We start from the raw sequence: 54,474 nt of genomic DNA on the forward strand, positions 1-54,474 counted from the left end.
ATATTTAAATCATAATTTTTATCTATTTCTTTCCAAATATCCATTTCTTGCAAAACAAGATTCTTTTCTATTTCATAAGTTCTTGAAATATGTTTTAATTCTCCTATGATAAATGTGTCCTGATCTTCTAGGTTCATTATTTTAACAACTTGGGGAATGTCTTCAGAAAATATTGTATCCCATACTGATGCATATTTTGGGAGAGGGGCTCTGTTGTTTTTTTCTTATAATATTTATTTTATCTAATGAAAAATCATATAATTTACCTGATATTAGCCTACTTAGAAAATAACCTGTAACAATACTTGAAATTACATAGTATGTAATAAAGGTAAAGTCAGAAGATAGATTGCTTAAGGTGTTAAAGTTGTAAATGTAAAGTTTTGAAATACTTTGATCTGCTAAATGGTTAGCAAACCATATTATAAGATTATATCCAGATAAAACTATTGCATTAATGGGTAACCACAAAACGGCACTAAGTGCTAAAATCTCTATTCCTTGGTATTTTACTGTAGGTGTTATCCCGGATAACTGAATCCAAAAAAATGCAATTAAGCCTGGGAAAGTAAAAACTATAAGTGATAAGAAATCTTCCAAAAGTAAACCCTCCTAAATAAATTATAAAATAATTGTATCCTATGGTCATAGAAAAACAAGGGGAAAATATGAACCAAATGTCATAATCAGGTTTTCATCTTTTAATGGTTTACGGATTGCAACTGACTATTTAGAAGATAAGGAAGAAAAAGCAATTGCAATACATTCTAACCAGTCGGGTATAGTCCATAATATCTATCAGAGATACTCCCCAATTTTAGCAACTTCTCAGATACCAATCCAATTTTAATTACTTTTAATTTTAGTGATTTTGAAGCTATGGTAATGAACGAGCTCATTATTCTTTTACATTTTTAATAGTTGATAAGGAAGGATTGAAAAAGAGTATCAATGTCGAAATAGAATATTGTAGAAGTCGTATTTCACTCCCTTTTCTTGACCGCGAATACTAGCCGCTAATTTTAGATATTGAGGTCTAATCCAAAATAGACAACACCGTTAATCCTAACCGATTACCGATGTTGTCTATTTTTTATAAACTCTTACACAAGCATCTGCCCAATCCCATCGGTAAACATATACCTACATACATCAGTCCGATCCAACTGCTTCTCCAGCGCGTATACTGCAAACCTCCAATTCAACTTCAAGGCTATTCTGAAACACAATCACCGCTTTTCCTTTAGCCCCTTGTTTTGTAGCTAGAATCCGCTCGATATGATGCACATGATTCCCAAAAACCCAGACACAATCATCATCCTTAATCGCATACGTAGAAAAAGCATAAATATCAAAATAGATACTCACCGGAATCGGAACTCTTCGCTTAAAACCAGTCCGCTCCATCACCGATCTCCTTCTGCCATCGAATTTAGCACCGTATCTGGAACATGCACTATTCAAGCGGTGTTTTTTTGACGGATATTTCCTGTCTTGCTCGATTACAATCGTCTCGTACTCGATCTGCCTTGCGGGTAATAGCATATAAGTTCCCAGATTAATCAAATAGTTTTCCAAAGCTTCCAACTTATTCATTGTGAATTAGCCTCCAATATAATCGTTTTCTTATGCGAATATAATTGTAGGCTAACTTTGGAAATTGCCTTCAAAATTGAATTATCACACCCTCTATCTTCGTCATTTTGCAATCTTTTCTAGTGAAACTTCAACTTTGAAGTGTCATCCGCGAAATAAGGAAAAAGTAATTTTTTCTGAGGTAGTTTATGATGAACGTATCACTGGAAGAAAGAAATAAAATAAACATACCAGCCGATAAATTTCAGGAAGGAGCGAGTAACAATGAATAAAGAGATACCAGAAGGAAGGCCCGTTAACGAAATAAGTTTCGAGGAGATTTTCAAACAAAACGAACGAAGAATTTATTACCACATCCACCGCCTAGGCATCCATGATCCCTACCAAGATTTTTATTCAGAAGGTCTTCACACCTTATGGACGGCCCATCGGAAGTACAATCCCAATAAAGGCCCCCTCCGCACCTACTTCAACTAACACCATACGCAATCGCCTCATCGATCTGCTCCGTAAAGAAACCAGCGAGATGGAGAAGGAAGATTCCATTGTAGAAACAGAGAAGCAGCGAATTAGCGATGCAACAACGGAACTCAAAAATATAACGACAGAAATGCCGGGAAGTAAACTGGAAGAGCGTGAGATGTAGTAAGAGTTAAGTCCGTGCTGATCGCTAAACAGTGGGACTGGGTGTATTACTATATCATCCAAGGCTTGCCGCTGAAGGAAATTGTGGAAATGAAAGGGGTTTTCGTTGAAGCGGTGAAGGGCTGTGGAGAAGGAAGCAAGGCGGAAGTTGCGCGAGTGGGCTGCCAGGCAGCATCCGAATCGCCCAAAGTGCGAATTTATCGAACGTGAAAAAATCCCAGCTGAAATCGAATGTTCAGCTGGGATCTGATGTATTTATTTACTTTAACTTAATGAGAAATTGGAAAAGGATGGATAAAGATGAATTACATAAAAGAAATTAATGCATTTTATGATCACCAAGAACGGGAGCCGCTTTTGGGAAGTGCGGTTGCGTTGTGGTATACGCTCATGCACATGAACAATAAAAATCAATTGCTCCAACCGATGAACCACTCTTCAGACCACCACCTGAATCTCCAGATGGCACCACCATCCGAACAAAGAACCGGCCCCTAAGGAAGCTTCCGGTAAGTTATTATCGATTAATGATGTTAATAAGACGATTATTCAGATGACTTCACTAAAGTAGAATCAGAGCAAGTAAGATGTTTGTGGGAGAACTTATGCCCTGTCTTTGGTGTTGAAATCGTAAGACCTCAACACCAAAGGCAGGGCAAGCGAAGCGCGATAGTATAAAGGTCGTTTTACGTGAACAAGAGGATCTTATTTTATATAGTTAGAGTCTATTAAAACAACAACTATAGAAAGAGGCTCTCCAATGAAAGATATCATATCTGATTATTGCATTTATTTTGTACCACCTTTTCATTTCTTTTTACTAGTGTTTGCGTTTCTGCCAATCGCAATCTAATTATAACTACGTCTCCAGTGTATGAAGCGAAACATCTAATTCAAATTCAAGCCCATTCCAAAAGTAAGCGTCAAATAAAGCTCACCTTAAAATAGGTGGGCTTTATTTGACGCTTACACAGCTACTAAATTTACTGCTGGAAAAAATATATTAGAAAAGGTATTGACAAGTTCGTCAATACAGAATAAACTGAATTTAATTATTTATTCATTAGTGTGAATTTAATTTCAATTTTATTGCAACGGAGTGATGGAAATTGCAGAATGGTACTTTCTTATTGACTAAAGTTTCATATATGTATTACATAGACAATATTCCTCAACAGATGATAGCGAAACAACTTAACCTATCAAAAAGTAAAGTATCTCGTCTATTACAGGAGTCGAGGGATAAGGGAATTGTAAAAATTAAAGTAAACACCGAGCCATCGAGAAATTATGAATTAGAACGATTAATTAAAGAAATATATGGAATATCTGATGCGGTTATTGTACCGAATTATTCAACGAAAAAAGAAAGCATTACTAGATCACTTGGTAAGGCTGGTGCAGATTATTTAACAAGTAATGTCAAGGAGGGGATGAGTATAGGGTTTGGTTCTGGAAAAACCCTAAGTGAAGTTGCGAGTCATCTGACTTCTCCGGAGAAAGTAAATTGTGAGGTTATTCCCCTTGTGGGAGGAATTGGTGCCGTTACCTCTGAGGTACATGCTAATGATATTTGCAGAAGAGTGGCTGAAAAGCTAGGTGGTAACTCTCATCAACTTTATTCCCCTGCTATTGTTTCTAAAAAATTATTAAAACAAGAAATAATGGCTGACCCTATGATTCAAAATATCTTTACAAAGATGAAAGATACCGACATAAAAATGGTTGGTGCGGGACATGTTACTGACTCTACTTTCGTTGATATTGAAAGCGTAAAGATAGAAGAAAGTATTGAAATGGAAAAGGCCGGAGTTGTTGGGGATATTTCCTCATGGTTTATAAATAGAAATGGAGAATTAGTCGATTTGGAAATTAATGATAGGGTTGTTGGTCATAACCTTTTTGATACACATTACAAATCACGTTCAGTAAATGTTCTAGTAGCTGGTACGTGGATTAAACGTGATGTGATAGCTGCTATACTACGTGGTAAATTAGTTGATGTTTTGATTACTGATGAGGAAGTGGCTAGATACTTAATTGACATAGCATAAGTTTAATTAATATTGGAGGCTGGATCAATGAAAAAGCAATTGCTCATGGGGATTGATGCTGGCACTGAAAGTGTAAGGGTAGGGTTATATGATTTGCAAGGAAAGGAAGTTGGGATTGGAGTTACTGAGTATCAAACATTTCAGCCTAAGCCAGGTTGGGCTGAACAAAATCCTAGGGAATGGTGGTCTGCTTTAGTTACTAGTACAAAAAAGGCATTAAGTCAGTCAGAAGCTTCAAAAGAAGAAGTTATTGGAATTAGCCTAGATACAACTTCCTGTAGTGTCGTTTTATGTAAAAACGATGGAACACCGCTTCGTTCCTCGCTTATTTGGATGGATGTAAGGGCAAGTGAGGAAGCTAAGTTTATAGCTGCGACTAATAATAAATCTCTCAAATACAATGGATTTAGTAATGTTTCTCCGGAATGGATGCCTTGTAAAGCGCTTTGGTTAAAACGGAACGATACTGAAAACTATGATAAGGCAGATAAAGTGGTGGATTTTACAGATTGGTACACATATATGTTAACCGGCAGATGGACTGGGAACCTATGTAATGCGACCTTCAAGGCGTATTATGATTTGGATGAAGGTGGTTGGCCAATAGATTTCTATAAAGAAATAGGTTTAAGCGATTTAATTGGGAAGTTCCCAGATAACATTTTGAAACTCGGGGAACGTGTAGGCGGGCTTTCTCGCAAAGCTGCAAATGAACTGGAATTATGCGAGGGAACTCCAGTTGGACAAGGAGGAATCGACTCTATTATAGGTCTGATCGGTTTAGGTGTCGTAAAACCTGGGAGATTGGCATTAATTACAGGATCATCACATCTGCTATTTGGGTTAACGGAAAAGAAATTTCACGCCAAGGGCATATTTGGAGCATATCCCCATGGATTGGTACCTAATTTAAATGTAATAGAAGGAAGTCAAATTTCTACAGGATCAATTTTAAAATGGTTTAAAACCCAATTTTGCAAGGATTTAGAAGAGGAAGCAGCGAATAAAGATGTCAGTGTTTATGATCTGCTTACTCTAGATGCTGAAAAAATCCCCCCTGGTTCAGAAGGTCTTCTAGTGATGGACTATTGGCAAGGTAATCGGACACCATTTATTGATCCAAATCTAAGAGGGATGATATATGGACTTTCGCTAATGCATAGGCGGGAGCATCTGTTTAAGGCAATCATGGAAGGTATATCATACGGAACAGATCACATTATTCAAACCTTTAAAGAAAATGGATTTTCTGTAACAGAAGTTTATGCAGCAGGGGGAGCCACAAAGAGCAAATTGTTTTTACAAATTCATGCAGATGTTAGTAATATAACTATCAATGTTCCGGAAAATTCCGAGGCCCCATTATTAGGTTCCGCTATATTGGGAGGTGTTGCGGCAGGTGCATTTCAAGATATAGAAGACGGCATAGAACAAATGGTAAGAATCAAGGATATTATCAAACCTAATAAGGAAAATCATGAGAAATATAAAGAGATTGCTCAACAGTACAGGAAAGTGTATCCGCAATTTGGGAATTGGATGAGAGAAACTACAAAAGTTTCACAATGATTACTAATTGGAAACAATCTGACCAAAGATTTCAGACTATTATTAAGTGTGGGATTATTATTGAAAAATCTTTATGAGGAGTAGTGAAATGTGTGATATGGATTGGATAGAAGAAGCCAGAAGTATTGCAAATGGAATTAGAAAACGTGTGTTAGGTATAACAATTGAAAGAGATGGATCTTACTTAAGTCAGGCGTGCTCATCTGCTGAAATTCTAGCAACTTTATATACAAAAATCCTAAAACTTAACGAAAGTACTGCACCAAAAATTCCGCCTGCATTCACAAATGTACCTGGTAAAAACAAGGGTAATGATATTTCTGGTAAAAATTATAATGGCAAGGGCTCCTCACATACGGACCGTTTTATAGTATCTCCAGCTCACTATGCTGCTGCAGTATACGCTGTGCTGGCAGAGGTTGGACGCATGGACCAGAAAGGGCTTGACCAATTCAATACAGATGGTAGCACGGTTGAAATGATAGGTGCCGAGCATTCACCAGGATTTGAATTGACAACGGGTTCATTTGGTCAAGCATTGAGTCAGGCGGGTGGAATTGCACTGGTTCGCAAACATAAAGGAGACTCGGGTCGTGTCTTTGTTTTTATGTCTGATGGAGAGTTTCAAGAAGGCCAAACTTGGGAAGGAATCCAAGCTGCTTCATTTTATAAATTGGACAATCTAGTCGTCTACGTAGATGTAAACGGACAGCAGGTGGATGGGTGGACCAAGGATGTTATGAATATAGAGCCCCTTGATAAAAAACTCGAGGCATTTGGTGCGAGTGTTCTGAGGGTGGATGGTCACAATATTGAAGCGTTAGCTAAGTCTTCAGAACCGAACAAAGACGGTAAACCACTCTTCGTTCTTTGCTATACCAATACTAGTGAGGGCTTGCCACTCTTGGATAAGCGAAAGCCAAACTTGCACTATGTCCGTTTCAAAACAGACGAGGAAAAAATGCAATTTAGCAAACTCTATGAATCTATGTAATATACAGCATAACAAGTTGGAAGTCATTACTAAGCAGGGAATTATTTCAACAATACGTGAGGAGATTCTATAATGGAATATTTATCGAATGTACACTCTAACAATCTAGTGAGATGGGCGAAAGATAAAGATGATGTCGTTGTATTCTCCGGCGATTTGACTGGCTCAACAGAAATTGCCAAGTTCAAAACAACTTTTCCAGATAGATTCTATTCTCTTGGAATGGCAGAGCAAAACATGTTGAGTTGGGCTGGGGGAATGGCTCGGGAAGGTATGGTTCCATTCCTACATACATTCGCAGTTTTTCTATATCGACGCGCATATGATCAACTTTCGATGTCAATTGCATACCCCAACCTGTCAGTTAAGCTTTTTGGATTTCTTCCAGGGGTTACAACTCCAGGAGGAGTGACGCACCAAGCTATCGAGGATATCGCTGTTGTCCGCTCAATCCCTAATATGACTGTGTTTGAAATGGGGGATGCAACAGATGTAGAATCAGTACTTGACCTTGCCTATAATGTGGATGGACCCGTTTATATCCGTATGATCCGTGGTAAAATTCCTCGTCTGTTTGATACGAATAGACCGACTGAATTCAATAAGGCACGTATTCTCAATGAAGGTGATGATGTTACAGTATTTTCAAGTGGCATATGTACAGAAGAAGCTATTCGCGCTGTTCAGGCATTAAAAGAAAAAGGTATAGCGATTGAACACCTACACATTACAACGCTAAAACCGTTCAATGACCCTCTCGTAGTTCAAGCTATTAAAAAAGCGAAACATGGCATTATTACTATGGAGAATCACTCTACGATTGGCGGTCTTGGTACATGTGTAGCGGAAATAATGGCGGGGCGAGGCATTAATAAACGATTAAGTAAAATTGGGATTAAAGACACATACGCTCATGGCGCCTCTCGAACTTACCTAGTTAAGAAATATGGTCTTGATGCAATGGCACTCATTGAAGAAGTATTCAATCTACTAGGTAAAAAGAATACAATTCAACCGGACGAACTTGAGAAAGTTGAAACCAATGTTAAGGAAAAAATTGAAACGTCTCAATTAGAAGCACTTTAAAAAGGTGTCTTAGAAAGGGAAAAACTTTGATACCCCTGGATAAACACCTAATAAATAAACGGAGGGATAATAATGACGGATAAAAAGTATATGATGAAAAAATTTATTAATGATCCTAATAAAGTTGTTGATGAAATGTTAGAAGGTTTATTATTAGCTCACCCAGATAAATTAAAAAGCGTTCGTAAGGATAATCGTGCATTAACAAGAAAGGATTCTCCCACTAAAAACAAGGTTGGGATTGTAACAGGTGGAGGTTCGGGACATTTACCTTTATTTCTAGGATATGTTGGTGAAGGATTGTTGGATGGTGTAGCTGTAGGCGATGTATTTCAATCTCCAAGTCCCCAGCAAATATTGGATACGATAAAAGCGATAGATGGTGGGGCTGGAGTATTAGCGTTATATGGGAATTATGGTGGAGACGTAATGAACTTTAGTATGGCCACAGATTTAGCTGACTTTGAAGATATTAGAGTAGAGAACGTTGTTGCAACAGATGATGTAGCATCTTTTACAAAAGGAGAAGAATCTAAGCGGCGTGGTGTAGCTGGAATGTTCTTCATGTATAAAGTTGCTGCAGCAAAGGCAGAAAAATTTGCTACATTGGATGAGGTTAAGAATATTGCAATCAGGGCCAATGATAATGTCCGTACAATGGGGGTAGCCTTAGCACCATGTACACTTCCTGAGGTTGGTAAACCAACATTCCAAATAAAGGATGGTGAAATGGAACTTGGAATGGGTATACATGGTGAGCCGGGTATTAAAACTAGCAAAATTGATATAGCAGATGTCGTGACTGAAACAATTATGACCTCTATATTGGCAGATCTGGAAATACCTCCGGGAAGTGAAGTTGCAGTTTTGATAAACGGTTTAGGTGCAACTCCATTAGAAGAACAGTATATTATTTATCGTAAAGTACACAAAATGTTAGAGAAAAAAGGGGTTAAAGTTTATCGCAACTATGTAGGTGAGTTTGCAACATCCTTTGAAATGGTTGGTTTGTCTATTTCCATTTTTAAGTTAGATGATGAATTTAAAGAGTTAATGGATGAGCCATTTGAAACACCATTTTTTATCCAAAAATAAATGAATGAGGTAAAACGATGAATGATAAATTAACGATTCAAGACATAATCGGTATCTTTAGTAAGATTAGTATGATAATCGACGAGAATAAAGATTATTTATGTGAATTAGATGGTGCGATAGGAGATGGAGATATTGGTTTAACGATGTCTCGTGGATTTCATTCTATAAGGGAATTGACGACTGAGGAAGAGTTTACAGAAGTAGGTAGCCTTTTATTCCGGTGTGGAATGAAATTTGTAGAAAGTGCACCTTCAACAATGGGAACACTTTTTGCATCAGGGTTAATAAAAGCAGGAAAGGCAACAAAAGGTAAATCAGAATTGAATTTACAGGATTTCTATCATGTTCTAAAGGAAATTGAATTAGGAATAATGGAGAGAGGAAATGCAAATATAGGTGATAAGACAATATTAGATTCTCTGTTATCAGCCACGAATTCATTAGAACAGTCTATTGATAACAATGAAAATATGAATATGGCAATTGAAAAGGCTTATCATGCAGCGGTAAAAGGAATGAACGATACGGTAAACTTGCAAGCTAAACATGGTAGAGCAGGTAGATACCTGGAAAAATCAATTGGAAAAGTAGATCCCGGCGCAACGGTAGGTGCGTTATTTTATAAAGGAATACATGAATATATCAATAAATGATTTCCAGCATCAAACAATTGAAACGTTTGTACTTACAAAAGTTCCTGTAATGTGCTTTTTGAGGCAGATTGGAGATAACCTCAGTTCTAGCAAATTAGGCTGTTGAAATATCTATCGTGAAGCTTGTATTTCCGAAAATGATGAAAGGGCTCACATGCTTGGATTATACAGAAGTTTAATAAGGGGGTAGTTCAATGGCCTATGTGTTGGGGATTGATATAGGTACATATGAATCAAAGGGGGTACTTGTAAATCGCGAAGGAAAAATTATTGTTACAAAATCCATACCACATAAATTAGAAGTCCCTCGTCCAGGTTGGGCTGAACATGATGCTGAAAATGTATGGTGGAATGATTTTAAAGAATTAACTAACTCCATTTTAAATGATGCTCAAGTAAAATATAGCATTTCATCAATAGAAATTTCGGCTGTTGGTGTAAGTGCTATCGCTCCAGCGGTAGTTCCGATAGACATTCAAGGACTTCCTTTAAGAAAAGCGATTTTGTATGGTGTAGACACTCGTGCTCATAAAGAGATTGACTTACTAAACTATGAAATCGGTGCAGAAGTTATTTATGAAAAAACAGGACAATACCTTTCATCTCAATCAGCAGGGCCGAAAATTCTTTGGATTCAAAGGAACGAACCAGATGTTTATGCAAAAACACATAAGTTTTTATGTGGTTCTGGCTATGTTGTTTATAAACTTACCGATGAGTTAATCATTGACCACTATACCGCCGCTACTTATTCACCCCTTTATAATAACAATAAATTATCTTGGGATGATGCGACGCTATCAAAAATAACAAGTGCAGATAAACTACCAAATTTGGCATGGAGTCATGAAATAATTGGAGAGGTTACGAAGAAAGCGGCACTGGAAACTGGATTATCAACAGGAACTAAAGTAATTGCTGGAACAGCCGATGCGCTCTCTGAATCAATTAGTATTGGAGCTATTCGCCCGGGGGATTTAATGTTAATGTACGGTAGTTCTACTTTCTTTATCAATATTACAGATTCCTTTCAAAAAACCAGAAGCTTCTGGCCAAATATTCATGGGGTAGAAGGGTTGTACACAATTACTGGTGGCACATCTACAGCTGGTTCTTTAACTAGGTGGTATATAGATGAACTAATGCTTCCTTTTATGAATCGTAGTGATATGAAAAATATAAATACATCTGATCTATATACTTATGTCACTAACCAAGCCTTAAAGAGCCCAGTTGGATCAAATGGGCTCATAACACTTCCGTATTTTAGTGGTGAAAGATCACCAATACATCATTCGAGTGCTAAGGGTATGATTTTTGGACTTACCTTACACCATACGACTGCGGATATATATAGATCTTTTGTTGAAGGAATTGCCTATTCTATCCGCCACAACATAGATGAGATGAAAAAGTTAAATACATCAATAAAAAGAGCAATAATTGTTGGTGGAGGCGTTAAAAGTCAGCTATGGGTACAAAGTGTGAGTGATATTTGTCAAATTGGACAGAGTGTACCAAAAGTAACAATAGGTGCAGCTTACGGAAACGCATTTTTATGCGCGATGTCATTAGGTTGGTATTCTAAGCTAAAAGATGTTGATACATGGATTGAACTAGATTATGATGTAGAACCTAAGATAGAAAATCATGAAGTTTTGGAACGTAATTATAATATATACAGAGAGCTATATGAGAATACGAAACGATTAATGGATAAAATTAACTGAATATAAATAACTGTATGATAAATTTGAGGTCAATTGAAAAAAATTACTAGCTGATTAACTCATCGTATAAGTTACGGGCTTTAATGAGAAAAAGATAATAAATTCTATTAAAAAAAGTGGTGATGGTTATGTAGGGAAAGGGCCCTGTTTCAGATGTTAAGGTCACTAAATTTAAATAAGGGGAGATACAATTGAAAAAGAATAAATTTACTTTTATCGGCTTTTTAATGTTGATGGTGACCATATTCCTTATTGGCTGTGGTGATGAATCTTCTACATCAGAAGACCCAGCAGATGAAAATGCAACTGAAGCAAGTAGTGAAGCAAATGAAAGCGGGGAAAAATACGAGATTGCAACAGTTGTAAAGTTAACTGGTGTTGGTTGGTTTGACCGCATGGAAGTAGGAGTTGAGAGATTCGCTGAAGAAACTGGGCATAATGCATTTCAGCAAGGACCACAGGAAGCGGATGCTGCATTACAGGTTCAAATTATTGAAGATTTAATTGCGCAACAAGTAGATGCAATCACAGTTGTTCCGTTTTCCGCTGAATCTTTAGAACCAGTATTAAAGAAAGCTAGAGATGCAGGTATTGTCGTTATTACACATGAAGCAGATGGAATGGAAAATGTCGATTACAATATTGAAGCATTCAACAATGAAGATTATGGAGTATTTTTAATGGATAACCTTGCAGAAGCTATGGATGAAGAAGGCGAATACATGACTGCTGTAGGAAGTTTGACATCTAATTCACATATGGCTTGGGAAGAAGCGGCATATAACAGACAACAGGAAGCATACCCAGATATGATTGCGGTTGAAAGACAAGTTGAAACAAATGATGACCTGCAAACAGCAAGCGCAAAGTTTCGAGAAGTTCTAAAGGCGCATCCTAATTTAAAAGGGTTTCAAGGTTCATCCTCAAATGATGCTCCTGGGGCATCACTGGCTATTGAAGAACTCGGCTTAGAAGGTCAGATTCATGTAGTTGGAACGAGTGTCCCTTCTGTTAGTGGTCAATATATAGAAAATGGATCGATGCATGCGATTACATTTTGGGATCCTGCTGATGCTAGCTATGCAATGAATAAATTGGCTGTTATGGTTCTTGAAGGAAAAGAGGATGAAATTAAAGAAGGATTGGACCTTGGTATTCCTGGATATGATAGCCTCATTGTTGAGGGGAAATATTTATACGGGAATGCACCAGTAAAAGCTGATAAAGAAAATCTTGATGAATTTGATTTTTAAAATAAATAAATTGCTATAAACTATAGGATTTAGTATTCATATTAACGATTAGCTTAAGAGGAAGAGTTAAACTTTTTCTCTTAAGCAAATTTAAACATGATAAAGGGATAAAGACAATGATAATTTATTTGAAAGGAAGGTGTAATTCTCTTGGAGCCTTTAATTCAGATGAAAGAAATAAGTAAGAACTTCGGGGGTGTAAAAGCCCTTAAAAAAGTAAATTTAACCGTATACCCAGGTGAGGTTCATTGTTTAGCTGGTGAAAATGGTTGTGGAAAATCAACATTAATTAAAGTATTGTCCGGAGTAAACATACCTGATCATGGCGAGATATACATTAATCAGAAACGGTATAGTAAGTTGAACACAAAGGAGTCATTATTAGAAGGAATTCAAGTTATTTACCAAGATTTTTCAATATTCCCAAATCTGACTGTAAAAGAAAACCTTGCATTAGGCTATGAGATAGCGAGTAACAAAAAAATTGTTAATTGGAAACGATTTGACGAAATAGCAAAACAAGCTTTAGAAACAATAAACGTAGAAATTGATATAAATGAACGAGTAGAAAATCTATCAATAGCAGATAAACAGATAATCGCCATCGCGAGATCCCTTCTTTTTAATGCTAAATTGATTGTAATGGATGAACCAACAACTGCATTGACGAGTAAAGAGGTTCAGTCACTTTTTAACGTAATAATGAAGCTGAAAAGCAAAGGAATCTCTGTGCTATTTGTTAGTCATAAATTAGAGGAAATATTTGAGATTGCCGAAAGGGTAACTATTTTACGAAATGGTGAAAATGTAACTGAACAATTGGTGAAAGACTTGAATAAAAACAAGATGGTATACCACATGACTGGGAGAGAGATTAAAGAAACAACTTACGAATCAGATTTCAGTGAGGACAGGGAGCCCCTGCTAAAATTGTGTGATTTAGGATTGAAATATATGTTTGCTGGAATTAATTTAGAAATTTACCCTGGAGATATTCTAGGTATTACTGGAACACTGGGATCAGGAAGAACTGAATTGGCAGAGAGTATTTTTGGGATCACTCCTTCAGATTCAGGAACTATAAAAGTACACGGTGAAACAGTTACTATAAAAAATCCCCGGCAAGCAATAAAAAGAAAAATTGTCTATGTTCCAGAGGACCGATTAACAAAAGGGCTATTTTTAGAACAGTCAATTGAACGAAATATTATTATTTCAACAGTTGAAAATTTATTGAAACGCTTAAAAATCATTGATGATAAAAAAGTTAAAAATGCTGTTAAACAGTGGATTGAAAATTTAGGAATCGTTGCAAAGTACCCAAAAAGAAATGTTGAAGTTTTATCCGGGGGAAACCAACAAAAAGTTGTCCTTTCTAAATGGCTAGCAAGCAATCCTGAAATTTTGATGTTAAATAGCCCCACTGTTGGTGTCGATATCGGATCCAAAGAAGAGATACATGAGGTTATTAAAGAACAAGCCAGAAACGGTATGGGAGTAATTATTATTTCAGATGACATTCCTGAACTAAAACAGAATTGTAATAAAATAATAACGATGGACAAAGGCAGAATAATTTCCATAGAAAACACAAAAGAATTTTCCATGAGCATTTAACGAATACATTTTTTTGAGAGTTGGTGGAGAATGAAACGAATGTTAAAGAGTAATGAATTCTATGTTTCTATCGTAGTGATATTACTGATTATTATTATCGGAAGCCAAAACAGCACCTTCTTTTCCATGAATAATTGGTTTGACTTAGTTCGTAGCGGCATTGTACCTGGTATCTTCGTAATTGGTACGTTAATTGTATTAATATCCGGGGGAATAGATATATCTTTTCCGGCAATTGCAGCGTTTAGTATGTATACAACTTCTTCGATACTAACTAGTTTGAATTATGAAGGATCTGTAATAGTAGCCTTCATAATGGGAGCGTTAATTGGCTTATCACTCGGGTTTATTAACTCTATATTTATTGCTTTTTTTAAACTTCCCACACTTCTTGTTACTTTGGGGACGGCCTCTCTCTATAGTGGGTTTTTACTTGCATTTATAGATAAAGGTCAAATTACAAGATTGCCGGAATCGATGATTGCTCTTTCAAAGTCTAGAATTATTGAAATTACTACCGACTTTGGAATTATCGGTATACCAACTGTGTTTTTAATTACAGTGGCAGTCGTTATTTTAGGATGGTACTTATTAAAGTACACTATGATAGGGAGATCTATTTATGCATTGGGTGGTGATGAGGTTTCTGCTGAACGAATGGGGATTTCACCAAGAAAAATAAAAATATTTGTATATTCATTTGTCGGTATGTTAGCTGGGATAGCTGGTATTATTCACACAATAATGAGTCGTACATCTAATGGTACGGATCTACTTGGGGGAGAATTACTTATTATTGCAGCAGTAGTATTAGGTGGAGCTAGAATTACTGGCGGGTATGGAACAGTTTACGGTTCATTAGCGGCTTTATTACTCATTCTCATCATAGAAAATAGTCTCATTTTATTAGGAATACCTTCTTATTGGCAACGATTTGTAATTGGTGCACTTATTTTGATAGGAACTGGAATGACTGCAATTCAAGTGAAAAGGTCAATAGAGAAAAGAAATCCAATAATGTCTGATTGACGAAAAGGGGTGTAAGAATTGTCTAACCCAATAAAAGCGAATGAAAATAAAAGAGTAGTGAGTTTTAATAGAGACTTTATCGATAAGTATGGAGATTTAACATTATTGTTTTTTATCATGTTAAGCGTTTTTTCTGTTATGACTATTATGAATCCTGCAGTGTTTTTATCTAAAGGAATGATGCTTTCCATATCGTATCAATTTCCAATACTAGGATTATTGACGCTAGCAATGATGTTTTGCATGGTTTCTGGAGGGATTGATTTATCTGTCGTTAGTACGGCAAATTTATCGGCTATTGTAGCTGCAATGGTAATGGTTCAGATGGTGCCAACAGACGCCAGTTTGGTTACATCTATTCCTTATATTCTATTAGGAATTGCTTGTGCAATATTGATAGGTTTTCTTGCTGGTCTTGTTAATGGTGTATTAGTCTCACTCGTTGGAATTCCAGCTATAATCGTCACGCTAGGAACGATGCAATTGTTTATGGGTATAGCTTTAGTTATCACGAAAGGTAAATCAATAGTAGGATTACCGGAAGCCTTTTCGCTTGTTGGTTCCGGAACTCTCTTTGGACTGCCTTTTCCTTTAATTATTTTTATTATATTTATCATCTTTTCATATTTTATCTTAAATTTAAGGGATTATGGTTTAAAGCTGCAAATGACCGGTTCCAATCCTACTGCTGCAAAGTTTTCTGGAATAAACGTTACATCAATAACAATAAAGGCATACATAATAAGTGGCATACTTGCCTCTATTGCGGGTCTTATGATGACTTCATCAGCAAACTCCGCAAAAGCAGATTTCGGAACGAGTTATATCCTACAAGCTATATTGGTCGCTGTAATGGGCGGGGTTAATCCTTATGGTGGAAAGGGAAAAGTAGCTGGTGTTGTGATGGCTGTCATCACGATGCAGATATTATCAAGTGGTTTAGGAGTATTAAAAGTAAGTAACTTTTTTAAAGATTTCATGTGGGGAACGGTATTAATAATCGTCTTATTAGCAAATTACTTTTATAACAAAAAAGTTGCGAATCAGTAGAATTGTAATGATATAGGTACAACTGGAAAAGGAATTAGGAGGTGAAGGGATGCTAGTGACATCCAAGAAGTTATTTAGAATAGCACAACGAAAGAAATTCGCAATACCAGCTGTCAACTTTATAGACCAGTATACATTACGTGCCTATATTGGTGTTGCCGAAAAATTACAATTGCCGATAATCGTTTCATTCGCTCAGGCACATCATGAAATAATGGATTTAGAAGAAGCGGCATTGCTTGGAAAGTATTATACCAAGCTTTCAGAAGTACCTGTTGTCCTCCATTTGGATCATGGAGAGGATGTCGCATTTGTTAAAAGAGCAATAGATTTAGGTTTCTCTTCAGTAATGATTGATGCATCCCAGGATTCATTCGAAGAAAACGTTAGAAAAACAAAGGAAGTCATTGCCTACGCACAAGTCCATGATGTGGTGGTGGAAGCGGAGATTGGTCATGTTGGATCAGGAGATAATTACGAAAATCATGATCATAGTGATTCAACATATACAACGATTGAAGATGCAAAGCGTTTTTATCAAGAAACTAAGGTTGATTCTTTAGCAGTTTCTATTGGGACTGCTCATGGTACTTATATAGGTCAGCCAAAAATAAATTTTGAAAGACTGCAAGACATTTCTAATGTTGTAGAGGTGCCGCTTGTTTTGCATGGTGGTTCTTCTACAGGCGATGACAATTTGGCGCGTTGTGCATCAAATGGGATTGTGAAAATCAATATATTTACGGATATTATCAACAGCTCCGTTAGCGAGGTGATTGTTGAAGGGAAAAATTACTTTGAGATTCAGCAACAGATGCGTACTGGTATGGAGTCTTGTTTAACCCATTATTTTGAAGTGTTTAAAACACAGTCTGTTACTTTATAAGTTGAAGGGGTTGGTTTGATTGCAAGGGAAGAAAATAACGGCACCATTTTTCGTGGTTAATCCGAAGAGCTTTTTATTTGGTGAAGCCTTAATGGAGTTAGCACGTTATGCCAATGAATTAGCAAAGTCCAATCCAGTAGATATTTTATTTACTGCACCTCATACAGAACTCGCAAATATTGCGCGGGAGTGTCCAAACTTAATAATTACGGCTCAGCATGTAGATGATATTAAACCAGGGGAGGCAATGGGAAAAGTTTTAATGGAATCTCTTGTACATATAGGGGTTCGGGCAGTGGTGTTAAACCATGCAGATCATCCATTAGCTATGTCTACACTTGCTAATAGTATTTTTCGTGCAAAAGAAGTGGGATTACAAACTATTGTTTGCGCAAATACGATTCAAGAAGCACAAGCTACAGCCATATTTCAGCCAGACATCGTATTGGCGGAGCCCACGGAGCTGATTGGGCAAGAGCAGATCAGCAGCCGTGACTATGTCACATCAACAATTGATAGTATCAAACAAATAAATTCGGTGATTTTGGTAGAGCAGGGAGCTGGAATCCGGTCAGAAAGAGATGTAGAGGAATTATTGCAACTAGGGGCTGATGGTGTAGGTGTAACGAGCGGGATTGTGAAAGCGGAAAATCCATCAGGAATGATGAAGAAGATGATTCAGGAAGTTGCAGCTTTTAAAAAGAAAGGAAGTAAAAGATGACGGTTTATTCTGCAAAACTAAATCTTATCTCACATGGAAACCGAGTGACTTATCATGAAATTACAGAACAGGTCAGAGAGCATGTCAAGGCAAGCGAAATCAAAGAGGGAATTTGCGTTGTGGCTTCCCCGCATACGACTTGTTCGGTAATTTTTGAAGAGTTTTCTTATGATAAGGATTTTTATGGTTATGAATATCTACAACTTGATTTAAATGAACTTATGGAGAAGCTGATACCAGAATGTAAGACAGAAGGGCAGTATCATCATCCAGGTGCAGAACATATTCGGGTTGGACTGGAGGAGTTCCAAGGTAAAATCAGTCCGGAAGCATACACAATGTTAAATACTGATGCACATCTAAAAAGTACTTTGTTAGGTGCTAGTGAAACTTTTGTAATTGAAAATGGCGAAATGCAAATTGGTATGGTTGGATATATTTACTTCATTGATTGGGATCAGATACGTGTTCGTAACCGTACCTGCCATATTAAAATAATTGGTGAATAAACTAGAATCTAATGTAAGACACGCAGCCTCATATTACGTAAATTTGCAAAATAAGATTCTTACAGCAGTATGCTGCTGAATAAATAGGAAAGCAGGTACAAAATGTGTTCGTATCCACTTCCATATTAAACGCGGATTATTTAAATTTAGAAAGAGATATCAAACAGCTAGAAAATGCTGGAGCGGATGCTATCCATATTGACATCATGGATGGCAGATTTGTTGAATATACAACATGGGGATCTACAACAATATCTGCTATTCGTAATGTCACAACCTTGCCATTGGAAGTGCATTTGATGGTTGAGGAACCAGAACGAAGCATAAAGGAATATGTAGAAACGGGTGCTGATATTATTATGATCCATCCAGAAAGTACCATGTCTTTAAGGAAGACTTTGCTATACATTAAACGGGCAAATCTAAAAGCGGGAATAGCTTTAAAACTTGAGACGTCAGTCGATGCGATCCTTCATTGTTTGGACTTGCTGGATGTTGTTCTCTTACTTACATGTGATGAAGGGTTTGGAGGGCGACCTTTTCAGACTATAGCTATAAATAAAATATATCACGCAGCTGGGCTGCGAAAACTTCATCAATTGGATTTCTCCATTACAGTGGATGGCGGAATTGGATTAGAAACAGGGAAACTTTGCAAGGCAGCGGGTGCAGACGGCCTTGTCGCTGGATCATTTATATTCAATCAAGATAAAACAGAAGCAATCCACGTATTAAAAAATATATAGAAAATGTATGCTAAGTAAAATTACGATTTTTGGAAATGCAGAAGTTTTTGAACGAGAATTGCAGAAAGGAATTGTAGCTGGAAGATAGTTTTTGGTGATAAAAAATATTTAGGAGGATTGGTTATGCAACAGCATCTTAATTTATCGAGGAAGGTAACTGAATTTCTTACAGGTACAAAGAGAATGTTCATTGATGGCGATTTTAAGGAATCTGTCAGTGGAAAGGTGTTTGAAACGTATAATCCAGCTGATGGTGAAGTGCTTGCCTATGTTAGTGAAGCTCATGAGGAAGATGTAAATCTTGCCGTAATGGCGGCAAGAAAGGCATTTGAAGAAGGCCCTTGGTCTAAAATAAGTGCAGCTGAGCGTGGAAAGTTAATGTATAAATTAGGAGAATTAATTGAAGAAAATAAACAAGAGTTGGCGGAAATTGATTCACTTGATAATGGCAAGCCAATTAATGAAGTATTGGGTAATGATATTCCGAATGCGGTAGGACAATTTCAATATTATGCTGGATGGGCAACAAAGATGATGGGGCAAACCATTCCAGTTTCTGGTCCATATTTTAATTATACCCGACATGAACCGGTTGGTGTTGTAGGTCAAATTATTCCATGGAATTTCCCGCTAATGATGGCTGCTTGGAAAATTGCACCTGCACTTGCGACAGGCTGTACAGTTGTATTAAAGCCCGCAGAACAGACGCCTCTGTCTGCATTATATTTGGCGAAACTTGCTGCTGAAGCGGGGTTTCCAGATGGCGTCATAAATATAGTTCCAGGTTACGGTCACATTGCTGGAGGTGCATTAGTCAAGCATCCCCATGTGAATAAAATAGCTTTTACTGGCTCGACAAATGTAGGTAAGTCAATCATGAAAGAAGCGGCTAATACAATGAAAAGAGTAACACTGGAATTAGGGGGGAAATCTCCAAATATTATCTTGCCTGATGCTGACTTAACAAAAGCAGCACCTGGTGTTTTTTCAGGTATCATGGCTAATCAAGGGGAAGTATGTAGCGCAGGATCGAGGGTATATGTTCAAAAGAAAGCGTTCGACAATGTAATATCTGACTTGGTTTCTTATGCGAAAAACGTGAAGCAAGGACACGGCTTAGATCCAGAAACAGAGATGGGCCCGCTTGTATCCAAAAAGCAACAAGATCGTGTGGTGAATTATATCGCGCAAGGTAATGAAGCAGGCGCAACCATGCTGACTGGAGGCGGACACACTGGGAAGGGCTATTTTGTAGAACCAACCATATTCTCAGATGTCGATGATCAAATGTCTATTGCTCAAGAAGAAATATTTGGACCAGTTGTGGTAGTAATGCCATATGATGATTTAAATGAAGTAATTGATCGTGCAAACAACTCTCCATATGGACTAGCCGCTGGTCTTTGGACAGAAAACCTGAAAAATGCGCATTACGTAGCAAATCGTCTGAAAGCAGGATCGGTTTGGGTGAATTGCTATAATGTTACTGATCCTGCTTCACCATTTGGTGGATATGGGGAATCTGGATTTGGCAGGGAAATGGGATCTTACGCATTAAATAATTACACGGAAGTGAAAAGTGTGTGGATTAATCTGGACTAATGGAAATAGATTGTTAGAAGGGATTAATAGAAGATAGAAAATGTTTCTTAGGATAAAATGAAAAATTTTCAAGAAGTGATATATTTACGGTAGGGCTTGTGTTATTGGACAATATAGGATTATAGAAATGAACTGGGGTTATCAAGAAAATAAGTAAATATTGATTTTCTGGATAGCGCTTTTTAATTTAGGAGAGTTTGGTTCAGGGCTTATTAAAAAGGAGATTATTTCTCGGAAAGACCCCTCATGTCCAAGGTTTAAATAGCGAAAGAACTTGTGGATAAAGGATTTTTATCCGCAGTGTAACTGGACGCGCGATTCCCACTTCAAGAAATGAAAGAAACTTGTTAATTCTAATTGGGAGATCCAACAACCAGTAGCAGCCCGATTCGTTCAACTAACCTTCAGTGGGGGATGAAAGAAAACCCTCACTGAAGGAAGTTTCACTTTATTAAATCAGTAGACCCTATATGAATTGGACATCTCAAAAAAAGTAGTGTTTTGAAAGTTTTACATCCCATAAAAAAGGAAGTTGGCAAAATAGATAATTTTAACGGGAAAAGGAGAATGTAACTTGGAAGCAATGCCTGTGGATTTTATAACTATAGCTAAATGCGAAGAGATTTTAAAATCACTAGTTCAAACCAACACTACTAATCCTCCAGGAAACGAAATGGAGCTAGTTCGTTTAATTCTCAATTTATTTAATGGTTATCCAATAGATTATGAAGTATTGGAGCATGGAAATAATCGAGGTTCTTTAGTAATTACAATTGAAGGGGAAAAGAAAAATCAATCAATTGCGTTTATTGGTCATTTAGACACTGTCCCTGTTACTGATGAACAAGATTGGAAATATCCGCCTTTCGAAGCGAAGGTTGTAGAGGATTATTTGCATGGGCGTGGATCGGTTGATATGAAGGGTGGAGTTACATCAATGATTGTAACTGCCTTATACTTAGTTCGAAATAGTATAACTCCCCCCCAGACAGTGAAGTTTTGTTTTACTGCTGACGAAGAGTCTGATGGAATAGGAGTTGTTGCAACAAGAGAAGCAGGATTATTAAACGATACTAAACGTTTAATCATTCCGGAGCCAACAAATGAAAAAATAGGTCTTGGGGAAAAGGGGGCTTTATGGTTACGAATTCGGGTTAATGGAAAAGCTACGCATGGCTCACGTCCAGAACTTGGAAGTAACGCTGTTGAGCATTTGGTGGATTTTATATCAGCTTTTAAGAATTCTGTACACTTATTAAAGGACAATCGAATCCTTGGAGATTCGACTGTTCAGGTAACACAAATTGCTGGCGGTGTAAAGACAAACATCATTCCTGATAGATGTGAAGCAACGTTGGACATTCGGACTATTCCTGGTAATGACCATAAGAAGATTATCAATACAGCCATTTCTATTGCGGAAAATATGAGTAAAAAGCTACCGGGCACAAATGTTAAGATACAAATTGAAAATAATCGCCCACCTATTATGATGGAAGAAGATGCAGCGATTGTTAAAGAAATGAAAGGGGTTTATGAAGAATTAAACATTCCAGTAGAAACGAAGGGTATGCAATTTTATACAGATGCTTCACAGGTGGTACCCCAATTAAACATACCATTTGTAATTATAGGCCCCGGTGAAGAGGAAATGGCGCATCAAAAAAATGAAAGAGTAGCGATTTCATCTGTGAAAAAAATGGGGTTGGTATACCTGAATTATATATTAAAAGAACTTTAAAATTTTCTGTATGCGATAAAGTTAATACTGTGTTACATTTAGTGCGTCGAATATCCTCTACTTTAGCAGTAGAGGTTCATTTGACGCTTAGTTGAGAGAGTAATATGACGAAGAAGGAAATTAGTAAACTAAATATCAACTTGAAACCTCAACATTTTCAATTGAAACGGTATGAAGGAGCTATTAGGTAAATTAAACAATAGCTCCTTCATTATTTAAATAAAGATAAAATTAAATGCCAATACTTACATTATTAATTTGCCATAAACATCTGAAACAAATTAATATAGCAAGGCTTGTCACTATATGGTTAAATCATCATCCCAGTTCTTTAATAGACCCATTTTGTCGGTATTCCATCGGTGTACATTCATAAGTTTTTTTAAATACTTTCATAAAATGTTTGGGATCTGAATAACCTACTAGTTCACTAATTTCATAGATTTTTAAAACCGGGTTATTTAAAAACATAACTGCATATTCCATCCGGACTTGTGTTAAATACTTTAAAAAGGATTTTCCGGTAATATTTTTAAATAATTGTCCTAAATATTGATCACTTAAATGTACCTTTTCAGCCAGCACCTTCAATGTTAGCGGTTCCATATAATTAGAATGAATGTAATTTAAAGTAGTGGTAATACGATCATGCTGGAACAACCCCAATGGATTCGAGAAAGGATGCATTTTTTGCTACAAATAACTTAGTTGCCGAACTACGGGGAAAACTTAGTGAGCTTGATAATGAATTAGTATATACGATTGGAAGAGTAGAAGTTTTTCCGAATACCTCTACAGTGATTCCTAATAAGGTTGTATTTTCTTTAGAAGCAAGACATAAGAGTCCAGCTGTTATTACACAAGTTGAAGAGATTATCCAGGGACTAACACGTTCAAATGCAAATGAAGGCTGCGAAATTAATGTTACTAAGTTATGGGATAGAGACACTGTTTTTTAAGTTTACCCAAAAATAAAGATTGATTTGGAGATGAAAATAGGCATTAAAAAAATCAGGCTGAAAACCTGACTTTTAATGCCTATTTTTGCTCGTATAAGGTGAAAAAGCCTCCATCATTGTGTTAAAATTTTTATCGACCAAAACAAAAACCAAAACACAAAAAGGAGACTTTCACTATGTCAATTATAACACACTTAGTCAGGATATATACACTGTCAAACGTTCTATTTTTAACTTTTCTTCTAAATTAGGGAAAAGGATGCAGAAACCGAATAAAAATTTCCTCATGGATATGTTTTTTGGTTTAGCTAAAGGAAAATCAGTCTTACTCTCTGATATTGCTCGTACGCTAGAAGAGCCTATTGATACGATTCAAACTGTTAAACGCCTATCTTCACGTCTAGAGGATTTTCATGAGGAAGACCAATTAGTGGAAAACTATGGAAAGGTTGTCTCTCCTTATTTTAAGGATAAAGACAATCTAATTATTGTTGATAACTCAGAGATTGTTAAACCTTATTCTAATAAGCTTGAAGCACTGTGCAAAGTCAGAGACGGTTCAACTGGAAAAATAGAAAAAGGTTATTGGACAACCAATATGATAGGTATAACTGGATTTCCTCGCTTATTAATGTGATCTTGACCTGCGTATTTTCCTGATTGATATCTACGAATATCAATCCCAATAAAAGCATTGACTTTTTTGTGATCGGAAAATCGGGAAATGTCCCCAATTTCTCCAATAAAAAGGGCTGCACTAATCTTGCCAATGCCCGGAAAGCTTGTGAGTATCTCAAATTCGAAAAGTGTCTTTGCCCTTTCAATCATTCGCTTTGAAACATTTTCTTTCTCCTCTAAAAGCTGTAAAAGTTGCCGTGCATAATATTTTACTTTTTGAGTTTGAACACTGGTTGAAGAAACAGCTGGATAAGATTCTTTGGCGTATTCGATAACTTCATTTGCCTTTTGTTTCGCACGATTTTCCGATATCTTTTTGGTAGACTTTTCATCAAAAGGTTTTTGATTTTCGTTTTACTACTTTGTAATACATATTCAGGATGTGGAAACAAATCAATTAGGGTCAGGGCATAGGCTGTGACTCTGCTTGAAAAGAATCGCTCAAGCTCTGGAAAGCTTAATTGTAATGCGTTATGCAGGTACATCCGTGTGCGCTTTATATCCTCTTCTATTTCTTGATAAAAACGAGAAAGATCACGTATCTCATGATAAATATCCGGTTGGTGTATTTTTTCTGGTCGATCATTTTGTTGATGAACTTGGGCCAATTTATGTGCGTCATGTTTGTCTGTTTTCCAGCTTCGTAATGTCCCTTGTTCTAATTGCTTTTTGGCTGCCAAGGGATTTAATAAGCAATAACGCAATTGATTTTTTTGACAGAATGTTTCTACCGTTTTAGAGTAAATTCCAGTAGATTCAAAGACAAGCATCAAATCTTCAGGAAGTGTATATATTTCATCCAAGAGTTCCTGAAAACCAGCTCGACTATGTATTACTTCACCTTCAGAAAGGCAATGTTGATCGTCGTAAACAACCTTGTAGCTTTTCCCCATTGATACATCTAAAGCCATTACTATCCCCATTTAACTACCTCTTTTCTCTTTTTGTTATGAAAGTTCTTCACTTATTCATTTCGATTCCAATTTCCTTTACACGAGCTCATATGGCCCCAACATACTTAAAACTGATTCAATAATGAAAGTGAAGAAGCCCGGTTTATTATTCGGATTCGCAATCCTCGAGGCTTCGGTCGGACTTTCTCTCACTTCTCACTATATCTTAATAAAAGAAATAGTGGGTAAAGTCACCCGTCGATGACCTTACCCACTAATCTTAGTATGTTTGTATAGTTGATATTTAAATAAAGTTGTAAGTAGTAATTATTTGAATTAGTTTCTATGATGCGCACAATTAATAAATATACGCCGTCTAAGTCGGTATTCTACATACGCAAAATCAAACCCGTAGTGATCGGATTGTAGTACCGTTCACCACCCCTCGGCCTACAGCTTATTTCTTCTCTTATACACTACCCATTCAAAATGATTACTAAGCTCTCTTATGTCTTCATTATTTAACACAGCCCACTTTTCAAACTGTAAAAAATAAGGCTCGTCTATTCCTTTATTTTTGAAAAAATTAAGGACTTTCTTCAACTGTTTTATATCTGAATCTTCCTCAGATTTCTGATGATACTCTTCCCCTCGAATTAGATAATCGAGCGAAACATTGAAAATATCCGCTAGTTTAACCATCGTTTCCATCGTAGGTCTTCTGTCTTCTCTTTCGTATGCGCCATAAACGTTTGGCGTGTAACCCAGAATATGGCTGATTTCCCTCTTCGTATATCCCGATTTTTCACGTAAATTTTCTAATCTTCTTCCAAAATCTTTAACCATTTCTACCCCTCCCTATTCGGGTAGAATTTAACACAGATTGTGTGTTAAATTATAAATACACACAAAACGTGTTGACAAGTTAGTGAATTGCTATTAGTATGTATTCAAGCGAACACAAATTGTGTGTTTTCATTTCGAAGTAATGCATGTTACTTTGGACAATTAAAGTGTCTATTTCCCAAATAAAATGTAAGCGTTTCTCAAGTAGTTGATTTACTGAGAAACAGCATGTTTGGAGGTGAGTGCAAAAATTAGATGGGGAAAATAAAAACATTACTACACACCTAAAAAGAATCAGATAAGAAGGTGATTCTCACAAAACCCTAAGCTTACTTACTGTTAAATACAAGACAATATCAAGTAGATCACAATCACTCCGACAAGCGAAAAAACAATTTAAATCAAAGGAGAAATGCAAATGTTTCCGTATTTTAAAGTATCTGACGCACCTTTAACCAGAGGACAAGAGATTGGGAAAAAGGCCAAGAAGCAAATTCACCATAATATTAAAGCATATCAAGATTTTTTAGTAGATTGGCAAATAGTAGGGGCCATAAATCTTCTGCTGTTTAATAAATAAATTTGGACATGCGTCCTTCGTCTAGCTGTTCTATAAATAGGGACTGATTATTATTTAAGGTGTATAAATAAGTAGTATCATCTGTTTTTCTAAGTTCCTTCAAAATAAGGTAGAATAATTTTTTGACGTCAATTCAGCGTTTGACGATGTTGCCGAGTTCCAGTAGGCGAAATCGAGCCGATATGGTCCCATCGCCTTATTTCACGTTATTATCAATCCTTAAGCTAAAAAATCTGTATATTCGGTAGCGTGTTGTTTTTTTATTTATTTGTTTTGCAATCTCAGTTAATCCGATTCCTTTTTAGTATTAAAAAAAGTTATGATTATCAGCGCTTTTCCAGCATCGCATCTTTACTTTTTCCTATTAAAATATACAGATTAAATATATTCTCGCGTAAAAATTTATTCTACTAATACAGCTATCAAATGCGTCAGTGTATCGGAATGATAACGATGCCACTCAGATACAATACTTAATATTATTGTAGGGAACCTCATCACAATGAAATTGAAAGCGGTTTTAAAAATGTGATGAAACATAAAAAAGTGTGGTGAATCGGGTGCTATACTTAATTTGTGAGTGGAGGCCTTTAAATGAGCAAAACTACTAACGAAAGACTTTTGGAATATTTGATTCTCAAGCGAGATGTCGATTTAAACGATATTATGTTAAAGTTCGGCCTTTCGAAAGTAGAGGCTATTAATTTAATTAACGAAACAAACGATTTATCTGAAAGGGATTTCATCAACTCTAATCAACAAGGAATATATATGACTGAAAAAGCAAAAATGATTTGCTACAAACGTTTCTTTGAAGGTAAAACTACCTTGTTTGATTACCATGATGCCGAAGACCGGTATGCATTAGTCATTATTAAATCGTTAATTAACGAGGAATACTCTTCCTTACAAGAACTCGCAGATATCTGTCTTGTTAGTAGGAATACGATTCTCAATGATATGAAGGTAATTAAAAGGATATTGGAGGAAAAAGGACTAGCTATTTCTTATATAAGAAAAAAAGGAGGGTATGTAATCACCGGATCCGAATTTAATATCCGAAATATACTTGTATCAATGGTTAAACAATTATTGAATTTAACTGCAGGGAAAATTCTTCTACTTGAGAAACAAATGATAAGTAGTGAAGATATATATTTACTACGAAAACGGTTAGAAAAAGCAGAAAAAAGGATTGGTATAACATTAACCGATGAACAATTGGAAGATTTACCATATATTCTTCAGTTCATCATTAATAGGGCGTACAGTGTTCAAAAGGAATGGACATTTTATGTCCAAAATTATGACATTCAAAATACATTAGAATACCCAGAGATAAAAGCAATGTTTTGGGACTTTGAAAAGTTAAATGATACAGATTTGCATTATCTATCTCTTCAAATCTTATCATCAAACATGGTAGAAGCCGCATTTCGGATTTTTGAAGGTGATGAAATATCACTAGCAACTGATTTATTTATGAGGAACATTGAGTCTTATTTAGCGATTCAAATTGCTCACAAATTTGATTTGAAGGATAAACTAATTCTTCATATGGGTCCCGCTATATACCGAAGCGTAATGGGATTTCAAATTAATAATCCGCTAACTGAGGATTTTATCGAGCAATATGAAGATATATATAATGTTGTTTTGAAATCAGTTGGGCCCTATGAAGAAATTATCCATGGTAAGTTATCTCGGGAAGAAGTAGTTTATCTTTCTATGATTGTACTTGGCTGGGTTTACGAAGTGGAAGAGACAGAATGTTTATTTAAAGCCGTGGTTCTTTGCCAAAGCGGGACATCAGTGTCTGAGTTATTGCTTTCCTCACTCAAACAAATGTTTCCAGAAATTGATTTTATCGGAGCCTATGCTGTAAGGCAGTTTCCAAGAATTCAAGAAGAAGTGGATTTTATTTTCACTACAATTCCAATTAAATCGGATACACCAATATTTTTAGTGCCATCTGTGCTAGATAAAGGCACAAGGAATACTTTAAGAAAACAAGTATACCGTGAAATTCAAGGGAATAATGAGATAATTTCAGAAAAATTACTTGAATTAATACAAGAGTTTATACCTGAGGAACATATGACACAAGTTGCTAGAAGGATAGAGGGATTTTTTACACGTCAACAAAGACAAACACCAAGAGAAGAAACTGAACAAGTTCCTGTACATTTTATTTTTTCTGATGAAAACATAGAATTTGTCAACGAAAAAGTGGGTTGGGAACAGTTAGTCAGCTTTTGTATGGAAGCATTCTTGGATAGAGGAACCATTACACAAAACTATGTAAATACAACTAAAGAAATATTTATGGAACAACATGAAAGAATGTTAATTGCACGGAATGTTTATTTACCACACGCCAGTCCTGCAGATGGGGTACAAGAAATGGATTTTCAAATTCTTATATTTAAACAGCCTATTGTTACCCCTGATGGAAAAGATTTGAAAATGATAGTTGCACTTGCTCCTGATGAAGATAATAAGCATGTGCCGACTTTAATTAAGCTAAATAATTTATTTAATGATATGGATGTGTTTACACAGATATATCATGCTAATAATAAAAAAGAAATTCTTGAAATATTGAATAGTGAAAGGGGGGATAACAATGAATTTTGGCGAGCTATTTGATGCAGAATTAATTCGCATTAATTTTCCATGTTCTTCTAAAGACGATCTATTTAAAAAACTAAGTACATTACTTTTTGAAAAAGGATATGTCGAAGAAACTTTTAAAGATGCGATTATAAAAAGAGAGGCTGAGTATCCAACTGGTTTAACAACAGGGTCAATGCAACTTGCCATCCCCCACACAGATGTAGTTCATGTGAAACAGCCATTTATCTTTGTTGTGAAATTAGAAACAGCTTTACCATTTATTCATATGGGAACATCAGATCAGGAAATTGAGGTAAATAATATATTTATGTTGGGTATTAAAGACCCTTCCAAACAAGTAAACCTGCTTTCATTAATCATGGATAAATTACAAGATCAGGAATTTATAAAAACCTTTATATCAATTAATGATATTAAACAGATGGAAGCGTTTTTAAAAAATAATTTTAGGAGTGAAGAATAATGAAAAGAATTATCGTAGCATGCGGAAGTGGAGTTGCAACTAGTCAAACAGTGGCTTCAAAAGTGAAAAGAATTTTAGATGAAAATAAGATAAGAGCAAATGTCGAAGCAGTTGATATTAAATCGCTTGATAGCTATATAAAAAATGCAGATGTTTATATATCTATAACAAAAAGTGAAAAGGAATACAATATTCCAATGCTAAGTGGTATTCCCTTTTTAACAGGTATGGGATTAGAGGAAGAAGTAGAAAAATTGTTAAAAGCACTTCAAGGCTAAATATACATTAAGAGGATAACAGAAATAGAATAATTTTAGAATTAACTTCAAAAGTAAAGCTTTAAGTGAAAGTGCTAATAAGTTTAGAAGTAATCAATATGAAATTACTGGATCGTTATTTAAAACTATAGAATTCTATAATAAAAAGTAAAAGGAATACAATATACGAACATTATGCTGCAATCTTTATCTATTTGACATGTATAAATCGTCGGAAGTTAAATATACAAGGAGGTTAGGCTATGAGTACTTTGCAAAGTATTATCCAATATATTTTAGATTTAGGTGCTCCAGTATTTGTCCCACTTATAATGCTAGCTATCGGATTATTTGCACGAATGAAGTTTAGGGATGCATTAAGCGCGGCTATTATTTTCGGTGTGGCATTTTCCGGTATGACGCTAGTTGTTGATTTTATGCTAAATTCTATTAGTCCTGCTGCACAATCATTTGCTGAAAACACAGGAATTAACTTAAGTGGAGTTGATGGCGGATGGACTTCAGCAGCGGCTATAACTTGGTCTTGGCCACTAGCGTTCTTAATGTTTCCAATTACAGTAGGAATAAATATTGTTATGTTAGTTTTGAAATTAACCAGAACTTTAAATGTTGATATGTGGAATGTATGGGGAAAAATATTTACTGCAATATTGGTAATGTTTATTTCAGGCAGTACTATACTGGGATTTGTTGTGGCAAGTTTACAAGTTGTTATAGAACTGAAAATCGGGGATATTTGGGGAGAAGAAATAGAGGAATTAACTGGAATTCCTGGGGTTACTGTTCCACACCATATGACTATCATTGCTGCGTTATTGTATCCTATTGATAAATTGATGGATAAGATTCCGTTTTTAAACAAAAAAATGGATGCTGAAGCCCTTCAAGATAGGTTAGGAGTATTTGCTGAAAATCATATTATGGGTGGAATTATAGGATTTTTACTCGGAATAGCTGCAAATTATGGATTACAGGATTCACTAATTTTAGCTATTCAAGCAGCAACTGCATTAACATTATTTCCTATGGTATCAAAATTATTTATGCAAGCATTATCTCCTATATCCGATGCTATTTCAGAATTTATGAAAAAGCGATTTGGAAATAGAGAATTATTAATTGGTTTAGATTGGCCTATATTAGCAGGAAGAAATGAAGTTTGGGTTACAGCAATTATTACTGTTCCAGTATTATTAATTTTTGCTGTAATATTACCAGGGAACTCTGTATTACCCTTTGGTGGAATCATTAATCTATCAATTGTAGTAGCCGCGTTGTTACTCTCTAGGGGTAATCTAATACGTATGATTATATATGGTATTATAACTGCACCTGTTTTCTTATATATAGCAACATATTTCACGCCATATATAACGAGACTAGCTAAAGATACTGGAGCCGTAAATGTCCAAGAAGGAAGCTTCTTATCATGGAGCACTATTGAAAATGGGGAGTTTAAATTAGTTTTTGCAAATGCTATGGCAGGTAATTGGTGGGGAATCCTAGGTGCAGCCCTTTGGATTACACTATTTATAATATTTTATATTGGAAGGAAAAAGGATAACAAAGAGTATTTTGAAAATAAAATGGGTGAAAACGAAGCTTAAATAGACTAAATCAAATAAAAAACAAGTAGTAAATCTGAATATTGACATAAGTAATTACTTCATTGCTAGTATAGGTAGATCAGAGTAATAACGATTATACGTCTTTTAGTGAAATTGAATTTTAATAAGGGGCGAAAATATTGAAGAAAATCTTACAATCAAAATCATTTTGGATTTTTATGACTATCTTAGCTCTTTTGTTAATGGTAATAGGTTTTTTTACCAAAGATCTTGGTATGTGGATTTCAGCATTTATAATTAGCATTTTGATTCGAATTTATGCTAAAGATATTTTGTTTATAGATCCAAAACTAGGTAAGTAAGCTCACTTTTGATAAAACCTATAACTATAAAATCTTGTACAATAATCAGGCGCATCAAAGGAGGAGTTTAAATATTGATTTATACTATTACTTTAAATCCTGCAATTGATCATATAATTCAAGTTCAAGGAGAGCTGACAAGAGGAAAAAATAATAGAGTGAATAAAAGTATTTTAGACATAGGTGGAAAGGCAACCCACGTTTCTGTTGTCCTATCGACCTTAGCAATGCCGAACATATCAACAGGTTTTATCGGGGAATTAAAAAAAGAAATTTTATACAGGTTGTTAAGAGAACAGAAAGTGAATCCACAATTTTACGTACTTCCGGATAAAACAGTAAGGGAAAACTATATTGTTATGGATGAATCAAACAAAGGAAGTTTTATGATTACACACGAAGGTCCGGAAGTATCAAATGAGCAAATCAGGGAGTTTGTAGCAGACTTAGAGAGCAAGTTAATAAAGGATGATATTGTTGTAATTGCAGGGAATCCTTCCAAAAAAATGAGTAAAAGTGACTTTCTGTATATACTAAAAAAAATAAAAAGCACTGGGGCAAAAATTGTAGTCGATGTCTCAGGTGAATATTTAAAAGTAGCTTTAGAAATAGAACTAACCTTAATTAAGCCAAATCAATACGAGTTTTCTGAATGCATAGGTGGCGAGCCTATTGAATCAGTTGAGGATTGTATACGTGCGTATAAACAATTCAATCGAAAAAATATTGAATATTTAGTTGTTTCGCTTGGAAAACAAGGATCTGTTTTATTCCATAAAAATAACGTTTATATAGCTGAATCACCTAATGTAGAAACGGTAAATGATACTGGTTGTGGAGATGCCTTTGTCGGAGGTCTAGTGTATGGTTTCGCTAATAACCATTCAATTGAGAGAACATTGAAGTTTGCAACAGCTATTAGCGCTTCAAAAGCAATGCAGTTGACTAGTTCAGGAGTTGAAGTAGAGCAAGCGAAAAAATTAAGGCAAGCAGTATCAATAAAGAAATTGCCAACTAGTTTATAAAAATATACTTTACTTTTAAAAAAATTGAAAGGAAGGATATTATGTTATATAGAAAAGAAAGAGAAGAACTTACTGAAGTTGTGAAATTGATGTTCTATCGGCATGAAACAAATACAGGCGGTGGAAATGTCAGTGTTCGTATGAATGAAAAACATTTAATAATGACACCAACATTAATGTCTCAAGAAAAACACTGTAATTTGGAAGCTTATGAAATTTTAGTTGTTGATATGGATGAAAATATTGTCGAGGGAGAAGGTGGTATTACTAGAGAAATTAATATGCACATGGCTTGTTACCGCGAAAGAGACGATGTTAATTGCGTTATTCACGCCCATCCAAAAGATGCTCTAGTTTTTGCAACGATAGGAATGGATATGCCAAACTTAACAGAATCGACTCAAAAGTTAGGAGAAATTCCTGTTTTACCGTTTGCCCCTGCGACTTCAAAAGAATTAGCAACAACTGTAAAAGAACACGTTAAGAGTTTAGGAGAAGACTCTTCCTTACCAAAAGCAATGTTACTTAACAAACATGGCATTCTTGTACTTGATAAAGAATTAAAAAAGGCTTATGACATGTTAGAAAGAATTGAGTATAATGCGTATATTGCTGAGAAAGCATTGTTATTTGATGCATTAGATATTAAGAAATTTGAAGATAAGAAAGATTTGAATTTTAATATATCAGAGTGAAATGAAAGTTGGTATATTAAAAGATTAAGTGTTATTCTGCACAATCTAGAATTTATTCTGGTTAATCGTTAATTAGAATATTATATAGAATTAGATCATTGTATTAGATGGAGGTCGATTCATGAAACTCATCGCAATTGATTTGGATGGAACAATGCTATCCACTAATGGAAAAATTAATGTAGCAACCAGAAAAGCTGTTCGGGAAGCCCAAGCGCAAGGAAATGAAATAGTACTTGCTTCAGGGCGAGAATTTCATGATATTAGAGGAATTCTTGAAGAGTCTGATTTGAATTGTCCTATAATATCCTCTAATGGGGCATTGATATATAGTTCAGATCAGGTTATTCAAAATATTACTCTTAGTAGTGATATCGTTAAAGAGTTAGTTCACTTCTCAGAACAAGAAAATTTATATTATGAAGTGTATACAAACGAAGGAATTTATATTGAAAAAAATAGGATAGAGAAGTTGTATAATGAGATTTCTTATTTAAGTAATAGTGATATGGAATTTGATAAAGTAATGGCGATTCATATGGTTAATACTCAAAAAGAACAAAAAAGTTTGATTAGCGTACCAGAACTTAAAGAACTAAACTATGATAACTTTGAAATAAATAAGTTTTTTATTCTTTCATTTGATTTAAATAAACATACCATGATTTATAAGAAATATAATGGAAGAGAAGGCATTAAGATTATCACATCTGATATTCAGAAATTTGAATTTGCAAGTTCTGGAGTTAGTAAAGGAAATGCACTGCAAAAATATGCGCAACTTTTAAGTATACCAAGAGAAAATATAATCGCAATTGGGGATAATCTAAATGATTTATCAATGTTCAAAGTGTCAGGATTTAGTATAGCCATGGGTAATGCAGTGAGTAAAATAAAAAAGCATGCAGACTCTATAACTGATTCATGTGATAACGATGGGGTTGCTAAAGCAATTCAAAGGCATGTCATTAATTAAGCCTGCAATGCTCCAAAATTCTATTGATGAGAGGTTCTGATGATGGAATTAATAAGGGAAAGAGAACAAATTATAGATTACGGTAAGAAATTAATAGATGCTGGGTTAACAGTAGGAACTGGAGGAAATATAAGTATTTTTGATAAAGAATCAGGGATGATGGCTATTACACCCAGCGGGATTGAGTATTATAAATTGAGAAATGAAGATATTGTCATTATGGATTTGCATGGAAAAGTAATCGAAGGAGAACTGAAGCCTTCAAGTGAGTACCAGATGCACTCTGTTGTATATCAAAACAGATTGGATGCCGCTGCAATGATTCATACGCACGCTCTATATGCTACTACTATATCCTGTTTAAATGAAGATTTACCTGCTGTGGACTATTTAGTTGCTCATGCTGGGGGGCCAAATATCCGCTGTGCAAAATATGCAACATATGGAACTAAGGAGCTTGCTGACAATGCAATAGCAGCTATGGAAGATAGAAAAGCAGTTCTTTTAGCAAACCATGGTATTAATGTAATTGGTACTAATCTTGATGAAGCATTTGCAATAACTGAACAGCTAGAGTTTTGTGCACGGCTTTACTGGCAAGCAAGAACAATTGGAAAACCAGTAATTCTTGATGATGAGGAAATGGAAATGATGGTTGAACGTTTTAAAACATATGGAAACCAATAAATAACTTTCTATTTTAAATGTAAGCCGATTTAGTAGGGATTTACGAATGGACTTACTAAGTCGGCTTTTTATTGAAAAGAGTTTAGGAGGAGGCGCATGCATCATTTAACAAAAGATTTTCTTAAGGTAACTGAAGAAGCAGCAATCCAGACTTGGTCGTGGATAGGAAGGGGAAATGCAGTTGGTGCTGATCAAGCAGTAACAGCATCAATTCGCAATAATTTAAACCAAATAAACATGCAGGGGGTGATCGTTATTGGTGAAGGGGAAATTATTAAAGCTCCAATGCTAAATATAGATGAAAAGGCAGGAAAAGGTTATGGTAGTAAGTTGGACATAGCAGTTGCCCCAATAGATGGGGCTAGCCCCACTGCTGAAGGAAGAAGAAATGCTATAACAGTTATTGCTGCTGCCCCTAAAGGTTCACTTTTACATGCTCCAGATATGTATATGGAAAAGATAATTGTTGCAAAAGATGCCAAGGGAGTAATCGATATAGATGCACCGCTTATAGAGAACTTAGGGGCAGTAGCTAAAGTAAAAGGAAAACGAATGGAAGAAATGTGCGTCTTGATTCAGGACCACCCACGACATGGTGGAGTAATTCGGATGATGAGAGAAAATGGAGTTAGAGTTGAACTATTTAAAGACTGCGATATTATAAAATCCTTATTGCCGTGCGTTAATCCAGATAAATACGATATGCTCTACAATATCGGTGGTTCGTCTGAAGGTGTGTTATCAGCGGTAGCTATAAAATGTTTAGGTGGAGAAATGCAAGCCCGTCTAGAGATTCACAATGAAGAAGAGTATAATTGTTGTTTGCAAATGGGCTTAGCACACCCGAAAATTGCCCTTCGTCATAAACATCTTGTAGCTTCGGAACAAGGTTTATTTGTTGCAACAGCTATAACTGATATCGAATTTTTAAAAGGGATTCAAATTGATTCCTCTTATATAAAGAATCAATCACTTATGATTGATAATGAGTCTGGGAACTTGCAAATAGTAAAATCATTAAGGCAGAGGGACGGCTCCTTACTATTAAAAGAGGTTTTTACGTACAGGGATTTATTATGAAATTAATTAGTCTAATTTAACCAATTATATTGAAAAGGAGTTGACTATGATTTTTATGTTTTTATGACTCCTAAAGAATTACATGAAATACTAGTAAATTAAAAGAGAAAACATTGGAAGAACAAACAAGCTAAACAAGAGGAGTAAAATCTTTATGATAGAGAATACATATAAAATTATTGAGAAATCAGATATTCATGCGCGGCCAGCATCAGTATTAGTAAAAACAGCTTCGGAAATAAGTGATGATGTAAGTCTTGAATACAAAGGGAAAAGTGTCAATATGCAATCTATAATGGGAATTTGTCTCTTGCTGAACCAGAGGGTGCAAAAGTTAAAGTTTTTCTTGAAGCAGGGGATACACGATGTAATCCACGGCTCATATAGGTTCCTATACTACAGGTATCCAAATTTCTGAATATAAATCAGGACTGGATGGGTCTTCATCTGAATATACCTCTAGTTCTGGTGTACCTGCGTGTTTGTAACCACTTGAAGGAACCCATTCCGAAAAAATTTGCATCCATATTTTTTGCATAGATCTGGCATTGGTCCGTTTACCTCAAATATAGCCCATTTGGATGCTGGGATATCGAGCGTTAATAATCCATCAGGCATACTTTCCTCGTGTACTGCACCTATCCACCTAATTGCCTAGAAATTGACGAGAAAATTTAACCTTATTTTGACGGTTAGCATGTCAAAGAAATCAAGGGAAGCATTAGATTCAATTGCTTCCCTTCATCGAATGAGTTCCATTCTATGAATCTGGGCTCTCTCTATAACGTTTTTACGGCTCCAAATTATTTTTAATCAATTCCTCCAAATCCGTGTCCTTCCTCAGCTTCTTCCTCGCCTCCTTCGCCCAGCCTTTCACTGCTTCAATAGAGGCCTCTTCTTGTTTTGCAATTTCTTTTATTGTCAGATCCTCAATTACATAATACTTTAGCCATTTCCATTGCTTCTCCGTTAATAAGTCTCTGATGTGTTTCCAAAGATCGGAGTTATGTTTTAAATGTTCGTCTAAACTTGATTCCTCGTGGGTTGCATTGTTTGCCTTATGGAATATTTCTGTATCGAATGCTCCTTCTTCATCTTTAGAGGCAAGTACCTCTTTTTCCATTCTCCGACTTTCTTTTCGAATTGAATCAATCAGGCGATTGCGAATCATGAAGTTGAAATACGTACCTAGCGGACCTTTATTTGGTTGATACTTTTCATAAGCTTTCCACATTCCAATTAAACCTTCTTGGAAAAATTCATGGTGGGGGTCTCGGATGTTTAACTTGTGGAGGTGATAGTGGATGCGGCGTTCATTTTGTTCAAAGATTTCCTCAAACGTAAACTTCTGTTTCTCCATCATGTTAATATCTCCCTTATATGTATTTATACTTATAATCGACTATTAACAGCAAAAAGGGGTGAAGTGAGTCTAAAGGAGGTGAGGTGTTAATTTTTTTAGGACTATAAGCATATCCCATTATTTACAATATAGGAAATTATTAGCGGAAAGTAAAGGGAAATTGAAGTTTTTCCTCTAAAAATCGTTCGACATTATTCGGTATTGTTAGCGAATGTTGTCGAGCCTGTTGATGGAGAAATTTTATTATACATGTATTGATAGAGATAATTGTAAAGCAGATTTGATAGATTGGAACGTTGAGAGTATGGAAAAAGAAAGCTTTTCTTGCATGGCCGGCATGGCCAATAACTGGTGAGATTCCTTTACAACTACAGGCTTGGCTGTAGAAACTGTGGATAAAGTCTATCAAGTCGGGCGAAAGTAGACAAGGACAAGTATCTAGCTTTTGATAAAATTTGACAAAAGTTAATAAAAATGACCAGGCACTAATAACTATATGGAAAACCTTCTTTATTCCTTATGCTAGTTGTCGAAACTAGTAAATTAGAATCAATTTTTCGAAAACTGTATACTATTCTGTAAAATCTGCTATAATTTTATTCAGCAAATGTTATAAAAATACATCTATGAACCTAAAACGAGAAGATTGGGGGTGAATAGTGTTTTTTTTGTGTCAAAATACATACGTCATCTTGTCATTTGGCCGCTTTTATCGTTTATTAGTGATATTTGGAAAGCAATAGCTTTTTCTGTTGCTGAAGAGACGTATGGTACTGCAGCAAGAGCTACTTAACATAATAGATGGGGAAATGATAGAAAATTTTAGGAGGAGTACAAATGGATATCAAGAAAAAGTTAGGGATGGCGGCGATGTCCGCTGTATTGGGGATTACACTCATTGCTGGAGGGACTTTTGCTTATTTCAGTTCAACGGAAGTAACAAACAATACATTTGCCGCGGGTACATTGGATCTATCAGTAAATCCATCAACAATTGTTGAGGTTGAAAACTTAGCACCTGGTGATTCAATAATTCGCAGTTTTGAACTAGTAAACAACGGTAGTCTAGATATTGAAAAGGTTACACTGGAAACGGACTATACGGTGCATGACGCACATAATAACAATACCGAGGATTTTGCAAACCATATCGAAGTTGAATTTTTATACAATGTGGATAAATTGGATGAGGTTATTTATCGAACTACTTTAGCAGAATTAAAAGAAATGACACCAGATGCTATCAACCAACATATTTTTTATCCAGCTCTCGGTGAAAAAGGATTGCCAGTTAATTCATTGGATGATTTCGTAGTTAAATTTAATTTTGTTGATAATGGTGGAGACCAAAACCAGTTCCAGGGTGATTCCTTAGATTTAAAATGGACGTTCGTTGCGACTCAAAACCCAGGAAGCCAAAAATAATCTAGCAATCTATGAAATGTATTGTTTGCTGAAAATGTCTTGTTAATTTTATTTTGTTAAAGATTGGGGAGAGCAAGTTGAAATTAGTCAAAAAGTCATTCATTGTGACCGCTGCCTTGCTTTTGTTAAACACGCCAAACGTGTTAGCTGCACCCTCTGGACTGGATTCATTTCCCGATCCAGTAGATACCAATTCATGGACTTTACCAGAAGATATGGTATGGGATGACTACAAGTCAGTTCCTGGTATTAACTGGAATGAAGCATCAGGGGAACCGGAGCGTTTAATAAAGGGAGCCTTAGTACTTGTAGATTTTGCTGACCAAGATTTTGTTGCGAGTTTACCAGAAGGTTCGGATCTTGCTGGAAATCCAATCGGAATTGGAGACATTCCTCGAGAAGAGTTAGGTCAATTTTATGAGGATTTCTTAAACACTCCACAGCCGTTAAATAATTATCGGACCATTGATGAGTATTGGAAAGAAAACTCTTATGGTAAATGGGGGGTTGATCTAGATGCTTTTGGACCTTATCGTGTGGACGGGCGGGAGTTTCAATATGGTTTATCCTATGGAAACTCAATGCCACCAGGGTATCAGTCGCGAAATATACAGCGTGATGCATTAGATCTTGCTCAGGCAGACCTTGATGCATCAGGTGAAGAATATGATTTTATATTTATTCTTCACGCAGCCTACGATCAATCGGGTGTATGGCAGGAATTCGGAGAAATGATGTTCATGGACAGAGATGCTGTTACTGGCGAATTTGGTCCTCCTGCTGACCTGGAAATTTCGCAAAATTGGGCTTATACCCGTTATGTACCTTGGACTTCATGGTTTGCGGCAAAGTCCATCTGGTCCCATGCAAATATAAGGAACGGGATTTCCGTACAAGGGGAAAATGATGGAATGGGTACGTTCGCACATGAATTCGGGCACATCATGGAATTACTGGATAACTATAATAATCCTTATGGAGATCCAGTTTCACGCACTTATTCAGGTCCATGGGAGCTTATGAGTCGTGGAAGCTTTAATGGTCCGGGTGGTCCACATACGCGTTGGATGGTTATGCCAACACTTGGTGGCTCTGCACCTTCCCACCATATGCTGCGTAATAAGATCAAACAAGGCATTTTAGATGAAGATCAGTATCTAAACGTAGAGCGTGATGAGCTTGCTGAAACTGGTCCAATTTTTACAGACATTATTGCACGTGCTGTACCGATAGGAGAGGAATTTGGCCGGACTGGCATCCATGGCATCAATATCGAGATGGAGGACTTAACGCCACCGAACTCTCTGCGTGACGACTGGCGAGCAGATATGCAGCGTGGTGCTAAATGGTATGACAACTACACGATTGAAGTAGTTGATCGTGTTGGCTACGATTCCTTTACACCGGATTCAGGAGTATTGATGGCCAAAACTAAGAATGAAGAATCTGCACCAAACATCTGGGTAATCGATGCTAATGATGAAGATATTGAGCAAGTCGACTTCATTCGACCGGATGGTACAGAAGCTATGTATTCTCTCGGAGACTATCGTCAGTTAGCAGATGCTTTATTTAAGGCTGGAACAGGTGATGGGATAAACAGTGAGTACGTGGATGAGCATAACCGCCTGCATTTCTATATCTTAGATAAGAAGTATGATGAAGATGGCGTCATGTCCTATCGTGTCTCGGTACGTCATCTCGATGGAGCTGGCGACTTTGAACGCGGTGTGACTGCGGAAATTGGGGAAGCGGAGCGTGCTGTACCTGGTAAGATTGCAACTCACTACTTTAACGTGACAAATACTGGAGAAACAACCGATCTTTTCCGAATCCAAGCAGACACAGATGCTGGCTGGGAGACGAAAATTGAACAAAATGTGATAGAAGTCGAAGCTGGTGAAACAATTCAATTTCCAGTATACGTCCAAGTGCCTGAGGGGGTTGAAATTCCATCAACACTTACGGTTACCGCGACTTCTGAAACAGATTCTGAGCAAACAGTTACCGATGTTGACTACTTATTAAGCGACATTAGTGCTGCAAGTATCAACAAATTATTTGATCTGTTTAATGAGAACGGTGATGTTGATGAATCTGCAGCCCGTACTTTAAAAATACATTTAACTTCACTTGAACAATTTGAAGATGAGGGGAAAAATGACAAAGTTGCAAAACATGCAGAAGGGTTCCTTGTTCTTCTGAATCAATTTGCAGATAATGGTTTGCTGTCAGAAAAAGCATATCAGGCGTTAATAGATTATACAGAATATCTTGTAAGATAGAGAGATACCAATCGGGCTCGGGCATAATCGAGAGCGTGATGTTATGTCCCAGCCTCATTTTTTCAAAGGTTAGCAAAAGAAGGTGAGTGAATAAGATGTTTCATATTTTTAAAAAGGATGTAAAATTGATAAACATTGTGTTAAAAGTCTTTATTATTATTTATCTATTATTTATATGTGTTTATCATATTAACTTACCGACCTATGCTTATTTTTATCAAGAGCAGACAGTTGAAACAACATTTGCAGCTGAAATCACAGTCCAAGAGAAAAGAGATTCTGAGGATGTAAATGATAATGAAGAAGCGGCTACAGATGAAATGGCAGAAACAGAGGAGGAGGCTGTGGACAACGAAAATAAGGAAGAAATAGCGGCAGAAGAGAAGACATTGGAAAACGCAGTGAATGAGATACAAGAAGAGCTAAATGAGGACGGGGAAATTGAAGAAAAAGATGTTAATGGAATAAATGAAGAAGTAATTGATGATGATCCATCAAACTAAAGTCGGAAGCTTAAAAAGATTCGAATCTGCATACCTGAGGTGATGATGTTGAAGCAGAAAAAGTGGTATAAATACTTAAATTTTATGGTATCCATGTTATTAACTGCTGTGTTAATTCTAACGATGGTCTTAGTGGTAAACTCAAAGATGTCGGAAGGAAATTCAACAATTTTGGGCTATCAAATTAATTCCGTTTTATCAGGGTCGATGGAACCTGGAATAAAAACCGGATCGATCATATTTGTTAAAACTGGAGTCGATACGACTCGGTTTCAAGAAGGGGATATTGTCACTTTTCTTACGGAAGAAGAAGTGTTGGTAACCCACCGGGTAGAGGAAGTCGGTAGTGAGGGTCAAACGTATATAACAAAAGGAGATGCCAATGATGGTGTCGATCGTGAGCCTGTCCTCGCTGAAAATATTATCGGAGAATATACAGGAGTCACCGTTCCTTATGCCGGTTATGTTGTTAGCTTTGCGAATACGAAAGAAGGTGCAGCACTTCTGTTAATTCTTCCTGGATTGTTATTGATGCTTTATGCGTTTATAACGATTTGGCAAACTGTACGGATGTTGGATAAAACAAGAAAAGAAACATTAACAGATCCAAAAGTAACAGACTAGGGTAGTAGTGCACTTACTATTGCCCTTCTTTATGTTGCATGCTCGTCCATAAACTTTTGTGTTTGATGATGATCCTTTTAACTGAGGGATTTTACTAATTGCTATTCTTTTATCAATTTTAGTATAGGTTCATCCCCTTATCCGGGAAGTAAACGCATGCATATAGATAGTAGTTTTTGTTCATTTAGTATGAATAATCCAAACAATTAGTCGACAAAGGAGTCAATAAATGTTAGATTATATACAAGATTCCAACAATATGGAAATACATCTTGATATATTTGAAAGGGGGATAGACTTTTAGTTGGGACAGAATTGAGTAAGAAAAACTACAGAACGGAAAATAATTGACATCTATGAGCCTTTACTAAACGAATGGGAGGTGAGTAGACTTTTTTGTTGTAAAAAGAGTTATCCGTTATTTGGCTGGTCGTCCCACGTGTCATTTTAAGTATTATGGTTAATTCTCACGGGAGTCACCTTCACCATTGAATGAGAACGCTCTCTTAACTGTGATTCAAACAACATTTCCAAGATTGGAAAGTTAGTATTTAAGACTAGATTAGATGGATGGAGTTATATCTATCGGATTGGAGTTGAAGATATGAAAAAACTCATACCATTTTTTTTATTAGTTTTAATTCTTCCAATGATTCTCGGTGCTAATATAGCAGAGGAGTCAACTGTTGAACCCCCGATGATTGTAGTAGAAGAAGGTATGACTCAACCGGTTTTTTCCAAAGAAGAAGCTATTGTTGAGAGAGTGTTTATCGAAACAGAGGTTGATAGTGATGGGGACGGAGAAAATGATCGGATTAGGGCTGACGTTATTCGACCAAAGGAAACGGAAGAAGGATTAAAAGTTCCTGTTATTTATGAAATAAGTCCTTATCGTGCAGGTCTGAATCCAATTGATTTTCACAATGTAGATGTAGAGTTGACCCCGATTAATCCTAACCCTATTGGTGGTAAGCCTTACGCCGCAGATTTGCCGGGGTATTATGATGACTATTTCTTGCCAAGAGGATATGCTGTCATTCTTGCTGAAAGTATTGGTAGCGGTATGTCCAATGGTTGCCCAACATCAGGGGATATGCAGGAAGTGCTAGCGACTAGAGCGGTAATCGATTGGTTGAATGGACGTGCTTCAGCTTTTGATGTGGACGGCGAAGAAATAACTGCTGATTGGTCGACGGGGAAAGTCGGTATGACAGGAGTTTCCTACAATGGGACCTTACCGAATGGGGTAGCTACAACAGGGGTTGAAGGATTAGAAACGATTGTTCCAATTGGTGCTATTAGTAGTTGGTATGACTACTACCGTTCAAACGGTGCGGTTGTTGCTCCAGGAGGCTACCAAGGGGAGGATGCAGATTCACTTGCGAGAGCGGTCCTAACTCGTAACAATCCTGAGGTTTGCCTTGATCTGATGAATCAAATTGAGGAGGAACAAGACCGAATAACAGGAGATTATAACGAATTTTGGAATGAGCGAAATTATTTAAATGGAGTAGAAAATATGAAAGCAAGTGTGTTTGTTGTGCATGGACTAAATGATTGGAATGTAAAGACTAAACAATTTACCCAGTGGTGGGAAGAACTTGAAAAGCATGATGTGCCAAGAAAGCTATGGATTCATCAGCACGGACATTCAAGCCCGTATAGCTTTAGAAATGAGGAATGGCTGATAACCCTGAACAAATGGTTCGATTACTGGCTCTATGATATTGAAAATGGAATTATGGACGAGCCTATGGTTGATAAACAGAAGGAAGACCGCAGCTGGGTGACAGAAAACGCATGGCCGCATGAGGACGTCCGAGATACAGCATTGTATCTTACTTCTGAGAGTACGGAGTCGGGGAATTTAAGTCACCGTCCTGTTAGTGATACAAATACTTCTTATCAAGTAATTGATGATTCGTCCATTAGAGCACAAACATTGGTGCAAAATCCATTGGAGGACATGGAGAATAGGCAAGCATATGTTACGCCTGAACTAACGAACGCTTACCGCATTAGTGGTACCCCGGTTGTTTCGGTTAAGGCGAGCATAGATCGCCCTGTAGCAAATCTTACCGCCTTACTCGTTGATTATGGACCGGATGAGAGTAGCCGGATCATTACACGTGGCTGGATGGATCCGCAAAACTTACAATCGGATTCACAATCTGTAGCCATAACACCGGATAAGCCATATACATTTACTTGGAATATGCAGCCTACAGATTATGATGTGGCAGAAGGACACCGAATCGGCCTAGTTCTTATATCCAGTGACTATGAGTATACGATTCGACCACAACCAGGAACAACTATATCGATATATCCAGAGCAAAGCTATTTATCATTGCCGCTCGTTGGTGATATTACGGAGGAGCCAACTAGTATAAGGCAAATAAAAGATCTTATTAACTATTATGAAGATGAAGGGTCAATCACTGATCCCACTACAGTCCGTCAATTGCAAACACATTTGACAGCTGTCGAACTTTTTGAGGAAAAAGATGAAACAGATAAGGCTAGTAAACATCTAGCTGGATTTAAATTACTGTTGAACTACCATTCTGATCATATGACAAAAGAAGTTTTTGATATTTTGCAGCATGACGTTGATATATTGATAGATAAAAACGATTAGGTTGCTCTTTACTTTCTTGTTCAGCATCGCTATTACTCTTTGATAAGGTTCTATTAAAAATACAATTTGAGAGATGGGGATACTTAAGAACCCCCGTCGTCCGTGGAGGTTACTAATATGAAATTAGTAAAACGCTCATTTCTATTAATGTCAGTATTTTTAATTACATTTTCTCCTTTGGTATTTGCTGCACCGAACGGCCTGGATGCCTTTCCCGATCCGGTAGATATAGAGAGTTGGGAACTTCCTCGAGATATGACCTGGGATGATTTCAATCCTGTACCTGGCTTGAACTGGGATGAAGTAGATGTCGAACCGGAGAGGGAATTGAAAGGGGCTTTAGTTTTAGTAGAGTTTCCTGACCTGGAATTTGTCGTAACAAAGCCCGAGGGTACAGATCCGGCTGGAAATCCACAGATTGGTAACGTTCCAAGAGAAGAGCTGCCGCAGTTTTGGCTGGACTATCTGAACACACCACAGTCATTAAATAATTACCGTACGATTAGCGATTTTTGGATGGAAAATTCAAACGGAAAGTGGCAGGTAGATCTTGATGCTTATGGCCCCTATATGATGGATGGAAAAGAGTTCCAATACGGTTTGAATGAATTCAACCAGCAAGATTTTATACCTCCAGGATATTCGCCGATGACTTTAAGATCAGAGGCAGTCAATAAAGCTCAGGCAGATTTAGATGCATCAGGAATCGACTATGACTTTATATTTATTTTGCATTCTGGATATGCCGAGACGGGAGTTTGGCAGGAATTTGGTGAAATGATGTTTAATAGTCCAGAAGAAATTCCTGATGAATTCGGTCCACCAGCAAATCTTGGTGAGGATTTACCGAACTGGGTAAATACACGCTACGTGCCTTGGATTTCTTGGTTTGCAGCTAAATCTGTTTGGTCCAGTGCAAGCAGAAATGTTTCCATTCAAGGATCCAGTAATGGTATGGCAACCTATGCCCATGAATTTGGTCATCTGATGGGATTAGCTGATAACTATAATAACCCCTATGGAAATCCAGTATCCCGTACTTATGCTGGTTCTTGGGAACTGATGAGCAGCGGAAGTTTTAATGGTCCGGGAGGCTCGCATACACGATGGATGATACCGGCTATCCAAGGTGGATCAACACCACCACATCATATGTTGCGTAACAAAATTAAACAAGGCTTTCTGTCTGAGAATCAGTACTTGAACATTGATCGCGACGAGCTAGCGGAGACGGGACCAATTTTTGCAGATATTCTTGCGAGAGCTGTTCCATCTGGTGAAGGTTTTAAACGGGATGATCTGAAGGGGATCAACATCGAAATGGAAGATTTAACACCCCCTAATTCTTTAGAAGATGACTGGAGAGCGGATATGCAACGTGGAGCTAAGTGGTATGACAACTACACGATTGAAGTTGTTGATCAAGTGGGCTATGACTCCTTTACGCATGATTCAGGAGTATTGATTGCAAAAACGAAAAATACCGAATCAGCGCCTAATATTTGGGTAGTAGATGCAAAGCCTGAGGATATAACAATTGAGGATTTTGTACGGCCTGACGGTACTACTGCCATGATTTCGAAGGGTGGTCTAGAGCAGCTTGCAGATGCACTTTTCAAAGCTGGGACGGATGAAGATATCGTAAGCGAGTATATCGATGAGCATAATCGTTTGCATTTCTACATCTTAGATAAGAAATATGACGATGTCGGAGCGCTTTCATACCGGGTATCTGTCCGTCATTTAGACAGTGCTGGAGAATTTGAACGTAGTGTTGAAGCTGCTGCAGTCTCTGCAGAACGAGCAATACCAGGCAAAGTTGCAAAACATACCTTTAGCGTAACAAATACTGGTGAAGAAACAGACTTAGTCCGAATCCAAGCAGAAACAGATGCGGGATGGGAGACAATGACGCTTCATCATGTGATTGAAGTTGAAGCTGGTGAAACAGTGGAGGCTCCAGTTTACGTGAAAGTCCCTGAAAGTGAACAGCAACCAGCACAGCTAACGTTCACAGCAACATCCGAAACAGATACTGAACAAGCATCATCTGATGTTGATGTGTTGTTAGGCGAAGTAAATGGAACAAGCCTGAAAGCTTTAGTCCAATTATTTGCAGATAGTGGGGATGCTGATGAAGCAGCTGTCCGACCACTAACGACGCATTTAACAGCAATAGAGCAGTTTGAGAAACAAAATGATGCTGAAAAGCTAGTTAAACATTTAGAAGGGTTCACCCTTTTAATTGACCAATACTCAAACAATGGATCGTTAGCTGAAAAAGCGGCTGATGCACTATACGATTATACAGATTTTTTGCTGAATCAGTAGGCTGATAGATTAATACCTGTCATTAATTATTGGCTCGCCATGTCCTATTTTAAGTAAATCGTTTTTCGGGAATATGGCGAGTCCTATTACTTTTAGAAAAATCATACCTACGAAAGCAGAGGTGAGTAAAGATGCCATAAACAGGTTCTATCTATAGAGATAGACTCAAGCGAATGGTAATAAAGAATAGGAAAGAAAGGGTGTCAAAATGGCAATAAAGAATCAAATCTCACAAAAAGCCTTTTTTGTCTTGCTCTTCACCACTGTATTGATATTGATTTTTGGGAATATCACGGAGGCAAATTCTACTGTAGATGAAGAGGGGGAATTGGAAGTAGGGGATGTCAATGTTGTCCCATTACAAATAACGGGACCAGCTGAGGAGCGATTAAATCTCATTATCTTTGGAGATGGATATACAGCTGAAGAAATGGACAAGTACCGGGAACATGTCGACAGAAACCAAAATGTCCAGTGGAGTGTTGAGCCGTTCCGCAGTTATCGAAATTATTTCAACGTTTATATGGTTGAAACGCCGTCTAAAGATTCTGGAATTAGTTGTGATCCAGAGGATGGGAATGAGCGCAGAGATACTGTATTCAATTTGCAATATGCAAATCAGTGTCCGGCAGATGATCTTGCACGAGGGGTAACCTTTGGAAGTGGTGGAGCCCAAGCTAGAAATGAAATTATGCAGGACTATGTTGCACCATTACTTGAAATCCCTGCGAATAGTCAGAATGTGCAAACTCTAACGCTTGGCAACACCGACACGTATGGCGGGATTGGCGGTACTCATGCAACAACAACTGGTGGTAGCCCACAAGGTCCCCTTGTTTCATTGCATGAATTAGGACATTCATTAGGCGGCATTGCCGATGAGTACCCTTACTATGACCGTGGTGTTCCGGGAGAAGCGCATCCTGATCAAGAACCAAATTCTTTTCATCATACACGCATGACATCTGAAGAAATGATGGAGAATCAAGCTAAGTGGTGGCGGTGGCTTGGTGAAGAAAGTGAAGCTGGTGGAATTATAAGAGCGGCTGATCCAGATGGATACGAAAGTGGCCAGTATTATAATTCAAATGTATGGCGTCCTAGTCAACATTCTATGATGAGACATACTGGATTTTATTTTGATCAAATAGCAAGAGAGCAAATGACACAACGCATTACAGGAATGCGTAATACAGGACAGATGCCATTAACATCGACACCCCAAGGGGAAATCGGTGCAGACGAAGTACTTGCTGTTAATACGATTTATCCAAGATTTCATTTAATAGAGGTTACATGGGAAATCAATGGTGAAGTCGTTTCTGATACAAATGATTCCCGTCATCTAGAACTAAGCAAGTTAGATGTACAAGTAGGTGATACCGTCAAGGCAATCGTTCAAGATAAGACAGAATTTGTCAGGCATCGTAACTATTTAGATGGACCTCGAATGACGCAAATACGTGAATGGACGATTGGTGAACCACAAGAACTGACTGAAGTGGATATCGCATTTACCAATCATTCTGCAACAGCCTATGCTCTTGCGTTTAATGAAATCGCATTTGTTGAAACACCTAATCCAACCGATCGTATATTGAACGTAACTTGGCAACTAAATGGCAATGTTATAGAAGATGCTGATAATAGCCGTTTCCTTGACCTAAGCAAAATTAGTTTACCAGCAGGGGCTTCTGAATTAAGTGCAACTGTTACAGATCCAAATAATCCTGATTCAGCCCTTGAAACGGTTTCTTGGACAGTCGACAATGGTCTACCAACAGCCCCTAAGGAGTTGTCGGAAGCGGTAGCTACATTATCAGGTGGAATAGAGCATTATGTTTATTTCAATGAGTTTGAAATGAAACTTAATCCTGAAGATGACCAGCCGGGATATGTTGTTGGCGAGCTTCGTTTAAATAAGGATGGTTGGTATAACTATTACGGATTCCCCGATCAACCAGAAGGAACACCGTTTAAGTTCTCTCATTCCGGAACAGATGTTAAAGAATTAACGTACGGAAACCTTGGAACTGGGGGACTTTCAATTGTAACCTTTGAAAGAACATTTACTGAAGAGGATCGGGGCGGTAAATTTATTCCTGGCTTCAATACCCACCTTATCGAACATCGGGCAATTGATGCTACTGGGAATATTGGAAACGCAGAAGAGTTTAAAGCTACTGTCATACCAGGAGAAAAACTAACATGTTCGCATTCTGTAACAGAAGATTACGAGGGAGATCTAGTCGTTACGGAAGGACAAATATGTCTGGAAAATATAGAAGTATTTGGGGATGTCATCATTGAAAATGGAGCTTCGATACTAATTTCCAATAGTACAATTAATGGGGATATTAAATCAGAAAAAGCCGAATCCATCCAGTTAATTGAATCAGTAGTCAATGGACAATCGTATATCTTTGAAACTACGAAAGATACGACATTAGTAGCGAACACTTTCAATGGTTGGTTAATACTCAATAAGAACAATCAATTATCTGCTAATGAGCAGTACGGTGACTATGGACCAGTGTTAGTAGGCAATTCAATCAATGGTGTACTAGGGTGTTATGGCAATAGCTCTAGTATCACAGATTTCGGTGCTCCGAACAGCCTGTCACTCTTTAATGTTGGCGATTGTTCCGATGCTGATATAAGCGCCGCAACAATCAAGCAATATGTGGAACAATTTGATGAGCTTGGAACCTTTGAAACAGAAGTTACAAAACGGTCCTTCATTACCCACCTGACCTCTATAGAAACATTTGAACAAAGTGGTGCTTATGACAAAGCGCTTAAACACCTTGAAGGATTTGAAATACTTCTTAATCAATTGTATAAGCAAGGACTTGTTGTAGAAAAAGCTTACGTTGTATTGATTAACGAAGCTCAACAATTATATGAAGAATTGGAAAAATAAATAGATATTTCCATGTGCAGATATATAGGGGAATAACTTTGGTTCAAGTGAGGCTGACGAGGAAATTTTATACTCTATGAATATATACAACTTATAATCTTTGAAAATTGGTAAATATGGAGGGGTCTTCTTGTTTAGAACAAAGAATGCATTAAAGAAACTATTGTTATCTGTTAGTTTTGTAGCTTTAGTTGCAACACCGGTTTTACATGTTGACGGTTTAGAGCAAACCGTTTCTGCCAATGCGGACGTTGTAATGGAAGGTGGGGTTACGCAGCCTGTCTATTCTTATACAGATGCGATTAAAGAAACTATTTTTGTTGAATCAACAATGGATAGTGATCGGAACGGTGAACAAGATCGGATTGCCATTGATATTATGCGTCCAAGGGAAACGGAAGAAGGGATTAAAGTACCAACAATTATGGATGCAAGTCCTTATTACGAAAGCATGGGACGAGGAAATGAAAGCCAAATTAAAGACCCGGATGGTATTGGGGAAAATACAATGTTTCCACTTTATTATGACAACTACTTTGTTCCAAGGGGCTATGCGGTCGTATTAGTTGATATGGTTGGAACTAATAATTCCCATGGATGTCCGACGACAGGTGGGTATGAAGAAACCGAAAGTATTAAAGTTGCCATCGATTGGTTAAATGGTAAAGGAAAAGCGTGGGATAAAGATGGCAATGAAGTTACAGCTGACTGGTCGACCGGAAAAGTAGGTATGATTGGTAAGTCATACGATGGAACTTTGGCAAATGCAGCAGCTGCCCAAGGAATTGAAGGGTTGGAAACTATTGTGCCGATTGGTGCGATTAGCAGTTGGTATGACTATTACCGTTATGGCGGAATTCCTTTTTACCGTAATGGTCCGGGTGGTTTAGCTGGACGCGTAACAAACAGCGAGCGTGTCGCCGATTGTGCGCCAATTCGTGAAGAGATGAGAATTGCCTCCGATGATGATACTGGTGATTATAATGATTTTTGGGATGAAAGAAATTATGTAAAAGATGCAGATAAGGTAAATGCTAGTGTTTTCGTTGTACATGGAATCAATGACTATAATGTGAAAGCAAATCATTTCTCCAATTGGTGGTTAGCTTTAGCAGAAAATGATGTGCAAAGAAAACTTTGGATTACCCAGACAGGTCATGTTGATCCATTTGATTTTAGAAGAGCTGAGTGGGTAGAAACATTGCATCGTTGGTTTGATTATTGGCTGCTTGATATTGATAACGGAATTATGGATGAGCCGATGGTAGAAATTGAAAGAGGAAATGGTAACTGGGAGGATGAAGAAACATGGCCGGCTGCTAATACAGAAAATGTAGACATCAGATTAGCGCCTGCAACAGAGGACCTGCCAGGAACGTTACAAACAGCACCTGTAATCAAAGAAGAAACACAAACATTTGTAGATAATCCATCGCAGACAGAACAGCAAGCGGTCGAAGATGAGTTCACTGAAAAAGAAAATCGTTTAATTTTCTTAACCCCAGAACTTACAGAGGATGTTCGGATGAGCGGTATACCAGAAATTAATTTACAGGCAATGGTTGATAAAGAAGATACGAATCTGTCAGTCCGGATTGTGGATTATGGCACTGACGAAAGAATCCATCATGGTTCAAGAGAAGAGGGGATTCAAACACTTGACGATGTTGTAACGTGTTGGGGAGAAAGCTCACCGCAGGACAGTGCGTGCTATAAAGAGACAGAATTGGTGACACATGAAGCACCATATGAGATTGTGACCCATGGTTGGCTTGATGCACAAAACTATGAGTCTCTTGAGCATTCCGAACCGTTAGAGCCAGGAAGAAGTTATAGATTCACTTGGGAAACTCTACCAGAAGATTATGTATTCAAAGAGGGACACCGGATTGGAATAATTGTAACCGGAAGTGATCGTAATTATATTATGACAGACAGTAACCGTGCAACGATTGAGATCGCTTTAGGAGAAAGTTTTATCCAACTACCGGTAGTAGGCGGTAAGGAGACGTTTAATCAAGCGATTGGATCGGATGGTGGTACTTCTCCAGGTCATACGGTAGATTTAATAGACGTACTTGATTATTTCATTAATCAAGGTGAGATTAATAATGAAACAGCTGCTCATGCATTGAAAATGCACATCGCATCCATCCAGCACTTTGAAGAAAACAATCAATTGGACAAGGCTGTTAAACATCTTACAAGTTTTAAACAACTACTAGAATTCCAAAAAGTTGGTCAGGTGATTTCATCGGAAGCCTATGATACTTTATGGGCTGATACGGAATACCTTATTAAACAGTTTACAGAGAACTAGTAAGCATATGAGAGGTTCTTCCTCTCATATGTACATATCTTCAAAAAATATAACCTTCAATGATTGGAGCGGCTAACGAATGAAGAAATACTTTTTTGGACTAATCTTATGTATAGCTATGTTAACAGCATGCCAACAGGAAGAGACTCAAGGAGTTGTTATTGAAACGTCCTACGGGGATATAACCGAAGAGGTACTTAATGAGGCTTTACAAGAACGATACGGCAAACAAGTCTTGGAAGAATTAGTAATGATGCAGGTATTGGGAGAGAAATATGATGTTAGTGAAGAGCAAGTCACTGATGAATTAGAAAAGTTAAAAGAGAATTATGGTATTCAATTTGACCAAATGATCCAGCAACAGGGATTTGCCGATGAAGAAGCATTTAAGGATGTTATATACTTAGGCTTACTTCAAGAGGAGGCTGCATTGGATGAAGTTGTTATAACGGATGAGCAACTGGAAGAGGCTTATGAACAAAAGACGAAGGAAATTAGTGCGCAGCATATTTTAGTACAGAATAAAGATATTGCAGAAGAAGTGTTAGAACAAATTGAACAAGGAGCAGATTTTGCTGAACTAGCGAAAGAATACTCTGAAGATGCAATGACTGCAGAAGAAGGTGGAGAACTGGGATATTTTTCTGCCGGAACCATGGTGCCTCCATTTGAAAATGTTGCATTTTCTCTTGAAAAAGGTGACATAAGCGACCCGGTCCAAACGACTTATGGGTATCATATTATAAAGGTGAATGATATTCAAAAAAAAGATCAGGAAATTGGTACATTTGATGAGGTAAAAGAAGAATTACGCGACGAAATTTTGAAAAACAGTATCAGTACGGTTGAGACTCAAGTAAAAATAGAGCAGATGATTCAAGATTCTATAGTAGACATTAAAAACGAATTCTATGAAGGTCTATTTGATAGTTTCCAAGAAGTTACAGGGGCAAGTAGGTAACGTTTAAATTAATATGGATTATAAAAACTCTCATTTAAAGCAGTGTGAGGGTTTTTATAATCCTGCTATAAATTGATGTAAGTCTGCTGATAAAAAGAAATTGGGGTTTATCACGTATCAACGGTCTGTAATACCCCACCGGAAAACCAACATGTGAAGGTGGGGGATATACAGTCCGTAAATCCCTGATTCTGTTCAATAGAATGCTATTTACGGACAAAATAACTCCTCATCCATTAAGATGCAAAAGCCAAATAGTACGTTTTACATAGGAAATGATAGAAATTTCTAAAAATAGTAAATAAGTTGGGTTGACCCGTCAACCCAATGAAAATTCAATTATATTGAATGGTCAATAGAATGCAAAATGCCTTCAACGACAGTTTCTGAATGAAATATATTTATTATGTCGTTGAAAGTGAAAAGAAGAGAGGTGTCGATATTATGGTGCATCATTAACTGATATTCTCATGATACTCATAAATTATTATTAGAGCTGGATTAATTTCATAATTGGATTTTGAACCAAACAATGCTGTTTGAAACGAATATGATATGGAGGTTAAGAAGCTAAACAATACGAATAAACTTAGAGAGCCAAAAAGTATAATAGGAATGTTTATGATAAGTTTATTGTTACTAGTAATTATTACTACTTTAACACTGGCTAGCGGCACTATAAATGCAGCTGAAGAGGAAGGATCTATTGGTACAGTAGAAGACATTACACAAGATGGTGGCGATGTATATGTTAACTTATCAACAGGCGAAGGAATAAAGTTAACCTTTTTA

The 54,474-nt window shown here is 36.9% G+C and carries 50 protein-coding genes and 3 pseudogenes; 45 read left to right on the forward strand and 8 right to left on the reverse strand.

Going from position 1 to position 54,474, the window contains the following annotated elements; all coding sequences use genetic code 11:
• Positions 1-162: 162 nt before the first annotated feature.
• Positions 163-600 (reverse strand): hypothetical protein, encoded by a 438-nt coding sequence (locus SPD53_RS11035; RefSeq protein ID WP_336252581.1) that lies wholly within the window; start codon positions 598-600, stop codon positions 163-165.
• A 552-nt stretch (positions 601-1,152) separates the two neighbouring features.
• Positions 1,153-1,596: a competence protein ComK gene (locus SPD53_RS11040; protein WP_336252582.1), complete on the reverse strand. Its 444-nt coding sequence runs from the start codon at positions 1,594-1,596 to the stop codon at positions 1,153-1,155.
• A 264-nt stretch (positions 1,597-1,860) separates the two neighbouring features.
• Here SPD53_RS11040 and SPD53_RS11045 point away from each other — a divergent pair, with 264 nt between their 5' ends.
• From SPD53_RS11045 to SPD53_RS11140, 20 genes are all read left to right on the forward strand, one after another.
• A complete protein-coding gene (locus tag SPD53_RS11045) occupies positions 1,861-2,073 on the forward strand; it encodes a sigma factor (RefSeq protein WP_336252583.1) in 213 nt (70 codons plus the stop codon).
• Positions 2,074-2,256: 183 nt separating this feature from the next.
• Positions 2,257-2,451: a hypothetical protein gene (locus SPD53_RS11050; RefSeq protein ID WP_336252584.1), complete on the forward strand. Its 195-nt coding sequence runs from the start codon at positions 2,257-2,259 to the stop codon at positions 2,449-2,451.
• Positions 2,452-2,541: 90 nt separating this feature from the next.
• On the forward strand, positions 2,542-2,739 hold the full coding sequence (locus tag SPD53_RS11055; protein WP_336252585.1) for a hypothetical protein: 198 nt from the start codon (positions 2,542-2,544) through the stop codon (positions 2,737-2,739).
• Between the two features lie 632 nt (positions 2,740-3,371).
• Complete coding sequence (locus SPD53_RS11060; protein WP_336252586.1) at positions 3,372-4,295, forward strand: sugar-binding transcriptional regulator; 924 nt, start codon at positions 3,372-3,374, stop codon at positions 4,293-4,295.
• 27 nt (positions 4,296-4,322) lie between these two features.
• The gene (locus SPD53_RS11065; protein WP_336252587.1) at positions 4,323-5,864 is read left to right on the forward strand and encodes an FGGY-family carbohydrate kinase; all 1,542 of its coding nucleotides are present in this window, start codon (positions 4,323-4,325) and stop codon (positions 5,862-5,864) included.
• Positions 5,865-5,952: 88 nt separating this feature from the next.
• Positions 5,953-6,858 (forward strand): hypothetical protein, encoded by a 906-nt coding sequence (locus tag SPD53_RS11070; RefSeq protein ID WP_336252588.1) that lies wholly within the window; start codon positions 5,953-5,955, stop codon positions 6,856-6,858.
• Positions 6,859-6,930: 72 nt separating this feature from the next.
• Positions 6,931-7,944, forward strand: coding sequence for a transketolase family protein (locus SPD53_RS11075; protein WP_336252589.1), 1,014 nt, complete (start codon positions 6,931-6,933; stop codon positions 7,942-7,944).
• A gap of 72 nt (positions 7,945-8,016) precedes the next feature.
• The gene (locus SPD53_RS11080; protein ID WP_336252590.1) at positions 8,017-9,039 is read left to right on the forward strand and encodes a dihydroxyacetone kinase subunit DhaK; all 1,023 of its coding nucleotides are present in this window, start codon (positions 8,017-8,019) and stop codon (positions 9,037-9,039) included.
• Positions 9,040-9,056: 17 nt separating this feature from the next.
• Positions 9,057-9,695, forward strand: a complete 639-nt coding sequence (gene dhaL, locus SPD53_RS11085) for a dihydroxyacetone kinase subunit DhaL (protein WP_336252591.1) — start codon at positions 9,057-9,059, stop codon at positions 9,693-9,695.
• Between the two features lie 194 nt (positions 9,696-9,889).
• The gene (locus tag SPD53_RS11090; RefSeq protein WP_336252592.1) at positions 9,890-11,425 is read left to right on the forward strand and encodes an FGGY-family carbohydrate kinase; all 1,536 of its coding nucleotides are present in this window, start codon (positions 9,890-9,892) and stop codon (positions 11,423-11,425) included.
• Between the two features lie 191 nt (positions 11,426-11,616).
• Positions 11,617-12,678, forward strand: a complete 1,062-nt coding sequence (locus SPD53_RS11095) for an autoinducer 2 ABC transporter substrate-binding protein (RefSeq protein WP_336252593.1) — start codon at positions 11,617-11,619, stop codon at positions 12,676-12,678.
• A gap of 168 nt (positions 12,679-12,846) precedes the next feature.
• Complete coding sequence (locus SPD53_RS11100; protein ID WP_336252594.1) at positions 12,847-14,295, forward strand: sugar ABC transporter ATP-binding protein; 1,449 nt, start codon at positions 12,847-12,849, stop codon at positions 14,293-14,295.
• Positions 14,296-14,334: 39 nt separating this feature from the next.
• On the forward strand, positions 14,335-15,324 hold the full coding sequence (locus SPD53_RS11105; protein WP_336252595.1) for an ABC transporter permease: 990 nt from the start codon (positions 14,335-14,337) through the stop codon (positions 15,322-15,324).
• 18 nt (positions 15,325-15,342) lie between these two features.
• Positions 15,343-16,374, forward strand: coding sequence for an ABC transporter permease (locus SPD53_RS11110; RefSeq protein ID WP_336252596.1), 1,032 nt, complete (start codon positions 15,343-15,345; stop codon positions 16,372-16,374).
• Positions 16,375-16,423: 49 nt separating this feature from the next.
• Positions 16,424-17,260, forward strand: coding sequence for a class II fructose-bisphosphate aldolase (locus tag SPD53_RS11115; RefSeq protein WP_336252597.1), 837 nt, complete (start codon positions 16,424-16,426; stop codon positions 17,258-17,260).
• A gap of 19 nt (positions 17,261-17,279) precedes the next feature.
• Entirely contained in the window at positions 17,280-17,981 is a 702-nt protein-coding gene (locus SPD53_RS11120; protein ID WP_336252598.1) for a triose-phosphate isomerase, read from the forward strand.
• Positions 17,978-18,490, forward strand: coding sequence for a YjbQ family protein (locus SPD53_RS11125; RefSeq protein ID WP_336252599.1), 513 nt, complete (start codon positions 17,978-17,980; stop codon positions 18,488-18,490). The genes SPD53_RS11120 and SPD53_RS11125 overlap by 4 nt, the downstream gene beginning before the upstream one ends.
• 104 nt (positions 18,491-18,594) lie before the next feature.
• The gene (locus SPD53_RS11130; RefSeq protein ID WP_336252600.1) at positions 18,595-19,236 is read left to right on the forward strand and encodes a ribulose-phosphate 3-epimerase; all 642 of its coding nucleotides are present in this window, start codon (positions 18,595-18,597) and stop codon (positions 19,234-19,236) included.
• 123 nt (positions 19,237-19,359) lie between these two features.
• A complete protein-coding gene (locus SPD53_RS11135) occupies positions 19,360-20,838 on the forward strand; it encodes an aldehyde dehydrogenase family protein (RefSeq protein WP_336252601.1) in 1,479 nt (492 codons plus the stop codon).
• Between the two features lie 583 nt (positions 20,839-21,421).
• A complete protein-coding gene (locus SPD53_RS11140; protein WP_336252624.1) occupies positions 21,422-22,579 on the forward strand; it encodes a M20 family metallopeptidase in 1,158 nt (385 codons plus the stop codon).
• Positions 22,580-22,897: 318 nt separating this feature from the next.
• On the opposite strand, the gene SPD53_RS11145 is transcribed toward SPD53_RS11140, so the two are convergent.
• Positions 22,898-23,266 carry a helix-turn-helix transcriptional regulator gene (locus SPD53_RS11145; RefSeq protein WP_336252602.1) on the reverse strand — a complete coding sequence of 123 codons (369 nt, stop codon included), beginning with the start codon at positions 23,264-23,266 and terminating at the stop codon, positions 22,898-22,900.
• On the opposite strand from SPD53_RS11145, the pseudogene SPD53_RS11150 reads away from it, so the two are divergent.
• A pseudogene (locus SPD53_RS11150) lies at positions 23,224-23,535 on the forward strand (Zn-dependent hydrolase); the annotation flags it as partial. The gene SPD53_RS11145 and the pseudogene SPD53_RS11150 overlap by 43 nt on opposite strands.
• 121 nt (positions 23,536-23,656) lie before the next feature.
• Positions 23,657-24,175, forward strand: a complete 519-nt coding sequence (locus SPD53_RS11155; RefSeq protein ID WP_336252603.1) for a hypothetical protein — start codon at positions 23,657-23,659, stop codon at positions 24,173-24,175.
• On the opposite strand, the gene SPD53_RS11160 is transcribed toward SPD53_RS11155, so the two are convergent.
• From SPD53_RS11160 to SPD53_RS11170, 3 genes are all read right to left on the reverse strand, one after another.
• Entirely contained in the window at positions 24,121-24,366 is a 246-nt protein-coding gene (locus SPD53_RS11160; protein WP_336252604.1) for an IS110 family transposase, read from the reverse strand. The two genes, SPD53_RS11155 and SPD53_RS11160, sit on opposite strands and share 55 nt — an antisense overlap.
• Before the next feature lie 59 nt (positions 24,367-24,425).
• On the reverse strand, positions 24,426-25,139 hold the full coding sequence (locus SPD53_RS11165; protein ID WP_336252605.1) for an IS110 family transposase: 714 nt from the start codon (positions 25,137-25,139) through the stop codon (positions 24,426-24,428).
• A 420-nt stretch (positions 25,140-25,559) separates the two neighbouring features.
• A complete protein-coding gene (locus SPD53_RS11170; RefSeq protein WP_336252606.1) occupies positions 25,560-25,955 on the reverse strand; it encodes a helix-turn-helix domain-containing protein in 396 nt (131 codons plus the stop codon).
• A gap of 418 nt (positions 25,956-26,373) precedes the next feature.
• Here SPD53_RS11170 and SPD53_RS11175 point away from each other — a divergent pair, with 418 nt between their 5' ends.
• The 12 genes and pseudogenes from SPD53_RS11175 to SPD53_RS19835 all read left to right on the forward strand — a co-directional run bounded on the left by SPD53_RS11175 (position 26,374) and on the right by SPD53_RS19835 (position 36,693).
• The gene (locus SPD53_RS11175; RefSeq protein WP_336252607.1) at positions 26,374-26,535 is read left to right on the forward strand and encodes a hypothetical protein; all 162 of its coding nucleotides are present in this window, start codon (positions 26,374-26,376) and stop codon (positions 26,533-26,535) included.
• Between the two features lie 594 nt (positions 26,536-27,129).
• Positions 27,130-29,184, forward strand: a complete 2,055-nt coding sequence (locus SPD53_RS11180; protein ID WP_336252608.1) for a BglG family transcription antiterminator — start codon at positions 27,130-27,132, stop codon at positions 29,182-29,184.
• Positions 29,162-29,635, forward strand: coding sequence for a PTS sugar transporter subunit IIA (locus SPD53_RS11185; RefSeq protein ID WP_336252609.1), 474 nt, complete (start codon positions 29,162-29,164; stop codon positions 29,633-29,635). Before SPD53_RS11180 ends, SPD53_RS11185 begins: the two co-directional genes overlap by 23 nt.
• Positions 29,635-29,913 (forward strand): PTS sugar transporter subunit IIB, encoded by a 279-nt coding sequence (locus tag SPD53_RS11190; protein WP_336252610.1) that lies wholly within the window; start codon positions 29,635-29,637, stop codon positions 29,911-29,913. Before SPD53_RS11185 ends, SPD53_RS11190 begins: the two co-directional genes overlap by 1 nt.
• A gap of 242 nt (positions 29,914-30,155) precedes the next feature.
• Complete coding sequence (locus tag SPD53_RS11195) at positions 30,156-31,520, forward strand: PTS galactitol transporter subunit IIC (RefSeq protein ID WP_336252611.1); 1,365 nt, start codon at positions 30,156-30,158, stop codon at positions 31,518-31,520.
• A gap of 140 nt (positions 31,521-31,660) precedes the next feature.
• On the forward strand, positions 31,661-31,843 hold the full coding sequence (locus SPD53_RS11200; protein ID WP_336252612.1) for a hypothetical protein: 183 nt from the start codon (positions 31,661-31,663) through the stop codon (positions 31,841-31,843).
• Between the two features lie 74 nt (positions 31,844-31,917).
• Complete coding sequence (locus tag SPD53_RS11205; RefSeq protein ID WP_336252613.1) at positions 31,918-32,868, forward strand: 1-phosphofructokinase family hexose kinase; 951 nt, start codon at positions 31,918-31,920, stop codon at positions 32,866-32,868.
• Positions 32,869-32,909: 41 nt separating this feature from the next.
• Positions 32,910-33,563 (forward strand): class II aldolase/adducin family protein, encoded by a 654-nt coding sequence (locus SPD53_RS11210; RefSeq protein WP_336252614.1) that lies wholly within the window; start codon positions 32,910-32,912, stop codon positions 33,561-33,563.
• 121 nt (positions 33,564-33,684) lie between these two features.
• On the forward strand, positions 33,685-34,539 hold the full coding sequence (locus tag SPD53_RS11215) for a Cof-type HAD-IIB family hydrolase (RefSeq protein ID WP_336252615.1): 855 nt from the start codon (positions 33,685-33,687) through the stop codon (positions 34,537-34,539).
• A 42-nt stretch (positions 34,540-34,581) separates the two neighbouring features.
• On the forward strand, positions 34,582-35,226 hold the full coding sequence (locus SPD53_RS11220) for an L-fuculose-phosphate aldolase (protein WP_336252625.1): 645 nt from the start codon (positions 34,582-34,584) through the stop codon (positions 35,224-35,226).
• Between the two features lie 96 nt (positions 35,227-35,322).
• Positions 35,323-36,306: a class II fructose-bisphosphatase gene (gene glpX / locus SPD53_RS11225; protein WP_336252616.1), complete on the forward strand. Its 984-nt coding sequence runs from the start codon at positions 35,323-35,325 to the stop codon at positions 36,304-36,306.
• 154 nt (positions 36,307-36,460) lie between these two features.
• Positions 36,461-36,693 (forward strand): annotated as a pseudogene (locus tag SPD53_RS19835) (HPr family phosphocarrier protein).
• Positions 36,694-36,697: 4 nt separating this feature from the next.
• Here the strand turns inward: SPD53_RS19835 and SPD53_RS11230 are convergent.
• Positions 36,698-36,951, reverse strand: a pseudogene (locus SPD53_RS11230) (GyrI-like domain-containing protein); the annotation flags it as partial.
• 145 nt (positions 36,952-37,096) lie between these two features.
• Positions 37,097-37,669, reverse strand: coding sequence for a sigma-70 family RNA polymerase sigma factor (locus SPD53_RS11235; protein WP_336252617.1), 573 nt, complete (start codon positions 37,667-37,669; stop codon positions 37,097-37,099).
• 670 nt (positions 37,670-38,339) lie between these two features.
• Here SPD53_RS11235 and SPD53_RS11240 point away from each other — a divergent pair.
• The 11 genes from SPD53_RS11240 to SPD53_RS11290 form a co-directional block, all read left to right on the forward strand.
• Positions 38,340-38,462, forward strand: coding sequence for a hypothetical protein (locus SPD53_RS11240; RefSeq protein ID WP_268239591.1), 123 nt, complete (start codon positions 38,340-38,342; stop codon positions 38,460-38,462).
• A gap of 44 nt (positions 38,463-38,506) precedes the next feature.
• Positions 38,507-39,094: a CalY family protein gene (locus SPD53_RS11245; protein ID WP_156857878.1), complete on the forward strand. Its 588-nt coding sequence runs from the start codon at positions 38,507-38,509 to the stop codon at positions 39,092-39,094.
• A 77-nt stretch (positions 39,095-39,171) separates the two neighbouring features.
• On the forward strand, positions 39,172-41,379 hold the full coding sequence (locus tag SPD53_RS11250; protein WP_336252618.1) for a M6 family metalloprotease domain-containing protein: 2,208 nt from the start codon (positions 39,172-39,174) through the stop codon (positions 41,377-41,379).
• A 95-nt stretch (positions 41,380-41,474) separates the two neighbouring features.
• Positions 41,475-41,882 (forward strand): hypothetical protein, encoded by a 408-nt coding sequence (locus tag SPD53_RS11255; protein ID WP_336252619.1) that lies wholly within the window; start codon positions 41,475-41,477, stop codon positions 41,880-41,882.
• Between the two features lie 45 nt (positions 41,883-41,927).
• Positions 41,928-42,506, forward strand: a complete 579-nt coding sequence (sipW, locus tag SPD53_RS11260) for a signal peptidase I SipW (RefSeq protein ID WP_442946195.1) — start codon at positions 41,928-41,930, stop codon at positions 42,504-42,506.
• A 604-nt stretch (positions 42,507-43,110) separates the two neighbouring features.
• Positions 43,111-45,147 (forward strand): Xaa-Pro dipeptidyl-peptidase, encoded by a 2,037-nt coding sequence (locus SPD53_RS11265; protein ID WP_442946194.1) that lies wholly within the window; start codon positions 43,111-43,113, stop codon positions 45,145-45,147.
• A 117-nt stretch (positions 45,148-45,264) separates the two neighbouring features.
• Positions 45,265-47,478, forward strand: coding sequence for a M6 family metalloprotease domain-containing protein (locus tag SPD53_RS11270; protein ID WP_336252621.1), 2,214 nt, complete (start codon positions 45,265-45,267; stop codon positions 47,476-47,478).
• A 208-nt stretch (positions 47,479-47,686) separates the two neighbouring features.
• Positions 47,687-50,401, forward strand: coding sequence for a M64 family metallopeptidase (locus SPD53_RS11275; protein WP_156857884.1), 2,715 nt, complete (start codon positions 47,687-47,689; stop codon positions 50,399-50,401).
• Positions 50,402-50,531: 130 nt separating this feature from the next.
• Positions 50,532-52,721: a Xaa-Pro dipeptidyl-peptidase gene (locus tag SPD53_RS11280; RefSeq protein WP_156857885.1), complete on the forward strand. Its 2,190-nt coding sequence runs from the start codon at positions 50,532-50,534 to the stop codon at positions 52,719-52,721.
• A gap of 79 nt (positions 52,722-52,800) precedes the next feature.
• Entirely contained in the window at positions 52,801-53,682 is an 882-nt protein-coding gene (locus tag SPD53_RS11285; protein ID WP_336252622.1) for a peptidylprolyl isomerase, read from the forward strand.
• Positions 53,683-54,237: 555 nt separating this feature from the next.
• The coding region (locus SPD53_RS11290; RefSeq protein WP_336252623.1) for a hypothetical protein at positions 54,238-54,474 on the forward strand (237 nt) is incomplete at its 3' end.

The sequence above is a fragment of the Oceanobacillus sp. MO10714A genome (genome assembly GCF_037072045.1).
GTDB lineage: Bacteria > Bacillota > Bacilli > Bacillales > Amphibacillaceae > Oceanobacillus > Oceanobacillus indicireducens.

Excerpts from the sequence above, each read along its gene's own strand:
- SPD53_RS11135 (WP_336252601.1), top strand. The coding sequence starts at position 19,360 with ATGCAACAGCATCTTAATTTATCGAGGAAGGTAACTGAATTTCTTACA.
- SPD53_RS11115 (WP_336252597.1), top strand. The coding sequence starts at position 16,424 with ATGCTAGTGACATCCAAGAAGTTATTTAGAATAGCACAACGAAAGAAA.
- SPD53_RS11080 (WP_336252590.1), top strand. The coding sequence starts at position 8,017 with ATGACGGATAAAAAGTATATGATGAAAAAATTTATTAATGATCCTAAT.
- SPD53_RS11075 (WP_336252589.1), top strand. The coding sequence starts at position 6,931 with ATGGAATATTTATCGAATGTACACTCTAACAATCTAGTGAGATGGGCG.
- SPD53_RS11105 (WP_336252595.1), top strand. The coding sequence starts at position 14,335 with ATGTTAAAGAGTAATGAATTCTATGTTTCTATCGTAGTGATATTACTG.
- SPD53_RS11100 (WP_336252594.1), top strand. The coding sequence starts at position 12,847 with ATGAAAGAAATAAGTAAGAACTTCGGGGGTGTAAAAGCCCTTAAAAAA.
- SPD53_RS11190 (WP_336252610.1), top strand. The coding sequence starts at position 29,635 with ATGAAAAGAATTATCGTAGCATGCGGAAGTGGAGTTGCAACTAGTCAA.
- SPD53_RS11175 (WP_336252607.1), top strand. The coding sequence starts at position 26,374 with ATGTTTCCGTATTTTAAAGTATCTGACGCACCTTTAACCAGAGGACAA.
- SPD53_RS11195 (WP_336252611.1), top strand. The coding sequence starts at position 30,156 with ATGAGTACTTTGCAAAGTATTATCCAATATATTTTAGATTTAGGTGCT.
- SPD53_RS11185 (WP_336252609.1), top strand. The coding sequence starts at position 29,162 with ATGAATTTTGGCGAGCTATTTGATGCAGAATTAATTCGCATTAATTTT.
- SPD53_RS11215 (WP_336252615.1), top strand. The coding sequence starts at position 33,685 with ATGAAACTCATCGCAATTGATTTGGATGGAACAATGCTATCCACTAAT.
- sipW (WP_442946195.1), top strand. The coding sequence starts at position 41,928 with ATGTTGAAGCAGAAAAAGTGGTATAAATACTTAAATTTTATGGTATCC.
- SPD53_RS11285 (WP_336252622.1), top strand. The coding sequence starts at position 52,801 with ATGAAGAAATACTTTTTTGGACTAATCTTATGTATAGCTATGTTAACA.
- SPD53_RS11265 (WP_442946194.1), top strand. The coding sequence starts at position 43,111 with ATGAAAAAACTCATACCATTTTTTTTATTAGTTTTAATTCTTCCAATG.
- SPD53_RS11145 (WP_336252602.1), bottom strand. The coding sequence starts at position 23,266 with ATGCATCCTTTCTCGAATCCATTGGGGTTGTTCCAGCATGATCGTATT.
- SPD53_RS11220 (WP_336252625.1), top strand. The coding sequence starts at position 34,582 with ATGGAATTAATAAGGGAAAGAGAACAAATTATAGATTACGGTAAGAAA.
- SPD53_RS11040 (WP_336252582.1), bottom strand. The coding sequence starts at position 1,596 with ATGAATAAGTTGGAAGCTTTGGAAAACTATTTGATTAATCTGGGAACT.
- SPD53_RS11170 (WP_336252606.1), bottom strand. The coding sequence starts at position 25,955 with ATGGTTAAAGATTTTGGAAGAAGATTAGAAAATTTACGTGAAAAATCG.
- dhaL (WP_336252591.1), top strand. The coding sequence starts at position 9,057 with ATGAATGATAAATTAACGATTCAAGACATAATCGGTATCTTTAGTAAG.
- SPD53_RS11270 (WP_336252621.1), top strand. The coding sequence starts at position 45,265 with ATGAAATTAGTAAAACGCTCATTTCTATTAATGTCAGTATTTTTAATT.
- SPD53_RS11255 (WP_336252619.1), top strand. The coding sequence starts at position 41,475 with ATGTTTCATATTTTTAAAAAGGATGTAAAATTGATAAACATTGTGTTA.
- SPD53_RS11125 (WP_336252599.1), top strand. The coding sequence starts at position 17,978 with ATGACGGTTTATTCTGCAAAACTAAATCTTATCTCACATGGAAACCGA.
- SPD53_RS11210 (WP_336252614.1), top strand. The coding sequence starts at position 32,910 with ATGTTATATAGAAAAGAAAGAGAAGAACTTACTGAAGTTGTGAAATTG.
- SPD53_RS11065 (WP_336252587.1), top strand. The coding sequence starts at position 4,323 with ATGAAAAAGCAATTGCTCATGGGGATTGATGCTGGCACTGAAAGTGTA.
- SPD53_RS11235 (WP_336252617.1), bottom strand. The coding sequence starts at position 37,669 with ATGATGGAGAAACAGAAGTTTACGTTTGAGGAAATCTTTGAACAAAAT.
- SPD53_RS11160 (WP_336252604.1), bottom strand. The coding sequence starts at position 24,366 with ATGATTGAAAGGGCAAAGACACTTTTCGAATTTGAGATACTCACAAGC.
- SPD53_RS11275 (WP_156857884.1), top strand. The coding sequence starts at position 47,687 with ATGGCAATAAAGAATCAAATCTCACAAAAAGCCTTTTTTGTCTTGCTC.
- SPD53_RS11165 (WP_336252605.1), bottom strand. The coding sequence starts at position 25,139 with ATGGGGATAGTAATGGCTTTAGATGTATCAATGGGGAAAAGCTACAAG.
- SPD53_RS11045 (WP_336252583.1), top strand. The coding sequence starts at position 1,861 with ATGAATAAAGAGATACCAGAAGGAAGGCCCGTTAACGAAATAAGTTTC.
- glpX (WP_336252616.1), top strand. The coding sequence starts at position 35,323 with ATGCATCATTTAACAAAAGATTTTCTTAAGGTAACTGAAGAAGCAGCA.
- SPD53_RS11140 (WP_336252624.1), top strand. The coding sequence starts at position 21,422 with ATGCCTGTGGATTTTATAACTATAGCTAAATGCGAAGAGATTTTAAAA.
- SPD53_RS11070 (WP_336252588.1), top strand. The coding sequence starts at position 5,953 with ATGTGTGATATGGATTGGATAGAAGAAGCCAGAAGTATTGCAAATGGA.
- SPD53_RS11245 (WP_156857878.1), top strand. The coding sequence starts at position 38,507 with ATGGATATCAAGAAAAAGTTAGGGATGGCGGCGATGTCCGCTGTATTG.
- SPD53_RS11055 (WP_336252585.1), top strand. The coding sequence starts at position 2,542 with ATGAATTACATAAAAGAAATTAATGCATTTTATGATCACCAAGAACGG.
- SPD53_RS11180 (WP_336252608.1), top strand. The coding sequence starts at position 27,130 with ATGAGCAAAACTACTAACGAAAGACTTTTGGAATATTTGATTCTCAAG.
- SPD53_RS11090 (WP_336252592.1), top strand. The coding sequence starts at position 9,890 with ATGGCCTATGTGTTGGGGATTGATATAGGTACATATGAATCAAAGGGG.